43 protein-coding genes, 1 pseudogene and 1 riboswitch (2 of these 45 cut by a window edge) are annotated in these 57671 nt (G+C 71.9%); of the genes and pseudogenes, 12 read left to right on the top strand and 32 right to left on the bottom strand.

Annotation, left to right across the window (positions count from 1 at the left end):
- A protein-coding gene (locus ACF07S_RS29055) for a GNAT family N-acetyltransferase (RefSeq protein WP_391975552.1) crosses the window boundary here: on the bottom strand, positions 1-2790 show its 5' portion. It extends 195 nt beyond the left edge of the window; only the first 2790 of its 2985 coding nucleotides appear in the window; its start codon is at positions 2788-2790; the stop codon falls past the left edge of the window.
- Positions 2791-2962: 172 nt separating this feature from the next.
- Between ACF07S_RS29055 and ACF07S_RS29050 the strand changes: the two genes are divergently transcribed.
- Positions 2963-3244: an HPr family phosphocarrier protein gene (locus ACF07S_RS29050; RefSeq protein ID WP_391966210.1), complete on the top strand. Its 282-nt coding sequence runs from the start codon at positions 2963-2965 to the stop codon at positions 3242-3244.
- Positions 3245-3379: 135 nt separating this feature from the next.
- On the opposite strand, the gene ACF07S_RS29045 is transcribed toward ACF07S_RS29050, so the two are convergent.
- The 4 genes from ACF07S_RS29045 to ACF07S_RS29030 all read right to left on the bottom strand — a co-directional run bounded on the left by ACF07S_RS29045 (position 3380) and on the right by ACF07S_RS29030 (position 8199).
- Entirely contained in the window at positions 3380-4084 is a 705-nt protein-coding gene (locus ACF07S_RS29045) for a GntR family transcriptional regulator (protein WP_391966211.1), read from the bottom strand.
- Positions 4085-4295: 211 nt separating this feature from the next.
- The gene (locus ACF07S_RS29040) at positions 4296-5069 is read right to left on the bottom strand and encodes a M23 family metallopeptidase (RefSeq protein WP_391975551.1); all 774 of its coding nucleotides are present in this window, start codon (positions 5067-5069) and stop codon (positions 4296-4298) included.
- A 12-nt stretch (positions 5070-5081) separates the two neighbouring features.
- A riboswitch (cyclic di-AMP (ydaO/yuaA leader) is annotated at positions 5082-5245 on the bottom strand.
- Positions 5246-5440: 195 nt separating this feature from the next.
- Positions 5441-6829, bottom strand: a complete 1389-nt coding sequence (locus tag ACF07S_RS29035) for a M16 family metallopeptidase (protein ID WP_391966213.1) — start codon at positions 6827-6829, stop codon at positions 5441-5443.
- Positions 6826-8199 (bottom strand): M16 family metallopeptidase, encoded by a 1374-nt coding sequence (locus ACF07S_RS29030; RefSeq protein ID WP_391966214.1) that lies wholly within the window; start codon positions 8197-8199, stop codon positions 6826-6828. Before ACF07S_RS29030 ends, ACF07S_RS29035 begins: the two co-directional genes overlap by 4 nt.
- A gap of 493 nt (positions 8200-8692) precedes the next feature.
- Here ACF07S_RS29030 and ACF07S_RS29025 point away from each other — a divergent pair, with 493 nt between their 5' ends.
- A complete protein-coding gene (locus ACF07S_RS29025; protein WP_391966215.1) occupies positions 8693-11149 on the top strand; it encodes a DNA topoisomerase (ATP-hydrolyzing) subunit A in 2457 nt (818 codons plus the stop codon).
- On the opposite strand, the gene ACF07S_RS29020 is transcribed toward ACF07S_RS29025, so the two are convergent.
- Both ACF07S_RS29020 and ACF07S_RS29015 read right to left on the bottom strand, forming a co-directional pair.
- Positions 11146-12207, bottom strand: coding sequence for a CobW family GTP-binding protein (locus ACF07S_RS29020; RefSeq protein WP_391975550.1), 1062 nt, complete (start codon positions 12205-12207; stop codon positions 11146-11148). The genes ACF07S_RS29025 and ACF07S_RS29020 overlap by 4 nt on opposite strands.
- A gap of 340 nt (positions 12208-12547) precedes the next feature.
- The gene (locus tag ACF07S_RS29015; RefSeq protein ID WP_391975549.1) at positions 12548-13705 is read right to left on the bottom strand and encodes a citrate synthase; all 1158 of its coding nucleotides are present in this window, start codon (positions 13703-13705) and stop codon (positions 12548-12550) included.
- A 109-nt stretch (positions 13706-13814) separates the two neighbouring features.
- Here ACF07S_RS29015 and ACF07S_RS29010 point away from each other — a divergent pair, with 109 nt between their 5' ends.
- The 4 genes from ACF07S_RS29010 to ACF07S_RS28995 all read left to right on the top strand — a co-directional run bounded on the left by ACF07S_RS29010 (position 13815) and on the right by ACF07S_RS28995 (position 18678).
- On the top strand, positions 13815-15113 hold the full coding sequence (locus tag ACF07S_RS29010) for a citrate synthase family protein (protein ID WP_391966218.1): 1299 nt from the start codon (positions 13815-13817) through the stop codon (positions 15111-15113).
- 24 nt (positions 15114-15137) lie between these two features.
- On the top strand, positions 15138-16079 hold the full coding sequence (locus tag ACF07S_RS29005; protein ID WP_391966219.1) for a sucrase ferredoxin: 942 nt from the start codon (positions 15138-15140) through the stop codon (positions 16077-16079).
- A 227-nt stretch (positions 16080-16306) separates the two neighbouring features.
- Positions 16307-18001, top strand: a complete 1695-nt coding sequence (locus ACF07S_RS29000; RefSeq protein WP_391975548.1) for an ATP-binding protein — start codon at positions 16307-16309, stop codon at positions 17999-18001.
- Positions 17998-18678, top strand: coding sequence for a response regulator (locus ACF07S_RS28995; protein WP_391966221.1), 681 nt, complete (start codon positions 17998-18000; stop codon positions 18676-18678). The genes ACF07S_RS29000 and ACF07S_RS28995 overlap by 4 nt, the downstream gene beginning before the upstream one ends.
- An 81-nt stretch (positions 18679-18759) precedes the next feature.
- On the opposite strand, the gene ACF07S_RS28990 is transcribed toward ACF07S_RS28995, so the two are convergent.
- From ACF07S_RS28990 to ACF07S_RS28980, 3 genes are all read right to left on the bottom strand, one after another.
- Positions 18760-20352, bottom strand: a complete 1593-nt coding sequence (locus ACF07S_RS28990) for a cation acetate symporter (RefSeq protein ID WP_391975547.1) — start codon at positions 20350-20352, stop codon at positions 18760-18762.
- Positions 20342-20803, bottom strand: a complete 462-nt coding sequence (locus ACF07S_RS28985) for a DUF485 domain-containing protein (RefSeq protein ID WP_391975546.1) — start codon at positions 20801-20803, stop codon at positions 20342-20344. The genes ACF07S_RS28990 and ACF07S_RS28985 overlap by 11 nt, the downstream gene beginning before the upstream one ends.
- 101 nt (positions 20804-20904) lie before the next feature.
- Positions 20905-23028, bottom strand: a complete 2124-nt coding sequence (locus ACF07S_RS28980) for a type IIA DNA topoisomerase subunit B (RefSeq protein WP_391966224.1) — start codon at positions 23026-23028, stop codon at positions 20905-20907.
- Between the two features lie 439 nt (positions 23029-23467).
- Here ACF07S_RS28980 and ACF07S_RS28975 point away from each other — a divergent pair, with 439 nt between their 5' ends.
- Positions 23468-23698 carry a hypothetical protein gene (locus ACF07S_RS28975; protein WP_391966225.1) on the top strand — a complete coding sequence of 77 codons (231 nt, stop codon included), beginning with the start codon at positions 23468-23470 and terminating at the stop codon, positions 23696-23698.
- Between the two features lie 162 nt (positions 23699-23860).
- On the opposite strand, the gene ACF07S_RS28970 is transcribed toward ACF07S_RS28975, so the two are convergent.
- The 6 genes from ACF07S_RS28970 to ACF07S_RS28945 all read right to left on the bottom strand — a co-directional run bounded on the left by ACF07S_RS28970 (position 23861) and on the right by ACF07S_RS28945 (position 33005).
- On the bottom strand, positions 23861-24682 hold the full coding sequence (locus tag ACF07S_RS28970; RefSeq protein WP_391975545.1) for a S1 family peptidase: 822 nt from the start codon (positions 24680-24682) through the stop codon (positions 23861-23863).
- 155 nt (positions 24683-24837) lie between these two features.
- Entirely contained in the window at positions 24838-26373 is a 1536-nt protein-coding gene (locus ACF07S_RS28965) for an RNA polymerase sigma factor (RefSeq protein ID WP_391966227.1), read from the bottom strand.
- A 426-nt stretch (positions 26374-26799) separates the two neighbouring features.
- Complete coding sequence (locus ACF07S_RS28960; RefSeq protein WP_391975544.1) at positions 26800-27687, bottom strand: FadR/GntR family transcriptional regulator; 888 nt, start codon at positions 27685-27687, stop codon at positions 26800-26802.
- Between the two features lie 163 nt (positions 27688-27850).
- Positions 27851-29884, bottom strand: coding sequence for an ATP-binding cassette domain-containing protein (locus ACF07S_RS28955; protein WP_391975543.1), 2034 nt, complete (start codon positions 29882-29884; stop codon positions 27851-27853).
- 107 nt (positions 29885-29991) lie between these two features.
- Positions 29992-30750 (bottom strand): NUDIX domain-containing protein, encoded by a 759-nt coding sequence (locus tag ACF07S_RS28950; protein ID WP_391966230.1) that lies wholly within the window; start codon positions 30748-30750, stop codon positions 29992-29994.
- Between the two features lie 488 nt (positions 30751-31238).
- Positions 31239-33005: a DUF4192 domain-containing protein gene (locus ACF07S_RS28945; protein WP_391975542.1), complete on the bottom strand. Its 1767-nt coding sequence runs from the start codon at positions 33003-33005 to the stop codon at positions 31239-31241.
- 163 nt (positions 33006-33168) lie between these two features.
- Between ACF07S_RS28945 and ACF07S_RS28940 the strand changes: the two genes are divergently transcribed.
- Both ACF07S_RS28940 and ACF07S_RS28935 read left to right on the top strand, forming a co-directional pair.
- Complete coding sequence (locus ACF07S_RS28940) at positions 33169-35334, top strand: RecQ family ATP-dependent DNA helicase (protein WP_391975541.1); 2166 nt, start codon at positions 33169-33171, stop codon at positions 35332-35334.
- A 214-nt stretch (positions 35335-35548) separates the two neighbouring features.
- Positions 35549-36163, top strand: a complete 615-nt coding sequence (locus ACF07S_RS28935) for a hypothetical protein (RefSeq protein WP_391966233.1) — start codon at positions 35549-35551, stop codon at positions 36161-36163.
- A 235-nt stretch (positions 36164-36398) separates the two neighbouring features.
- Here the strand turns inward: ACF07S_RS28935 and ACF07S_RS28930 are convergent, their stop codons facing one another.
- From ACF07S_RS28930 to ACF07S_RS28920, 3 genes are all read right to left on the bottom strand, one after another.
- Positions 36399-37019, bottom strand: a complete 621-nt coding sequence (locus ACF07S_RS28930) for a hypothetical protein (RefSeq protein ID WP_391966234.1) — start codon at positions 37017-37019, stop codon at positions 36399-36401.
- Between the two features lie 67 nt (positions 37020-37086).
- The gene (locus ACF07S_RS28925) at positions 37087-37788 is read right to left on the bottom strand and encodes a ribonuclease HII (RefSeq protein WP_391975540.1); all 702 of its coding nucleotides are present in this window, start codon (positions 37786-37788) and stop codon (positions 37087-37089) included.
- An 82-nt stretch (positions 37789-37870) separates the two neighbouring features.
- Positions 37871-38494 (bottom strand): TetR/AcrR family transcriptional regulator, encoded by a 624-nt coding sequence (locus ACF07S_RS28920; protein WP_391966236.1) that lies wholly within the window; start codon positions 38492-38494, stop codon positions 37871-37873.
- Between the two features lie 271 nt (positions 38495-38765).
- Here ACF07S_RS28920 and ACF07S_RS28915 point away from each other — a divergent pair.
- A pseudogene (locus ACF07S_RS28915) lies at positions 38766-39017 on the top strand (MFS transporter); the annotation flags it as partial.
- Between the two features lie 283 nt (positions 39018-39300).
- On the opposite strand, the gene ACF07S_RS28910 reads toward ACF07S_RS28915, so the two are convergent.
- The 3 genes from ACF07S_RS28910 to ACF07S_RS28900 form a co-directional block, all read right to left on the bottom strand.
- Positions 39301-40209, bottom strand: a complete 909-nt coding sequence (locus tag ACF07S_RS28910) for an ADP-ribosylglycohydrolase family protein (protein ID WP_391975539.1) — start codon at positions 40207-40209, stop codon at positions 39301-39303.
- 12 nt (positions 40210-40221) lie between these two features.
- On the bottom strand, positions 40222-40899 hold the full coding sequence (locus ACF07S_RS28905) for a histidine phosphatase family protein (RefSeq protein WP_391966238.1): 678 nt from the start codon (positions 40897-40899) through the stop codon (positions 40222-40224).
- Between the two features lie 118 nt (positions 40900-41017).
- Positions 41018-41623: a YdbC family protein gene (locus tag ACF07S_RS28900; RefSeq protein WP_391966239.1), complete on the bottom strand. Its 606-nt coding sequence runs from the start codon at positions 41621-41623 to the stop codon at positions 41018-41020.
- 157 nt (positions 41624-41780) lie between these two features.
- On the opposite strand from ACF07S_RS28900, the gene ACF07S_RS28895 reads away from it, so the two are divergent.
- Positions 41781-42314, top strand: a complete 534-nt coding sequence (locus ACF07S_RS28895; RefSeq protein ID WP_391966240.1) for a TerD family protein — start codon at positions 41781-41783, stop codon at positions 42312-42314.
- Between the two features lie 182 nt (positions 42315-42496).
- On the opposite strand, the gene ACF07S_RS28890 is transcribed toward ACF07S_RS28895, so the two are convergent.
- The 7 genes from ACF07S_RS28890 to nrdR form a co-directional block, all read right to left on the bottom strand.
- The gene (locus tag ACF07S_RS28890) at positions 42497-43246 is read right to left on the bottom strand and encodes a hypothetical protein (protein WP_391975538.1); all 750 of its coding nucleotides are present in this window, start codon (positions 43244-43246) and stop codon (positions 42497-42499) included.
- A gap of 18 nt (positions 43247-43264) precedes the next feature.
- Positions 43265-45637, bottom strand: a complete 2373-nt coding sequence (locus ACF07S_RS28885) for an XRE family transcriptional regulator (protein ID WP_391975537.1) — start codon at positions 45635-45637, stop codon at positions 43265-43267.
- On the bottom strand, positions 45634-45960 hold the full coding sequence (locus ACF07S_RS28880; RefSeq protein ID WP_391975536.1) for a helix-turn-helix domain-containing protein: 327 nt from the start codon (positions 45958-45960) through the stop codon (positions 45634-45636). Before ACF07S_RS28880 ends, ACF07S_RS28885 begins: the two co-directional genes overlap by 4 nt.
- A complete protein-coding gene (locus tag ACF07S_RS28875; protein WP_391975535.1) occupies positions 45957-47072 on the bottom strand; it encodes a tyrosine-type recombinase/integrase in 1116 nt (371 codons plus the stop codon). The genes ACF07S_RS28880 and ACF07S_RS28875 overlap by 4 nt, the downstream gene beginning before the upstream one ends.
- Positions 47073-47182: 110 nt before the next feature.
- The gene (locus ACF07S_RS28870) at positions 47183-47326 is read right to left on the bottom strand and encodes a hypothetical protein (RefSeq protein ID WP_352024102.1); all 144 of its coding nucleotides are present in this window, start codon (positions 47324-47326) and stop codon (positions 47183-47185) included.
- A 320-nt stretch (positions 47327-47646) separates the two neighbouring features.
- Positions 47647-50541, bottom strand: coding sequence for a vitamin B12-dependent ribonucleotide reductase (locus ACF07S_RS28865; RefSeq protein WP_391966241.1), 2895 nt, complete (start codon positions 50539-50541; stop codon positions 47647-47649).
- Positions 50542-50705: 164 nt separating this feature from the next.
- Positions 50706-51263: a transcriptional regulator NrdR gene (gene nrdR / locus ACF07S_RS28860; protein WP_391975534.1), complete on the bottom strand. Its 558-nt coding sequence runs from the start codon at positions 51261-51263 to the stop codon at positions 50706-50708.
- A gap of 576 nt (positions 51264-51839) precedes the next feature.
- Here nrdR and lexA point away from each other — a divergent pair.
- Positions 51840-52619: a transcriptional repressor LexA gene (gene lexA, locus ACF07S_RS28855; protein WP_391966243.1), complete on the top strand. Its 780-nt coding sequence runs from the start codon at positions 51840-51842 to the stop codon at positions 52617-52619.
- Between the two features lie 166 nt (positions 52620-52785).
- On the opposite strand, the gene ACF07S_RS28850 is transcribed toward lexA, so the two are convergent.
- From ACF07S_RS28850 to ACF07S_RS28840, 3 genes are all read right to left on the bottom strand, one after another.
- Positions 52786-54810: an ATP-dependent DNA helicase gene (locus ACF07S_RS28850; RefSeq protein ID WP_391966244.1), complete on the bottom strand. Its 2025-nt coding sequence runs from the start codon at positions 54808-54810 to the stop codon at positions 52786-52788.
- A 290-nt stretch (positions 54811-55100) separates the two neighbouring features.
- Positions 55101-55850 (bottom strand): GNAT family N-acetyltransferase, encoded by a 750-nt coding sequence (locus tag ACF07S_RS28845; RefSeq protein WP_391975579.1) that lies wholly within the window; start codon positions 55848-55850, stop codon positions 55101-55103.
- Positions 55745-57671, bottom strand: the 3' portion of a protein-coding gene (locus ACF07S_RS28840) for an IucA/IucC family protein (RefSeq protein ID WP_391975533.1). It continues 35 nt past the right edge of the window; the window shows 1927 of its 1962 coding nt (coding positions 36-1962); its start codon lies off the right edge, out of view; its stop codon occupies positions 55745-55747. Before ACF07S_RS28840 ends, ACF07S_RS28845 begins: the two co-directional genes overlap by 106 nt.

Raw genomic sequence — 57671 nt, 5'->3', positions numbered from 1 at the left:
CGGTGCCGAGCCGCGCCAGCCGAACAGGAGCGGGGCCGTGCGGATCGATCGCACCAGCGAGGCCGCGTCCCGGTCGGTGACCGGGATCAGCCGGTGCGCCGTGTCACCGAGCAGTTGTGAGGCGGCCCCGGCGAGACCGAAGGACAGGACGGATCCGGCGGCGGGGTCGATCACCGCGCGCACGACGGTGTCGACGCCGCGCGGCGCCATGCGCTGCACCACGGGGCGCAACTCCTGCGGCGCGCCGAACAGTCCGGTCAGTTCGGCGTACGCCCGGCGCAGCTGTTCCTCGTCCGCGAGGTCCAGGCGTACGCCGCCCAGGTCGGCGCGGTGCCTGAGGTGCGGGGCGGTCGCCTTGAGCGCCACGGGGAAGCCGAGGGTGCGCGCGGCCCCGGCGGCGGCGTCGGGGGTGGGTGCGGGCATGGCCCGGTGCACCTGTACGCCGTACGTGCCGAGCAGGTCGCAGGTCTCCTCGCCGCCGAGGGTGAGGCCCTGCCCGCGCGCGAGCAGCCCGTCGATGAGGGCGGCGGCGCCCCTCTCGTCGATGTCCTCGTAGGCGGGCACCTTGCCGGGGTCGGCGGCGTCCCGCCGCCACTGCGCGTAGGCGACGGCCTGGGCGAGGGCGCGGACGGCGCGTTCGGCGGCGGGGTAGGCGGGGATCAGGTGGTCGCCCTCGGGGGGCGCGACGGGAGCGGACGGGCCGCCGCCGGCCGTGGTGGGTTCGGTGGGCCCGGTGGGCGTGCGACTGCCGGCGGGCGGTGTCGCGTGGGGCGCGCCCGGTCCGGCGGCGGGCCGTCCCGGCGCGGGTGCCGCGGTCGCGGCCCCCTCCGGTGCGGCGCCGCCTTCCGGCCGCGGCGAGGAGTCGCCTTCCGCGGCCGGTGTGGCGGTCGCCTCCGGTGGACCGGCCGGTGACGGCTGCGGTGCCGTGCTCGTCGCGGCCGACAGCGCCGCCGCGAGGCCGCCGAGTTCCACGTGGACCACGAGCACCGGCTTGGCCGGGGTCGCGGCGGCGGCCGAGCGCAGCGCCCTCGCCAGTGCCGCGTCGCCGACCGGCCCCTCGCCCACCGCCGGTATCGCGGTCACGACCACCGCGTCACAGGTGTCGTCGGTCAGCGCGCGGGAGAGGGCGGCGTGGAAGTCCGCCGCCGACGCCGCGGTGGTGAGGTCCAGCGGGGGGTGCGGACGCAGGCCCTCGGCCAGGCAGGCGTCGTAGGTGAGCAGGCCCAGGGACTCGGAGTTGCCGAGGATCGCCACCCGGGGTCCGGCCGGCAGGGGCTGACGGGCCAGCAGCAGGCCCGCGTCGACCAGTTCGGTGATGGTGTCCACCCGGATCACCCCGGCCTGCCGCAGCAGCGCGGACACCGTCGCGTGGGGCAGCCGGGTCGCGCGTACGGCGTGCCCGCGGGGGCCGGCCCCATGGCGTGCGCCCTGGACGACGACCAGCGGCTTCGCCGCCGCGGTCCGGCGGGCGAGGCGGGCGAACTTGCGGGGGTTGCCGATGGACTCCAGGTACATCAGCGCGACATCGGTGTCCGGGTCGTCGTACCAGTACTGCAGGACGTCGTTGCCGGAGACGTCGGCCCGGTTGCCGGACGAGACGAAGGTGGACACGCCCGTCACCCCGGTCACACCGCCGCCGCGCCGGTGCAGGCGCGACAGCAGGGCGACGCCGATGGCGCCGGACTGGGCGAACAGCCCGATCCGGCCGGGGCGGGGCATGCCGGGGGCGAGCGAGGCGTTGAGCCGTACGTCCGGGGACGTGTTGATGACGCCGAAGGCGTTCGGGCCGATGATCCGCATGCCGTACGCGCGTGCGTGGCGCACCAGGGCGCGCTGGCGTTCGCGGCCGTCGGGGCCGGATTCGGCGTAGCCGGCGGAGACGACGACGAGCCCCTGGACCCCGTGCTCGCCGCACTCGGTGACGACCTCGGGGACGCGCTCGGCGGGCACCGCGACGACCGCGAGGTCGACGGGCCCGTCGACGGCCCGGACGGAGCGGTGGGCGGGCACCCCGTCGAGGTCCTCCAGGTCTTCCGGGAACGCCTTGTTCACGGCATGGAGCCGCCCGGTGAACCCGGCGTCCCGGAGGTGGTCGAGGATGCTGCGGCCCACGCCGCCGGGTGTGCGGCCGGCGCCGACGACGGCGACCGAGCCGGGGGCGAGCAGCCGCTGCACGGAGCGTGCCTCGGCGCGCTGCTCGCGCGCGTGCTGCACGGCCAGGGAGCGGTCGGTGGGTTCGAGATCGAACTCCAGGCGGACGACGCCGTCCTCGAAGCTGCGCTTCTGGGTGTACCCGGCGTCGGTGAACACCTTGATCATCTTGGTGTTGGCGGGCAGCACCTCGGCGGCGAACCGGCGGACACCCCGCTCCCGCGCGACGGCACCGATGTGTTCGAGCAGGGCGGAGGCGACGCCCCTGCCCTGGTGGGCGTCCTGCACGAGGAACGCGACCTCCGCCTCGTCGGCCGGCGCCGACGCGGACGCGCCGTCGGAGCCGATCCGGTCGTAACGTACGGTGGCGATGAACTCGCCGCCCACGGTGGCCGCGAGCCCCACCCGGTCCACGAAGTCGTGGTGCGTGAAGCGGTGGACGTCCTTGGCGGACAGGCGAGGGTAGGGCGCGAAGAAGCGGTAGTACTTCGACTCGTCCGACACCTGCTCGTAGAAGCTGACCAGGCGCTCGGCGTCATCGACGGTGATGGGGCGGATGCGTGCGGTGCCGCCGTCGCGCAGCACCACGTCGGCCTCCCAGTGAGCGGGGTACTCGTGCCGGTCCGACGAGGTCTGCATGGGCCCCAGGGTACGGCTCGCGTACGGCAACGGCGCGGGGCAGTCTGTGGTGGACGGGAGCCGGACCGAGGCCGCGGTCCGGCGGTCACCGGGAGCGGACGCCGCTCCCGGGCACGCCGCACGATATGGGAAACTGGTCTAGACAACCCTGAACAGCGAAGGGCAGCAACACATGGCTGAGCGCCGCGTCAACGTCGGCTGGGCCGAGGGTCTCCACGCCCGCCCCGCCTCCATCTTCGTCCGAGCCGCCACGGCCGCAGGCGTCCCGGTGACGATCGCCAAGGCCGGGGGCAACCCCGTCAACGCGGCCTCCATGCTGGCCGTTCTGGGCCTGGGCGCCCAGGGCGGCGAGGAGATCGTCCTCGCCTCCGACGCGGAGGGCGCCGACGCCGCCCTGGACCGTCTGGCGAAGCTGGTCTCCGAAGGCCTCGGGGAACTCCCCGAGACCGTCTGAGCCCCGCGCTCCTTTTACGCCCGAACCGGCACCGAAAGGCCCGCCCGACCCATCGGGCGGGCCTTTCGGTTTTCCTTTTTCCGGGCAGTGTGAATAACCCCCGGGAATGCACCCTCTTTGTATACGGGATCCGTGTTAATGACGCAGGCTCGGCATGTTTACGGGATGTTGCGGGTTCCTCACACGGTCCGCGCGGCCGGTGCGATCGGCTCCGGGGGCGAAACGCAGGCGGTGCGCGGCGCTCGCGCGCTCGGTGTGCGAGGCCATGACGGCCCGCGCGCGCTCGCCGTCGCCGCGCGCCACGGCGTCCACGATCGCGCCGTGCTCGGCCCAGTACCCGACCGGATCGGCGGGCCCCTCGGTGGTGTACATCCAGGCGATCTTGTGCCGCAGCTGGGTCAGCAGCGACGTCAGCGCCGGGCTGCCACAGGACTGGGCGAGCGTCTCGTGGAACCAGCCGCCCAGGGAGCGCAGGTCGTCGCTGGTGCCCTGACGGGCGCGTTCCTGGCCCAGCCGGACGAGACCGCGCAGCACCTTCAAGTGGGCCTCGGTACGGCGCTGGGCCGCGCGGGAGGCGGCGAGCGGCTCGAGGAGCAGACGCATCTCCAGCAGGTCGGCGGCCTCCCGCGCGGTGGGTTCCGCGACGCACGCGCCCGCGTGCCGCCGGGTCACCACGAAGCCCTCGGCCTCCAGCGTGCGCAGCGCCTCCCGGACGGGGACGCGGGAGACACCGTGACGGCGGGCGAGGAGGTCCTCGGTGAGCCGGCTGCCGCGCTCGTGGACACCCGCGACGATGTCGTCCCGGATCGCCGTGCACACCGAGTGCGCGGGAATACGCATGACCGACCTCCGGCTTAATCCCCGTGAAACGTCGAAGACTGACGTGTGTTCCGTGACTCTATTGCAATCGGCGGGATTTTCCGACGGGGGTCCGGAATCCGTGCGTATTTTTTGACGAGCGGTCCCTTTGAAACGCCGAAAGCCCCGGCTCGGAAGCCGGGGCCACGGGAAGCGGGGCGCCCGCCGCGCCGGCGGCCGGCGCCCGCACGTCTCAGAGGTTCACACCGTGCGCGCGGAGGTAGGCGACGGGATCGATGTCGGAGCCGTACTCGGCGGTCATCCGGGCCTCGAAGTGCAGGTGCGCGCCCGTGACGTTGCCGGTCGCGCCGGAGAGGCCGATCGGCTGCCCCGCGGCGACCTGCTGCCCCACCGAGACGCCGATGGACGACAGGTGGCCGTACTGGGTGTACGTGCCGTCGTTCATCCGGATGACGACCTGGTTGCCGTACGCGCCGCCCCAGCCGGCCTCGACGACGGTGCCGGTGCCGACCGACCGGACCGTGGCGCCGCTCGCGGCGTGGAAGTCGACACCCGTGTGGCTGCCCGAGGACCAGACGGCGCCGCCGCTCCGGTAGGAGGTCGACACGTAGGAGCCGGGGATCGGGGAGACGAAGGTGTCGAGGCGCTCGCGCTCCGCCTCGCGCGCGGCGCGCTCCTTCTCCGCGCGGGCCTTCTCGGCCGCTTCGGCCGCCTTCTCGCGCGCGGCCTGCTCGGCGGCCTTCCGCGCGGCGGCCTCGGCTGCCTCTCGTGCGGCCTCGTGCTGGGCGGCCGCCTGGGCGTCGATCCGCTCGGCGACCGCGTCGCCCAGGGTGACGACGGGAGTGAGGCCGGTCCGTGCCGCGGCCGGTTCGGCGGCGAGCGCGGGGGCCGTGAGGGAGCCGACGGCGCCGGTGGTGGCGAGGGCCGCGACGCCCGCCGCGCGGGCGGTGCCGCGCTGCGTCCGGCTGGGACGACGGTGCTTCCCGGTGGCGCGGGTGAACGCCATGTACAGGCTGGTCCTTTCCTTCCCTCTCGCCTACCGGGTTAGCTGACGGGTTCGGAGCAGGAAGGTCTCCTACGGACCCCCTCGCGACACGCGCGGGCGTCCGATTCACCCCAGGGACTGCACGGGTCCCCGGCTCCCCTGGCTCGCGCCGTGCGGGGACTCGGCGATGACTGTCCGGTGCCGCGGATGCGGCGCACTGCCCGACGAACAGCCCGGAAGACGCTAAGCGGGAGATCTTTCGATCCCCAAGCGAATCACGGCTTTTGTAGCGCATCCCACAGGGCAGACAGGAATCCTCCGCCTCAATTCGGGCACGAGTGGGCCCTGGTGACATCCGTGTCACCAGGGCCCGGGTGCGCGGCCGCGGCCCGCTACTCGGCCGTCACGACGGTGACCTCGCCGAGCCCGAGGGCCTCGACGGACCCCTTGATCTGCGCCGCGTCTCCGACGAGGACGGTCACCAGGCGGTCCACCGGGAAGGCGTTCACGACGGCCGCGGTGGCCTCCACGGTGCCGGTCGCGGCCAACTGCCGGTACAGGTCGGCCTGGTAGTGGTCGGGCAGGTGCTGCTCGACCTGGTCGGCCAGGGTGCTCGCGACGGCCGCGGCGGTCTCGTACTTGAGCGGCGCCACGCCCACCAGGTTCTGCACGGCGACGTCGCGTTCGGCGTCGGTGAGCCCCTGCGCGGCGAGCGTGCGCAGCACCGTCCACAGGTCCTCGAGGGCGGGCCCGGTGTTCGGGGTGTCGACGGAGCCGCTGATGGCCAGCAGCGCCGCGCCCGTGCCGTCCGGCGCGGACCTGAGGACCTGCCCGAACGACCGTACGCCGTAGGTGTAGCCCTTCTCCTCGCGCAGGACGCGGTCCAGGCGGGAGGTGAGGGTGCCGCCGAGGCAGTACGTGCCGAGCGCCTGCGCGGGCCAGACCCGGTCGTGCCGGTCGGGGCCGATACGGCCGATCAGCAGCTGCGTCTGGACGGCGCCGGGGCGGTCCACGATCACGACCCGGCCCGTGTCGTCGGCGACCACCGGCGGGATCGGCCGCGGCCGGGCCGCGGAGCCGGTCCAGGAGCCCAGGGTGTCGCCGAGCAGCGCGTCCAGGTCGACGCCGGTGAGGTCGCCGACGACCACCGCGGTGGCGGTGGCGGGGCGCACGTGCTTGTCGTAGAAGGCGCGTACGGCCCCGGAGCCGATGCCCGCGACCGTCTCCTCGCTGCCCTGACGCGGGCGCGACATGCGCGAACTCGCCGGGAACAGCTCCCTGAAGAGTTCCTTCGCGGCGCGGCGGGAGGGGTTCGCCAGCTCGTGCGGGATCTCGTCGAGGCGGTTGCGGACGAGCCGTTCGACCTCGCTGTCGGCGAACGCGGGCGCCCTGAGGGCGTCGGCGACCAGCCCGAGTCCCTTGGCGAGCCGGGAGGCCGGGACCTCCAGGCTGAGGCGGACGCCGGGGTGGTCGGCGTGCGCGTCCAGGGTGGCGCCGCAGCGCTCCAGCTCGGCGGCGAACTCCTCGGCGGAGTGCTTGTCGGTGCCCTCGGAGAAGGCCCGCGCCATGATCGTGGCCACGCCGTCGAGTCCGGCCGGCTCGGCCTCCAGGGGCGCGTCGAGGATCACCTCGACGGCGACGACCCGCTGGCCGGGACGGTGGCAGCGCAGCACGGTCAGGCCGTTGCCGAGCGTGCCGCGTTCGGGGGCCGGGAAGGCCCAGGGCCTGGCCTCGCCCGCCTGCGGCTGCGGGTGGAAGTCCATCGTGGCGAGCTCGGTCACTTCGCCGTCTCCTCGTTCTCGTCGGTGCCGGCGACTGCGGCGGCTTCCTCGGTGTCCTCCGCCTCCGCGGCCACGGGCTCGTAGACGAGCACCGCGCGGTTGTCGGGGCGCAGGCGGGCCCGGGCGACCTCCCGCACCTCCTGCGCCGTCACGTCGAGGATGCGCCGGACGGCGGTCAGGGCGAGCTGCGGGTCGCCGAACAGGACGGCGTAGCGGCACAGTTCGTCGGCGCGGCCCGCGACCGTGCCGAGCCGGTCGAGCCACTCGCGCTCCAGCTGGGCCTGGGCGCCCTCCATCTCCTCGGCCGTGGGGCCCTCCTCGGCGAACCGGGCGAGCTCCTCGTCGATGGCGGCCTCGATGACCGGCACCTCCACGTCGCCGGACGTCTTCACGTCCAGCCAGCCCAGGGAGGGCGCCCCGGCCAGCCGGAGCAGGCCGAACCCGGCGGCCACGGCCGTGCGGTCGCGCCGTACCAGCCGGTTGTAGAGCCGGGAGGACTCGCCGCCGCCGAGGACGGTGAGCGCCAGGTCCGCCGCGTCGCACGCGCGTGTGCCGTCCTCCGGCAGCCGGTAGGCGGCCATCAGGGCCCGCGCGGGGACCTCCTCCTCCACGATCTCGCGCAGCTGCCCGCCGATGACGTCGGGCAGCGTGCCGTCGCGCGGTTCGGGCTTGCCGTCGTGGGGCGGGATGGAGCCGAAGTACTTCTCGATCCAGGCGAGCGTCCGCTCCGGGTCGATGTCGCCGACGACGGAGAGCACGGCGTTGTTCGGCGCGTAGTACGTGCGGAAGAACTGCCGCGCGTCCTCGAGGGTGGCCGCGTCCAGGTCCGCCATCGAGCCGATGGGCGTGTGGTGGTACGGGTGGCCCTCCGGGTAGGCGAGGGCGGTCAGCTTCTCGAAGGCCGTGCCGTAGGGGACGTTGTCGTACCGCTGGCGGCGCTCGTTCTTGACGACGTCCCGCTGGTTCTCCATGGACTCGTCGTCCAGGGCGGTCAGCAGGGAGCCCATGCGGTCGGCCTCCAGCCAGAGGGCGAGCTCCAGCTGGTGGGCGGGCATGGTCTCGAAGTAGTTGGTGCGCTCGAAGCTGGTGGTGCCGTTGAGGGAGCCGCCGGCGCCCTGGACCAGCTCGAAGTGACCGTTGCCCTTCACCTGGGCGGAGCCCTGGAACATGAGGTGCTCGAAAAGGTGAGCCAGACCGGTACGCCCCTTGACTTCGTGACGCGAACCCACGTCGTACCAGAGGCACACCGCGGCGACCGGGGTCAGGTGGTCCTCGGAGAGCACCACGCGCAGGCCGTTGGCCAGGCGGTGCTCGGTCGCTGTCAGGCCGCCGGAGCCTGCCTGGGCTGTGGCCGTGTGCCCCATGGGCATGTACGTCCCTTCGATCGCGGAGGCGGCCGTCGAGACCGCCGTTTCTGCCGGTCCTGCCACTGTATGCAAGCGTGCGGAGCCCCGGAGAAGTTCCCGGCCCGGCCGGGTACGCCGAGAGCGAGCACGGGTGGGGGGGGAAGTGGTGGGAGTGACCGCTGGGACAGCGGGGGCCTCCGGCCCGGGCCCGGGCCGGGTCCGGCCCGTGCCGGGCGTCGAGAACGCGCCACGGTCGCCCCCGCACGTGACAGCCCCGCGTCGTGCCGTCCCGCGCGCCGGCCCGGCCACCCCCGCGGGGTGGTGCCGCGGTGCCCGCCGGACGGGCCGGCGGCCCCGCGCGCCGGGGCCACCGCGCGGGCGCGTAGCCTGCTTCGCGCCGTCACCACCCGGCCGCGCCGGAGGGCCGGAGCCGGGTCCTGGTCCCGCTTGTCAGTGCGACGGTCCACAATGGTCCGCGTCAGATCCCGTCACACGCTTCAGCAAGGAGCCGGCAGCGATGGCCCGCCGCAGCACCAAGACCCCGCCGCCCGACGACTCGTACGAGGAGAAGATCCTCGACATCGACGTCGTCGACGAGATGCAGGGCTCCTTCCTCGAGTACGCGTACTCGGTCATCTACTCCCGCGCCCTGCCGGACGCGCGCGACGGACTCAAGCCGGTGCACCGCCGCATCGTCTACCAGATGAACGAGATGGGCCTGCGACCCGAGCGCGGCTACGTGAAGTGCGCCCGCGTCGTCGGCGAGGTCATGGGCAAGCTGCACCCGCACGGCGACGCGTCGATCTACGACGCCCTCGTGCGCATGGCCCAGCCGTTCTCGATGCGCGTTCCCCTGGTCGACGGCCACGGCAACTTCGGCTCGCTGGGCAACGACGACCCGCCGGCCGCCATGCGGTACACCGAGTGCCGGATGGCCGAGGCCACGGACCTGATGACCGAGTCCATCGACGAGGACACGGTCGACTTCGCGCCCAACTACGACGGCCAGGAGCAGGAACCGGTGGCGCTGCCCGCCGCGTTCCCGAACCTCCTGGTCAACGGCGCGTCGGGCATCGCCGTCGGCATGGCCACCAACATGCCGCCGCACAACCTGCGCGAGGTCGTCGCGGCGGCGCGTCACCTCATCAGGTATCCGAACGCCGATCTGGACGCCCTGATGAAGCACGTCCCGGGCCCCGACCTGCCCACCGGCGGCCGGATCGTCGGCCTGTCCGGCGTCCGGGACGCGTACGAGACGGGCCGCGGCACGTTCAAGATCCGCGCGACGGTCACCGTGGAGGACGTGTCGGCGCGCCGCAAGGGCCTGGTCGTCACCGAGCTGCCCTTCACGGTGGGCCCGGAGAAGGTGATCGCCAAGATCAAGGACCTGGTCGGGTCGAAGAAACTGCAGGGCATCGCCGACGTCAAGGACCTCACCGACCGCGCGCACGGCCTGCGTCTGGTCATCGAGATCAAGAACGGCTTCGTGCCGGAAGCGGTGCTGGAACAGCTGTACAAGCTGACGCCGATGGAGGAGTCCTTCGGCATCAACAACGTGGCCCTGGTGGACGGCCAGCCGCTCACCCTCGGCCTCAAGGAACTGCTGGAGGTCTACCTCGACCACCGCTTCGACGTCGTGCGCAGGCGGTCGGAGTTCCGCCGCGGCAAGCGGCGCGACCGCCTCCACCTGGTCGAGGGCCTGCTGACCGCCCTGGTGGACATCGACGAGGTCATCCGCCTCATCCGCTCCAGTGAGAACTCCGCCCAGGCCAAGCAGCGCCTGATCGAGCGCTTCTCCCTCAGCGACGTCCAGACCCAGTACATCCTGGACACGCCTCTGCGCCGCCTCACCAAGTACGACCGGATCGAGCTGGAGGCGGAGAAGGACCGGCTGAACGCGGAGATCGAGGAGCTGACCCGGATCCTCGACTCGGACACGGAACTGCGCAAGCTGGTCTCCTCCGAACTGGCCGCGGTGAGCAAGAAGTTCGGCGACGACCGCCGCACGCTCCTGCTGGAGTCGGCCGGGACCCCGGCCGCGGCCGTGCCGCTCCAGGTGGCGGACGACCCGTGCCGCGTCCTGCTGTCCTCCACCGGCCTGCTCGCGCGTACGGCGACCGACGCGCCGTTCCCCGACACCACAGGCGCCAAGCGGGTCAAGCACGACGTGATCGTCTCGGCGGTGCCGGCGACGGCCCGCGGCGAGATCGGCGTCGTCACCTCGGCCGGCCGTCTGCTCCGGCTGAACGTCGTCGACCTGCCGCAGCTCCCGGAGACGATGCCGACGCCGAACCTCTCGGGCGGGGCCCCGCTGGCCGAGTTCGTGTCCCTGGAGGACGACGAGGAGGTGGTGTGCCTGACCACGCTCGACGAGTCGTCGCCCGGCCTGGCGCTCGGCACGCAGCAGGGCGTCGTCAAGCGCGTGGTGCCCGACTACCCCTCCAGCAAGGAGGAACTGGAGGTCATCACGCTCAAGGAGGGCGACCGGATCGTCGGCGCGGTCGAGCTGCGTACGGGCGAGGAGGACCTGGTCTTCATCAGCGACGACGCGCAGCTGCTGCGCTATCCGGCGGCGCAGGTCCGTCCGCAGGGCCGCCCCGCGGGCGGCATGACGGGCATCAAGCTCACCGAGGGCGCGAAGGTCCTCTCCTTCACGGCGGTCGATCCGGCGGTGGACGCGGTGGTGTTCACGGTCGCGGGCTCGCGCGGCACGCTGGACGACTCGGTGCAGACCACGGGCAAGCTGACCCCGTTCGACCAGTTCCCGCGCAAGGGCAGGGCCACCGGCGGCGTGCGCTGCCAGCGCTTCCTGAAGGGCGAGGACTGCCTGTCCGTGGCCTGGGCGGGCCCGGTCCCGGCCCTCGCGGCGCAGAAGAACGGCACCGCGGTGGAACTGCCGGAACCCGACCCGCGCCGTGACGGTTCCGGTGTGTCCCTGCCCAAGACGGTATGGGTGGTGGCGGGCCCCGTCTAAGCCGCCGGGTCCTCGGCCTCGGCCTCCCGCACATAGCGCAGTACGCCCCACATGCCGTGCTCGTCGGCGTGCGGGGCGTCGTCGCCCACGCACGCCTCCAGTTCCCCGCGGAGGCCGTCGGCGTCGATGCCCGCCCCGATGAGAACGAGCTGGGTGAGCCGCTCCGCGCCGGCCGCCCAGGGCTCGGGGTAGAACCGCAGGAACCGCCCCACGGCGTGCACCGCGTACCGGTTGCGCGCGTCGTGCGGCCCGAAGTCGACGTAGCCCTTGATCCGGTACAGCCCCGCCGGGCGGCTGTCCAGGAACCGCATCAGCCGCCGCGGGTCCAGCGGGCGCCCGGAGACGAAGGAGAGGCTGTCGTACGCGGTGTGCAGATGCGCGGTGTGGTCGTCCTCGGCGTGGTCGGGGCGGTGGAGGTCGTCGAACGACAACTGCCCGACGCGCTCCTCGCCGGGCCTGCGGTCGAAGAGGAACTCCGGATCGATGCGGCCGTACGAGGCGGGCACGACGGCGGCGCCGTCGACGAGCGACCGGACCAGGCCCAGTACGCGCGAGGCGTCCGTGACCCGGTCCAGCTTGTTGACGACCACGAGGTCGGCGAGGCCGAGGTGCCGGTCGATCTCCGGGTGCACGGCCCGGGTGGCGTCGAACTCGGCGGCGTCCACGACCTCGACGAGCCCGCCGTACACGATGCCGGGATGCTCGCTGGCGAGCACCATCCGCACGAGTTCCCGCGGTTCGGCCAGGCCACTGGCCTCGATGACGATGACGTCGATCCCGGCGGAGGGCCGGGCCAGCCGCTCCAGGTAGACGTCCAGTTCGCTGCTGTCGACGGCGCAGCACAGACAGCCGTTGCCGAGCGACACGGTCGAGTCCCCGAGGGCCCCGGCCACCGCCATGGCGTCGATCTCGATGGCGCCGAAGTCGTTGACGACGGCACCGATGCGGCTGCCGCCGCTGCGGTGCAGGAGATGGTTGAGCAGGGTGGTCTTCCCCGAGCCGAGGAATCCGGCCAGCACCACCACCGGAATCTGCCGACCACTGTTCCGCTCCGACACGCGACCCCTCCCACACCCGTGCGCACACCGGCCCGCTCACGGCGTACGCGGCGAAGACCGACCGACGCACCAGGATACGAGCGGCGGGCACGACGGCGAAGTGAACGATCGTCAGCGGCATGCGCGGGGCACACGTCGGACAGGGCGCCGGTCCGTGCGGCCCTCGCTGCCCTCCGCGTGCCCTCCTCCCCGCCGTCCCGCCGGACGGAGCCGCTCGGCACCCTGGAAGGCGGCGAGCGCCGCCACCGCTCGCCGGTTCCCCACAGCCGGCCCGCACCCCGACACCCAGGCGCACGCGCCGAGGCCGCCCCGGCAGCCGTCCGGGGCGGCCTTCGTCGTGTCACGGCACCGCCACCGGTGCCTCCTTCCCCACATACCGGGCCGCCGGCCTGATGATCTTCGAGTCCTCCGCCTGCTCCAGGATGTTGGCGCTCCACCCCACCGCGCGCGCCGCCGCGAACGTCGGCGTGAACATCTCGCGCGGCACCTCGCACAGTTCCATGACGACACCGGCGTAGTACTCCACGTTGGTGTGCAGTTCCCGGCCCGGCTTCAGTTCCGCCAGGATCGCCTCCACCCGGCGCTCGACCTCCACGGCGAAGTCGACCCGGGGCCCGCCGAACCGCCGGGCCACCTCGCGGAGCATGCGCGAGCGGGGGTCCTCCGTGCGGTAGACCGCGTGGCCGAACCCCATGATCCGCTCGCCCGCGAGAACGTGCTCACGGACCCAGGAGTCGATGCGCTCCGGCGTCCCGATCGCGTCCAGCGTGTCCAGTGCCCGGCTCGGCGCACCGCCGTGCAGCGGACCCGACAGCGCCGCCACCGCCCCTGCCAGGCACGCCGCCACGTCCGCACCCGTGGACGCGATGACCCGCGCCGTGAAGGTCGACGCGTTGAAGCCGTGATCGACGGTGGAGATCAGGTACTGCTCGACGGCCCGCACCCGCTCCGCGTCCGGCTCCGTACCCGTCAGCATGTACAGGTAGTTCGCCGCGTACGGCAGGTCCGCACGCGGCTCCACCGGCCGCAGCCCCTTGCCCAGCCGGTACAGCGCCGTGAGCAGGGTCGGTACCGCCGCGGTCGCCTCCAGGGTGTCCCGTCTGCGCCGGTCGGCGTCGATGTCGTACACCGGCCGGAACCCCTTCGCCGCGCCGAGCAGGGACAGCGCCGTCCGCATCCCGGCGAGCGGACCGGAGCGTCCGCCGGCCGCCGCGACGGCGGGCAGCGCCTGCCGTACCTCCTCGGGCAGCCCGCGCAGCGCGGCGGTCTCGGCGGTGAACACCGCGGCGCGCCGCGCGTCCGGCAGTTCGCCGTGCACCAGCAGGTGCCATACGTCCTCGAAGCCACGCGAGCGCGCGAGGTCGACTGCCGAGTACTGCCGGTAGTGGTAGAAGCCCTCGTCACCCCGGACGTCACCGACACGGGTGTCGGTCACGACGACACCCGCCAGCCCTCGCGGTACCTCGACACGTGCGGTTGCGGCCTCATTGACAGACATGGCGTCCTCCTCGAACTTGATTCGACTGTCTATCCTTGACTGCATAACTGTCAATATTGATTGAATCAATGCTTCACTTCATCAGAGGCAGGACGGATACCGTGATCCCATGCGTGATCAAGACCCCTCCTCCGCCGGCTCGGACGGTCGCCTGAGCACCAGGGAGGCCGCCGAGCTGCTCGGTGTGAAGCCGGAGACCGTGTACGCGTACGTGAGCCGAGGTCAGCTCAGCAGCCGCCGGTCGCCCGGCGGCCGGGGCAGCACCTTCGACACCGAGGAGGTCGAGGCGCTCGCGAGGCGCAACAGACGTGAGGGCGCGGGCCGTCCGGGTGGGCCGGGCGGCTCGGGCGGCGAGTTGTCCGTGCGGACCCGCCTCACCTTGATCGACGGCGACCGGTACTACTTCCGGGGCGTCGACGCCGTCGAACTGGCCGGCCGGCACACCTACGAGGAGGTCGCCGAGTGGCTGTGGACGGGCCGGCTCCGTCCCGGCGCCGCATTCGTCGCGCCCGAGGCGTCCGTCGCCGTGGCGCGCCGCGCCGTCGCCGCCCTGCCCGGACACGCCACACCCGCCGACCGCCTGCGTGTCGCGGCCATCGCCGCCGCGACCGCGGACCCCCTGCGCTTCGACCTGTCCGAGGACGCCGTGCTCGGCACGGCCCGCACCCTCATCCCCACCCTCGTCGCCGCGCTCCCGCCGGCCGGCGGCGGTCAGGACGACACCGGCCCGGTGGCCCGCCGCCTCTGGGCGCGGCTCACCGGCCGGGAGGCCGACGCGGCACGGCTGCGTGTCCTCGACACGGCCCTCGCGCTCCTCGTCGACCACGACCTCGCCGCCTCCACGCTCGCCGTCCGCGTCGCCGCGTCCGCCCGCGCCCACCCCTACGCGGCCGTCTCGGCGGGGCTGGGCGTGCTCGAGGGCCCGCTGCACGGCGCGGCCAGCGGATTCGCGCACGAGTTGCTGCTCGCGGTGCTCGACCGGGGCGGCGCGACCCCCGTGATCGCCGACGAGTTGCGGGCCGGCCGCCGCATCCCGGGCCTCGGCCACCGCATCTACCCCGGTGAGGACCCGCGCGCGGGTGCTCTCTTCGCCCTTCTGGAGGAGATCCCGCACGCCGCCCCCGCCCTGGCCGCCGCCCGCGACATCGTGGCCACCGCCGCCCGCCACACGCCCCTGCACGCCAACGTCGACCTGGCCCTGGCCGTCCTCACCGCCTCCTCCGGCATGCCGGCCTCTGCGGGCGAGACCGTCTTCGCCGTCGCCCGGACGGCCGGGTGGATCGCCCACGCCCTGGAGGAATACGGCGAGCGCCCCCTGCGTATGCGTCCCCGTGGCCTGTACGCCGGGCCGAGACCGCCGCAGCCCCTGCCCGGGCCGGACGCGGGTGGGTCGCCGGGCCACTCGTGAGCAAGTCAGGTTAGGCTCACCTGTGTGAGTACGTGCTCAACCGTCTCCCGCGAGCTCGACGAGCCGATCGCGGGAACCGCGGCCACCGCGAGGACCTGGCTTTTGCTGGAGCAGCCCGGCCCCTGGGGGGCCAAGGCCCTCACGTCGAGCCACCTCGACCCCGCGCTGGGCGGCGCCCTGGAGGCGGCCGCGCGGGGGACCGGGGTGCGCGTCGCGCTGATACGCCGCGCCGGACGTCACGCGGACCGCAGGGTTCCCGCCACGCGGCAGGTGTACGCGGCCCACACCGTGCCGGGAAACGTGTGGCTGCACGGCGCCAGGACCGCGGACCCCGAACGGCTGCTCGACCTCGACTTCGCCGCGCTGGGCAGGGGCGAGCCCGGAACCTTCGACGCGGCGCTCGGTGGGCGGCCCCACGAGGGCGATCCCCTCGCCCTCGTGTGCACCAACGGCAAACGCGACCGGTGCTGCGCGCTCCTCGGGCGGCCCCTGGCGGCCGAACTGGCCGCCTCCGGGGCCGAGGGTGTCTGGGAGGTCACCCACCTGGGCGGTCACCGCTTCTCCCCCACGGTGCTCGTCCTGCCCTGGGGCTACGCGTACGGCAGGGCCGAGGCCCCCGCCCTCGAGGAAGTGCTGCACGGCGCGCGGGAGGGCCGCATCGTGGTCGAGGGGTGCCGTGGCGGTTCCGCCTGGGAGCGGCCCGGCCAGAGCGCCGAGCTGGCCGTCCGGCGTGCGGTGGGCGAGTACGCCGCGGAGGCCCTGAGCGTCGTGCGGACGGACGGGGCGGCGCCCTGCTGGGAGGTGACCGTCGCCCACAACGCGGACGGGCGCCGGTGGGTGGTGGAGGTCACGCAGGGCGCGTCCCTTCCGCCGCGTCCGGAGAGCTGTGGGTCGGTGCTCGGCTCACCCGCGCGGCTGGACGTGGCCGGCATCCGCGAGCTGTCCGTGGCGGCACTGGCGAGCTGAGGCGCTCCGGGGACACACGACGGGATCCCGCTCCGGGAAGGCCCCGCCACCGAGCGCCGCGGCAGGGCAGGGGCGCGTGACCGCGCCCGTGCGCGCCGGTGCCCGGTGTACCCGCAGGTGCGTGCGTTCGATCTCCGACACCGCGTGCCCCGGGCGCCCGTCCGCCTCCAGGAGATCCCCGCCACACCCCCGCGGCACCCCGCGCCCGTCCACGTACCGTCATGGGTATGAGCCCCACTCCCCCCGCACGCCGCCTGCGCCTCGGCCTGCCGCGGCGGGTGTTCTCGCAGGTCCTGCTGATGCAGCTGGCGATCGCCGCGGGAGTCGCGGTACTCGCCACCGGGCTGTTCCTCGCGCCGCTCGGCGACCAGCTGGACGACCAGGCGATGCGCCGCGCCCTCGCGATCGCGCAGACCACCGCCCAGCAGCCGCAGATCGCGCACGGCCTGAACACCACGGCGCCCGCCCCGGACGGACCGGTGCAGCGCGACGCGGAACGGATCCGGGAGGCCACCGGCGCCGAGTACGTCGTGGTGCTGGACCGCCGGGGCGTGCGCTGGTCCCACACCGATCCCCGCCGGATCGGCGGCCTGGTGTCGACCGACCCCGGTGAGGCGCTGGCCGGACGCGACGTCATGGAGATCGACGAGGGCACCCTCGGACGCTCCGCGCGGGGCAAGGTGCCGCTGCGGGACGACGGCGGCGAGATCATCGGTGCGGTATCGGTCGGCATCGCCTACGACAGCGTCCGGGCCCGGCTGATCCACGCCATCCCGGGACTGTTCGCGTACGCGGGCGGTGCCCTGGCCGTCGGTGCGCTCGCGGCCTGGCTCATCTCCCGGCGGGTGCATCGGCAGACCCGGGACCTGGCCTTCTCGGACATCGCGGCGCTGCTGGCGGAGCGTGAGGCCATGCTGCACGGCATCCGCGAGGGCGTGGTCGCGCTCGACCGCGCCGGCCGCGTCCGCCTCCTGAACGACGAGGCGCAGCGCCTGCTGGGCATCGGTGAGGAGGCCGTCGGCCGCTCCCCCGACGAGGCACTCGGCGCGGGGCGCACCTCCGATGTACTGGCCGGGCGGGTGACCGGCACCGATCTGCTCACCGTCCGCGGCCCGCGCGTCCTGGTCGCCAACCGCATGCCGACCGACGACGGCGGAGCCGTGGCGACCCTGCGCGACCGCACGGAGCTGGACCAGCTCGGCCGCGAACTGGACTCCACCCGCGGCCTGATCGACGCGCTCCGCGCCCAGGACCACGAGCACGCGAACCGCATGCACACCCTGCTGGGGCTGCTGGAGCTCGAGATGTACGACGACGCCGTGGAGTTCGTCGGCGAGGTCGTCGGCGATCACCGGGTCACGTCGGAGCAGGTGACCGAGAGGATCCGGGACCCGCTGCTCGCGGCGCTCCTGGTGGGCAAGGCGACGGTCGCGGCCGAGCGCGGAGTGGCGCTGTGGGTCTCGGACCGGACCCGGCTGCCGGACCGGCTGATCGACCCGAGAGGACTCGTGACCATCGTCGGCAACCTGGTGGACAACGCCCTGGACGCCGTCGCCGGGACGCCGCACGCGCGTGTGGAGGTCGAGCTGCGGGCCGACGGGCGTGCGGCGGTGCTCGTGGTGCGCGACACCGGGCCCGGAATCCCGCCCGGGCAGCGCGAGTTGATCTTCACCGAGGGCTGGTCCACCAAGGAGCCGCCGGCCCACCGCGCGCGGGGGATCGGGCTGCCCCTGGTCCGCAGGCTCGCCGAACGGCAGGGGGGCGGCGCGCGCGTGGGCGAGGCGCACGGCGGCGGGGCGGAGTTCACCGTCGTCCTGCCCGAGGCCCTGGCCGAGCCGGGCACGCGGCCCGCTCCCACCGGGGCACCCGTCCCGGCGGCCGCCGGCGAGGGGTCGCGGAGTGTGCGGGAGGAGTCGCGGTGATCGAGGTCCTGGTCGTGGACGACGACGTCCGGGTCGCGCAGGTCAACGCCGCCTACGTCGAGAAGGTGCCCGGCTTCCATGTCGCCGGGGAGGCCCACAGCGCGGCCGAGGCGCTCGGCCGCCTGGAGACACTGCCCCGGCTGGATCTGGTGCTCCTGGACCACTACCTGCCCGACGCGACGGGACTGCAGGTCGTCCAGGAGATGCGCCGGCGCGGCCACCAGACCGACGTGATCATGGTGACCGCGGCGCGTGATGTGTCCACCGTGCAGGCGGCGATGCGCCACGGCGCCCTGCAGTACCTGGTCAAGCCGTTCGCCTTCGCCGGTCTGCGCGTCAAGCTGGAGGCGTACGCGGAACTGCGGCGCACCCTCGACGGCGGCGGCGAGGCCGAACAGCCCGAGGTGGACCGCATCTTCGGCGCACTGTCGGCGTCGGCCGAGCCCCAGCTGCCCAAGGGGCACTCCCCCACCACCGCCGAACTCGTGCGGCAGTCCCTGATCAACGCCGACGGCCCGCTGTCGGCCCAGGAGATCGCCGAACGCACCGGGGTGAGCCGCCAGACGGCCCAGCGCTATCTGAAACTCCTGGAGCGCACGGGACGGGCCACGCTGACCCTCAGGTACGGCGACGCGGGCCGCCCCGAACACCGTTATGTGTGGGCGACCCGCGCCTGAGGACACGGCCCGCGGGGGCGGGGGACGGAACCGTGTCCCCCTTGCTCACGGGTGACGGGGCCGGCCGTCTCCGCCGGGCCGCTACACGGCCCCGGCACCGGTCAGTGAGCGCACCTCGGTCTCCGCGTGCTTGGCCTCGTCGGCCGCCTCGGTCGAGGTGACGGTGCCGAGCCAGCCCGCGAGAAAGCCCAGCGGAATGGAGACCAGCCCCGGGTTCTGCAGCGGGAAGAGCCCGAAGTCGGCGCCCGGGAAGAGTGATCCGGGGCTGCCCGACACCACGGGGGACAGCAGCACCAGCGCCACGGCCGGGATCAGCCCTCCGTAGACGGCCCACACGGCGCCGCGGGTGGTGAAGCCGCGCCAGAACAGGGAGTAGAGCAGCACGGGCAGGTTGGCGGAGGCGGCCACGGCGAAGGCGAGGCCCACGAGGAACGCGACGTTGAGGTCGCGGGCCAGCAGACCGAGGGCGATCGCGAGGAGGCCGATGCCGCCCGCCGCGACGCGGGCCACGGCCACCTCGCCGTGTGGTGCGCCGCCTCGGCGTCGCAGGGAGGCGTACAGATCGTGCGCGACGGACGCCGAGGAGGCGAGCGTGACTCCGGCGACCACGGCGAGGATCGTCGCGAAGGCGACCGCGGCGACGATCGCGAACAAGATCGTTCCGCCCGTGGACCCCGCGCCCCCGCCCAGGTCGAGTGCCAGAAGGGGCACCGCCGTGTTCCCGGACGCGTCCGAGGCGCGTACGGCGTCGGGTCCGACGAGGGCGGCGGCGCCGAAGCCGAGCACGATCGTCATCAGGTAGAAACCGCCGATGAGTCCGATCGACCAGACGACCGAACGCCGTGCCGCCCGGGCGGTGGGGACGGTGTAGAAGCGGGCCAGGATGTGCGGCAGCCCGGCCGTGCCGAGCACCAGAGCCAGTCCCAGGCTGATGAAGTCGAAGCGGGCCGTCCAGTCCCCGCCGTAGGCGAGTCCGGGCGCCAGGAACGCCTGGCCGTGACCGCTGCGCTCGGCCGCGGTGTGCAACAGCCGGTTGATGTCGCCGTGGAACCGCAGCAGGACGAGGAGGGTCAGCGCGATGGTGCCACCGAGCAGCAGGACCGTCTTGACGATCTGGATCCAGGTGGTGGCGCGCATCCCTCCCAGCGACACGTAGACCACCATGAGGGCGCCCACACCGATGACGGTCCACGCCCGCGCGGCCTCGCCGGTACCGCCGAGCAGCAGCGCGACCAGGCTGCCCGCGCCCACCATCTGCGCCACCAGGTACAGGACGGACACCGTGACCGACGAGGTTCCCGCCGCGATGCGTACCGGCCGCTCCCGCATGCGCGCCGCGATCACGTCGGCGAGCGTGAACCGTCCGCAGTTGCGCACCAGTTCCGCGACCAGGAACAGGACCACCAGCCAGGCCACCAGGAAGCCCACCGAGTAGAGCATCCCGTCGTAGCCCACGAGCGCGATGAGGCCGGAGATGCCGAGGAAGGAGGCGGCCGACATGTAGTCGCCCGCGATGGCAAAACCATTCTCCATCGGGGAGAAGAGCCGGCCGCCCGCGTAGAACTCCTCGGCCGAACCACGCCGGTGGCGGCTCACCCAGGTCGTGATGCCCAACGTGACCGCGACGAACACGCTGAACAGCAGCAGGGCCGACGCCTGGTGGTCACCCGTCATGACGCACCGCCCCGCCCCGGGCCAGCTCCTGGGTGTCCCAGCGCAGTTCCAGCGCGGCGCGGTCCCTGCGCAGCCCTGCGTGCCGCACGTAGGCCCAGGTGAACAGGAAGGTGGTGGCGAACTGGCCGAGTCCCGCCAGCATCCCCAGGTTCACGGCGCCCGCGACGGGCCGCGCCATCAGCTCGGGCGCGGTCGTGGCGGTCACGACATACGCCACGTACCAGGCGAAGAAGACCGCGACCGCCGGGACCACGAACCGCCGGTACCTGCTGCGCACTTCCCGGAACGCCTCGCTGCGCTGTACTTCGAGGTAGACGTCGGCGGCCGCCGCGGGGCCGTGCTCGCGTCGCGCCGGTGGGATCCCCACGTCGGCCGGCTCGCCCCAGCCCGAGGCCAGGGCGTCGTACCAGGGATCGTCGTACCTCACGTCCCCCGAATTGCTTGGCTGCATGCCCAAGGATGGGCAGAACGGGAAGATCCGTGACTCTTCTTCCCGTTCCCCTTCACCCCATCAGGTGACGCGATCCGCCGTGAGCGCGCCCGGAGCGGCCGCTACGCGTCGATGCGCGACCGGTCCAGCGTCGCCGCCGAGCTGGAGATGAACTCCTTGCGCGGGGCTACGTCGTTGCCCATGAGCAGGTCGAAGACCCGTTCGGCGGCCTCCAGATCGGTGAGGTTGATCCGGCGCAGGGTGCGGTGACGGGGGTCCATCGTGGTCTCGGCCAGCTGGTCGGCGTCCATCTCACCGAGACCCTTGTAGCGCTGGATCGAGTCCTTGTAGCGGACGCCCTTGCTCTTGAATTCCATGAGCTTGTCGCGCAGCTCCCGGTCCGAGTACGTGTAGACGTACTTGTCCTGCCCCTTCCTGGGCTGGACGATCTCGATCCGGTGCAGCGGCGGAACCGCCGCGAACACCCGGCCGGCCTCGACCATGGGCCGCATGTAGCGGTGGAACAGCGTCAGGAGCAGTGTGCGGATGTGGGAGCCGTCGACGTCGGCGTCGGTCATCATGATGATCTTGCCGTAGCGCGCCGTGTCGATGTCGAAGGTACGCCCCGACCCGGCCCCTATGACCTGGATGATCGCGCCGCACTCGGCGTTCTTCAGCATGTCCGTCACGGATGACTTCTGGACGTTGAGGATCTTTCCGCGGATCGGCAGAAGCGCCTGGAACTCCGAGTTCCGGGCGAGCTTCGCCGTGCCGAGCGCGGAATCGCCCTCGACGATGAACAGCTCGCTGCGGTCGACGTCGTCACTGCGGCAGTCGGCGAGCTTGGCGGGGAGCGAGGAGGACTCCAGGGCCGTCTTGCGGCGCTGCGCGTCCTTGTGCTGACGGGCCGCGATGCGGGTGCGGGCCGCGGCGACGGCCTTCTCCATGACCACGCGTGCCTGCTGGGCGTCATCGCGCTTGGTGGAGGTCAGGAACGCCTTGAGCTCCTTGGAGATCACGTTGTTCACGATGCGGCGGGCGGCCGAGGTGCCGAGGACCTCCTTGGTCTGTCCCTCGAACTGGGGTTCGGCCAGGCGGACCGTGACCACCGCCGTCAGGCCCTCGAGGGCGTCGTCCTTGACGATGTCGTCCTCGGCCACGCGCAGCATCTTCTTGGCGCGCAGCACCTCGTTCATCGTCTTGGCGACGGCCTGCTCGAAGCCGGCGACATGGGTGCCGCCCTTGGGCGTGGCGATGATGTTGACGAACGACCTGAGCGTGGTGTCGTAACCGGTCCCCCAGCGCATCGCGACGTCGACGCCGAGCTCGCGGGTGACCTCGGCGGGCGTCATCTGTCCGTGCTCGTCGAGGACGGGCACCGTCTCCTTGAAGGTGCCCTGGCCGGTGAGGCGGAGGGTGTCGCAGACGGGCCTGTCGGAGGCCAGGTACTCGCAGAACTCGCTGATGCCGCCGTCGAAGCGGAAGGACTCCTCACCCTTGCTGCCCCCCTCACCGAGCCCGTACTCGTCACGGACGACGATGGTCAGCCCGGGCACCAGGAACGCGGTCTGGCGGGCGCGCTGGTGCAGCGTCTCCAGGGAGAGCTTGGCGTCCTTGAGGAAGATCTGGCGGTCGGCCCAGTAGCGCACGCGCGTGCCGCTGCGGCTCTTCGGCAGCTTCCTGGTCTTGCGCAGCCCGTTCCCGGCCTCGAACTTCGCGTCGGGGCCGAGGGCGGCGAAGGCGCCGGGGACGCCGCGCCGGAAGCTGATCGCGTGGGTGTGGCCGCCGCGGTCCACCTCGACGTCGAGCCGTGCGGACAGGGCGTTGACGACGGAGGCGCCGACGCCGTGCAGACCGCCGGAGGCGGCGTACGAGCCGCCGCCGAACTTCCCGCCGGCATGCAGCTTGGTCATGACGACCTCGACCCCGGAAAGGCCGGTCTTGGGCTCGACGTCGACCGGAATGCCGCGGCCGTTGTCCCGGACCTCCACCGAGCCGTCGTCGTGGAGGACCACGTCGATGTGGTCGCAGTAGCCTCCCAGGGCCTCGTCGACCGAGTTGTCGATGATCTCCCAGAGGCAGTGCATCAGACCGCGACTGTCAGTCGATCCGATGTACATACCGGGGCGCTTCCGCACGGCCTCGAGCCCCTCGAGGACGAGCAGGTGCCGCGCGGTGTAGTTGGAACCGTCCCGGTCTGCTCCTGCCAGCAGCGCTGTGGACGGCACGGACGTCTCGGCGGTCACGCGGTTCGCTCCTCGCTGAATTTCACATGGGGCCCTCATGGGTAAGGGCGTGGCTCCAGTCACCGGTCAGAGGGTACCGAGGCCTGGTAGAGCCGTTGTAACGCCACCCTCGTCCGCGCTCAGCCTAGTCGACAGTCGCATACCTGTTCGATCCCTCGATGGAGTGAAGCACACATCACGTTCCCTTCGGGGCATGAACCATTTAGGCTCCGGGCACGTCCTCATGAACAACCGGCAACCCAGCCGGGAGGGCCGACCACCGATACGACGCGAATCCGTACGGCACAAAGACACGCACTACGGCACATTCGCCGCCAGCCGGCAACAGCCACCCACCTCGGAAAGATTTTTTCGAGGAGAAGCCACGAGCGGGAACGTTTTGGGGCTGGTTGGATGTTGACCCTGGTACGACAGCTCGTCGAGCTAGAGAAGAGGCGACGTGACTACTGTTCTTACCCCCGCAAGCCCGTTGACGGCCGCCGATCGCTGCGACCGCTGCGGCGCCCAGGCATACCTGCGCGTCGTCCTGCTGAGCGGTGGAGAACTGCTCTTCTGCGCCCACCATGGTCGCAAGTTCGAGCCGGAACTCAAGAAGATCGCCGCTGAGATACAGGACGAGACGGAGCGGCTCACCGCCCCTCCGGCGAACGCCTCCGACGAAGAGCACTGACACCTCACGTCCGACGACGAGCAGCCCGGCACAGGCCGGCGAACGGGCGGCTGCCTCCGCAGCGGAGGCAGCCGCCCGCCTCTTCGTCATCGGACGCGCCCGTGGCCGCCGCCCGGGCCCCCACAGCCGCCCGGAGTCACGGAGCGGCCCCTTCGTGCTCCCTCAGGCCCGCGTCCGCCCGAGGGTCCGCAGGATGTCGGAGACGCGCGTGTACACCCCCGGGCTGCCCGCCCAGCCGCACCCCGCACCCCAGGACACGAGCCCTATCAGCCGCCCCTGGGCCACGAGCGGCCCCCCGCTGTCCCCCTGACAGGCGTCCCGGCCCCCGGCCGTCTCTCCCGCGCACAGCATCGTCCCGGCGCGGTAGGTGCCCACGGAACCGCCCGGGTACGCGTTCTCGCACAGCGCGTCGGGCTGCACGCGCACATGCGCCGCGTGCAGGCTTCCCGCGTACGCGCCGGACCCCGTGGTGTCCCCCCATCCGTAGACCGTGGCGGTCGTGCCCGCCCGGTAGGCGGGGTCCCCCGTCCCCGCCATGGCTATGGCCGAGCCGGCGGGGAGAGGCTCGGCCAGGGTGAGCACCGCGAAGTCGCCGGAGTTGGTGACACCGTCGTAGCCCGGGTTCACCCAGGTGTCGCGTACGGCGATCTCCCGGCCGCGTTCCGAGAGCAGCTCCGTGCGCCCGGTGATCACCCTGAGGTCGTGCACACGGTCCGGGGGCGCCCCCAGCACCTCCTCGTCCATGCAGTGGGCCGCGGTGAGCACAGTGGTCCGGCCGACCGCCACACCCCCGCAGAACTGTCCCGCTCGCGTACCGCCGAACCGGTCACGGCTGGCCAGGGCCACCGTCCACGGACTGTCCACGACATCGGCCGGGAAGCCGCCGACGACGATGCTGTCGGCGGCCGTGGGAACGGCCGAGGCCAGGGGTATGACAGTCCCGGCGGCCGCCAGGGCCAGGGCCCGGGCAAGACGACGTCGCATGCGCGCTCCTCACACTGGGGTGATCCTGGAACACCCAGGGTGATCGAGCCCGCCGGACCCCGCACCCGCGCGGCAACGCAAAGGTCCGGCTCCCGAGAACGGGAACCGGACCTCGGTGAACACGGCACCCGACCGCCGTCGCGTGCGGCCCCGGTCTAGTCGAGGTAGTCGCGCAGTACCTGGGAGCGCGACGGGTGGCGCAGCTTCGACATGGTCTTGGACTCGATCTGGCGGATGCGCTCACGCGTGACGCCGTACACCTTGCCGATCTCGTCGAGGGTCTTCGGCTGACCGTCGGTGAGACCGAAGCGCATCGAGACGACGCCCGCCTCGCGCTCGGACAGGGTGTCCAGGACCGAGTGCAGCTGCTCCTGCAGCAGTGTGAAGCTGACCGCGTCGGCCGGGACGACCGCCTCGGAGTCCTCGATGAGGTCACCGAACTCGCTGTCGCCGTCCTCGCCCAGCGGGGTGTGCAGGGAGATGGGCTCGCGGCCGTACTTCTGGACCTCGATGACCTTCTCCGGAGTCATGTCGAGCTCCTTGGCCAGCTCCTCCGGGGTGGGCTCGCGGCCCAGGTCCTGGAGCATCTGGCGCTGGACGCGCGCGAGCTTGTTGATGACCTCGACCATGTGCACCGGGATGCGGATGGTGCGGGCCTGGTCGGCCATCGCGCGGGTGATCGCCTGGCGGATCCACCAGGTGGCATAGGTGGAGAACTTGTAACCCTTGGTGTAGTCGAACTTCTCCACCGCGCGGATCAGACCGAGGTTGCCCTCCTGGATGAGGTCCAGGAAGAGCATGCCGCGGCCGGTGTAGCGCTTGGCCAGGGAGACCACCAGACGGAGGTTGGCCTCCAGGAGGTGGTTCTTGGCGCGGCGGCCGTCCTCCGCGATGATCTCCAGCTCGCGCTTGAGCTTCGGCGCGAGCTTGTCGGAGTTGGCCAGCTTGTCCTCGGCGAACAGACCCGCCTCGATGCGCTTGGCGAGCTCGACCTCCTGCTCGGCGTTGAGCAGGGGGACCTTGCCGATCTGCTTGAGGTAGTCCTTGACCGGGTCGGCGGTGGCGCCGGCGGCGGCGACCTGCTGGGCGGGCGCGTCGTCCTCGTCCTCGTCGGAGAGCACGAAACCGGCGTTCTCGGCACCCTCGGGCTCGTCCGCGACCTTGGCGTCCTCGAGGACTTCCTCGTCGACCAGCTCGGCGTCGTCCTTCTTGGACGTGGTCTTCTTGGCGGCCGTCTTCTTCGTGGCCGTGGTCTTCTTCGCCGTCGCCTTCTTGGCGGTGGTCTTCTTGGCAGCCGCCTTCCTGGCGGACGCCTCCTCCTCGGCGGCGGGGTCGGCGGTGGACGCCGCCCCGGGCGCGGTGGCGGCGGTGGCCTTCCGGGCGGTCGCCGTCTTGGCCGCGACCGTCTTGGTGGCGGTGCGCTTGGCGGGACTCTTCGCTGCGACGCTCTTTCGGGTGCGCTTGGGCTCTGCGGCACTGACCATCAGCGTCACACCCTCTTCCTCGAGGATCTGGTTGAGGCTGCGCAGTACGTTCTTCCACTGAGTGGCCGGAATCTGGTCAGCTTCGAAGGCCCGACGCACGTCATCGCCGGCGATCTGCCCCTCAGCCTTTCCCCGCTCAATGAGCGCCATGACAGAGACGGACTCGACGATCTCCGGCGGGAGCGTACGGGATGTGCTGGCCGACACGAACAACCTCTCGGAACGTTGGAAAACGGCTTCCGGCCCCGTCCGTCGTGGACAGGAGCCGACCGCCGGCTTGGGGATGGGCCGACGGCGCGGGCGGGTGCCGGGAAGATGCACAGCGCCATGAACGGCGTCCGTATTCCCTCCGCGGCTGTCACCTCTTAGGTCATCGCGTTCTTCCCGGGAGTGTTACGCCCAATCCACGTGGCCCGAGTCACACCCGTAAGTACCCGCAAGCCGTCAGACAGGAACAAATGTGTTCATTCCGTGAACAAGGAGGTCGCCTCTGCGCGTCTCCCCGCTCCTCTCGCCGCCGGACCCCGCGGGATCGTCGACGATCTCGCGGGGTCCGGCGGGGGACGGCTCATCGGTGGGGCGCTGCCACAGGAGGGGGATGGCATGCCGGACCGCGCCGTCCGCGGAACGCGGTCAGTGCTCGCGCGGGGCGGGCACCACGCGTTCCACCTCGGGGTGGAACGTGAGGAGTTGACGCATGGCCGCCTCGGCAGCCGCGCCGTCGCCGCCGGCGAGCGCGTCGACGATCCGCGCGTGGTGCCCCATCGACGTCTCGTTCGGCCGCTCACAGCCCGCGACCGGGCCGCCGGAGACCTGGAGCGCGGCGGACACGATCCCGGAGAGGTGCTCCAGCATCCGGTTGCCGGCGACCTGGATGAGCAGGGAGTGGAACTCGACGTCGGCGCGGGCGAACGTGAGCGCGTCGCCCTGCCCCAGGGCGTGGCCCATGATCTCCACCATGTCGGACAGGCGCTGCTGCACGTCCTCCCGCCCGTGACCGGCCGCCAGGCGGGCGGCGAGCGGCTCGATCGTCCAGCGGAGCTCGCTGAGCTCACGGCGCTGGTTGTCCCGCTGCGGCCCGAAGGCCCGCCACTCGATGATGTCCGGGTCGAGGAGATTCCAGTCACTGACGGGGCGCACGCGCGTGCCGACGTTCGGGCGGGCGCTGACCAGGCCCTTGGCCTCCAGGACGCGGAGCGACTCACGGACGACGGTGCGGGAGACCTCGAAGCGCTGGCCGATCTCCTCCGGCACCAGCGGGCGGTCCGCCCCCAGGTCGCCCGAAACGATCATTTGACCCAGTTGCTGAACGAGTTGGCCGTGCAGCCCGCGGCCGCGGCTGCCCGCGGCCCGTCGGCCCATACGGCCCAGTTCCGGATCCGCGCCCTCCCAGGCAGGAAGCCCGGCGCGGTCGGCGGCGGGCGCCTCGGCATAGGGGTAGCGGTCGAGTGCGCCCGGGCTCGTGAGGCCGGAGTCTGCGGAGCGGGCGGCGGTCATCATGGTGTGCGCAAGGGTACTCACGCATCCTTTGTCGGCGTCGCCGCCAACTCCCTTGAGGTCTTTGCTGAAAAGCACACGAAAGGGTGATCGCTCACCCCGTCGCAATTGACGCCTTATCGGAAGGAAGCGGGCATTTTGTGGGGAGTTGCAGGCAGGCTCGGTCCGATGCGCTCGCGTACGGTCGTCATCGGACTCGGTTCCGCAGATCGGTGAGCAGGTAGGCACCGAGCAGGACCGCCAGTGACAACGCCATTGCGCCGCCCACGGGTTGGGCGGCCAACCGCAACACCGCGTCCAGGCGGTGCTCGCCCCCGAAGGCCCATCGGAAGGGCGTCTCCTCGCTCAACCGCTCCGACACCGGCACCGGAGTGCGCGCCGAGGGCCACTCCGTCATCTTGTCCACGAGGGGCCCGACGAGGAGGGGGACGGCCACGACCACCGCGAGCCCCGCCGTCGTGGACCGGAAAACGCCCGCGGCCAGCACGCCGGCACAGGCGCAGCCCATCACCAGCCCGAGCCATCCGGCACCCAGCGGGAGCCAGTCGGCGCGGACCTGGACGGCCTCGCGTCCGTAGACGAGGTAGAGGAGTTCGGCGTCGCACCCGACGGTCAGGACGGCCAGCAGCAGCGCGGCGGCCGAGGCCACGAGGAGTTTGGCGGCCAGCAGTCCCAGCCTCCGGGGCACGGTGCCGCGGTCCGCCGCCAGCGCGGGGTGGCGGAACTCGTCACCGAAGGCCAGCGCGCCGAGCAGTCCCGCGCCCAGCGCCGCGGGCGGCAGCGGCAACTCCCTCGGCCAGGCGGCCAGCAGGCGCGGCTGGGGGGTGTGCCCGGCCCGTGCCAGCAGCACGGCGGTGACCGCGGACACGACGAGTACGCCCGCCGCGACGAGGTACCCCGTACGGACACCCGTGGCACGGCGGATCTCATAGCGCAGGGGGCGCAGCGGCCTGGGTGCGGGACGGACGGTGATGGGAGGCGGGAGCACGCGCCCGGTGCCCGGCTCGGCCCCGGCCCGGCGCCGGGAGCGGGCTCCGGCAGCCGGCCGGGTCCGCTCCCCGACGGTGTCCTGCGGCGCTTCCCGCCCGCTGGGCACGGACACGGACCCGCCCCCGTCGGCCGAGGCACCGGGGTGGTGCCGCGCCGCGGTGGCGTGAACCCGCTGCGGGCCGCCTGTCGCGTGTTCCGGCGGGGCGGGGGCCGGCGACGGTGCGCGAGTGGCGGACGGGGAGGGTCCACCGGCTCCCGGCGCGGCACGGCCGGCGGGGGCAGCCCGCTCGTCCGCCCCCGGGTGCGCTTCCTGGTGCGCCCCGTCGTTCGCCTCTCGGTCGGTCAACCCGGCGCCGGGACCCATGTCCCCGGTCTCGTCCGCCAGTTGGTGTACGACGATGCCGTTGCGGAACGCGGTCTCGCCGACGTACGCACAGGTAGTGCCGTAGACGCAGAGGCGGTTGCCGCTCTCCCGTACGACCTCCACGGACCGCTGTGCGGCGCGGGCCTCCTGCGTGAGCAGCGCGGAAAGGCGGGCGGCGTGCGGACTGCGGACGGCGACGCGGGGACGCAGCCGGGTGCGGGAGAAGTCCGCGACGTCCTGGTCGGCGACGACCCTCCCCCGCTCCAGCGTGACCACGCGGTCGGCGATGCGCGCGGCCTCCTTGGGATCGGCCGTCGTGCACAGGACCGTGCCGCCCTGGGCCGCGTGTGCCCGGAGCATGCCGTACCACCAGCGGTTCTCCCCGACGGAGAGCGCTCGCGCGGGGTCGTCGAGCACGAGGGTGTGCGGGTCCGGCAGCAGCGCGCAGGCCAGCCCGAGGCGGCGGTCCATGCCGCGCGACAGGATGCCGAGCCGTTCGTCGCGCAGGTTCACGAGCCCCACCGCCTCGAGGACTTCGTCGGCGCGGCGGCCCGGGACGCCCGCCGCCGCGCACAACATGCGCAGGTGCCCGCGGACGGTGCGGGCGGGGTGCCCCGGTACGTCGCCCAGCAGCACGCCGACTTCGCGTGAAGGGTGGGGGATGCGGTGCAACGGGCGGCCTCTGAAGTAGGTGACGCCACGACCGCGTTGGAGTTCGAGCATGAGCCCGAGCGCCGTCGTCTTGCCGGCGCCCGGTGCTCCGAGCAGCGCGGTGACGCGGCCCGCGTGCGCCTCGAAGGAGACGTCGTCGACGGCGGGCGGAAGCTCTTTGCGGGGATTGCTGGTCAGTCCGATGGCCTGGATCACGCGATGCAACATAGCGCGCCATATCGGGTTTTTCGGGCATGCGAGGCCTGCTGCCGGCAGGGGTGTGCGCCCCGCCGGCCCCGTCAGGCGGTCCGGTCGCCCCCGTGTCAGACCTCGGGGCGCAGCATCGGGGGGTTGAGCAGGGTGGCCCCGCCGGCCCTGAAGAGCTGGGCGGGGCGGCCGCCCTGCCGGGTGGTCGTGCCGCCGGTGGGAACCAGGAAGCCCGGCGTGCCCGTCACCTTGCGGTGGAAGTTGCGCGGGTCCAGCGCCACGCCCCAGACCGCCTCGTAGACACGGCGCAGCTCGCCGACGGTGAACTCCGGCGGGCAGAAGGCCGTCGCCAGCGAGGAGTACTCGATCTTGGACCGGGCGCGTTCCACCCCGTCCGACAGGATCCGGGCGTGATCGAAGGCGAGCGGCGCCGCCGGCTCGTCCTCACGGCCGTAACCGTCCTGCTGGAGCAGTTCCTCGACGGGCACCCAACGCGCGTTGCTGGCGTCGCCGCCCGCGCGGGGGGCGGGCAGATCGGGTGCGAGGGCAAGGTGCGCGACGCTGACGACACGCATCCGGGGATCACGCTCGGGATCGCCGTACGTGGCGAGCTGCTCCAGGTGAGCACCGTTGTCCTGGGCGGGGACAGCGGGGTCGTGCACCCGTAGCCCGGTTTCCTCGGCCAGTTCACGGGCCGCGGCCTGCGCCAGGTCCTCATCGGCCCGTACGAAGCCACCGGGGAGCGCCCAGCGCCCCTGGAACGGCGGCTCGCCCCTGCGTACCGCCAGCGCGCACAGAGCATGGCGGCGCACGGTCAGCACGACCAGATCCACGGTGACGGCGAAGGGCGGAAAGGCTGACGGGTCGTAGGGCATGCGGCGATCATAGTCGTCTGCCTGACGATAAGCACTCTCTTCCCGGTCGTGACGACGACTCATCCGCTTCCGTCCCGCGCGGTTTCCGACGCGGCCTTGGCGGCGGTCACGCGACGGCATGCCACCGGGCGCGGAAGCGGGGCGCCGCCCCGTCCGCCGCCCCGCGGCACCTCTGCGGCAACCGATGACCGGACGCCTCGGCCTCTCCCGGGCCCGGAGGCACGGCACCGTCTTCTTCCGGCCGCCGGCGGCCGGAAGTCCCCACGGTCACGAGCGCCATCGCATGGCCCCGCGCAACACCTCCGCGGCCATGGGGGTGCGTCCCCGCTTCGGGTCCGTCCGGGGGCGCGCCCCCGGACGGACCGGCCGGCTTCGAGTGGCGTCACCCGTGGGCACGGGCCATTGCCCCAGAGCCGGCATCTTCGGTTCCCGCGCTGCCGGACCGGGTCCCGCCCTTTCCGCCACGACCGTCCTGCCACCGTGATCACTCAGCCCCGCTCCTCCCCGTCACGGTCCCGCCGACCGGCCTGCGCGCCCTCCGGCGCGGCACCGCCCCGGTGCCCGACGCCCGGACCCGCCGGGCCGGCGCCCGCCGTGCCGGGGCGCCTCCCGCGCTCGTCCGTGCCGCCCGGCCGCGTGCCACCCGCCGTGCCGCCTCCGGGGTGCGTGCTCCCCGCCGACGCCCGCGGATGCGGGAGCCGCCCGCTGGGCCGGCCGGCCTCCGTCCGCCCTCGGCGGGAGGAGCCACGGCCGGCGCCGGACGCGCGCGCGTGGCGCCGGCAGGGCGAGGGGGCCGTCCCGGGGCCGGGAACCACCGCCCGCGGACCGGGGACCGGACCCGGGACCGCCGGGCCGGCGTCCGGCGTCTCACGGCCGTCCTCCTTGCGCAGGTCCGTCCCCTCGGCCGATTCCTCGGAGATCGTCCGCCCACGGTCCACGTGTTCCGCCCGCAGGCAGCGGCGGATCGACTCGGGGTCGAGGCCCTCGTTGCACGCCTGGTGCAGAAGGCGGGCGAAGAGGTAGTCGGGATCCGCCCCCAGCGCCATGGCGAGTGCCTCCCGGGCTTCCAGTTCGTCACCGGTCGACCAGGCGACCCATCCGGCGAGCGTGAGGGGCGCCGCGGCGTGTTCGCCGTACGAGCCGACGCAGCGGCGTGCCAGGGCGCGCCACAGGCGAAGGGCCGCGTCGGCCCGGTCGCCCTCCATCCACTCGGCCGCACGGTCCCGGGTGGTGCGGTCCTGCAGGCCGAGGATCAGCGCCGCGGCCTCGTCGTGCGCGAGCAGTTCGTCGTCCCGCAGATCCGCCGGGAGCATGCCGGGGACGGGCGGCGCGTCGGCGAGGCGGCCGATGAGCCGCTCGGCCAGCCCCAGCGTCTCCTCGGCCACCTCGAGCCGGCCCGCCGTGTCGAGGATCTTGGGGACCAGCGCCATGCTGGCGGCGTCCAGGGCGGCCTCCTGGTCCAGGGCCGCGGAGTGCTCCCACGGAAGGAGCCTGGCGCGCAGCTCGCGCAGGGTGCCGCGGACCTGGAGTCCGGCGTACGTGGCGGCGGCGGCCAGCACCGAGGTGCCGGGCAGGCCCATCGGTGTCCCCTCGGCCGGACAGCAGCCCTCGTCGTCGCAGCAGTAGGACCAGAAGCGTCCGTCCGAGACGCACAGCGCCTCCACCACGGGGATGTCCAGGGCGCCGCACTCCAGGCGCAGTGTGTGAGCGAGGGGCCCCAGCCGTTCCCTCACCTGCCGGCCGGTCTCGCCCCGGCCCGGCTCGTGGCAGAGGAAGACGACCATCTGCTCGGGCCGGGCGCCCCGGCGCTCGCTGCCCTTCACCAGGCCGTGGACCAGTTGCCGGGCGGCGGACGGCCAGTCGTCCGGCTGGGCGGGGATACCGAGGCGGGCGCGGCCGCCGAACCGTCCCCGCCCGTCCTTGTCGTGCAGAGCGACCAGCACGATGCTGTCCTCCGGACGGTAACCGAGCAGGTAGGGCAGGGCGTCGGCCAGCTCGGCGGGGGTGCGCAGGGTGACCTGCTGTTCGTCGCCGCGGCTGTCGTACGCGGTGCAGGTGAGGTCCTGCGGGCGCGGTGCGCGGTCCGTCACGCCGCCGTTCGTCCGGGGGTCGGCGGGCTGGACGGACTCGGTGGACCCGGTGCGGGCGGCGGCTGCCTCCGGTCGCCGCCCCGTGCCTGCGTCGTCCTGTCCGTCACGCCCGTGGAGGTCACTGTTCTCGGAGGACCCGGCCGTCTCGCCGTGGTGGTTCGTCATGCGAAGACGATCTCGCGGATTGCGACATTCCGCTTCAACCTGTGGATAACTCGCATCAGGGGCATGTCACACACCTCGGGGGAGGGCCCCGGTGAGGGGGGACACCCCGGCTCCCTCCCCCGCGGGCACCCGCGTGTCGGTCCCGTCCTGTTGTATGGAACCCATGGAGCACACGATCAACGCGGAACTCCGGGCGGCCGCCGACGCGGTTCTCGCCCGCCTCGTCGGCGACCCCTCGGGCGAGGCCCGGCTGCGCGAGGACCAGTGGCGGGCGATCGAGGCGCTGGTCGCCGACAAGCGCCGTGCCCTGGTCGTCCAGCGCACGGGCTGGGGCAAGTCCGCGGTCTACTTCGTGGCCACGTCCCTGCTGCGGGCACAGGGCAGCGGACCCACCGTGATCGTCTCCCCGCTCCTGGCGCTGATGCGCAACCAGGTGGAGGCCGCGGCCAGAGCCGGCATCCACGCCCGCACCATCAACTCGTCCAACAGCGAGGAATGGGACTCCATCCAGGGCGAGATCACCGCGGGCGACGTGGATGTGCTGCTGGTGAGTCCGGAGCGGTTGAACAACCCCGACTTCCGGGACCAGGTACTGCCCGAACTCTCCGCCGCGACCGGGCTCCTCGTGGTCGACGAGGCGCACTGCATCTCCGACTGGGGGCACGACTTCCGCCCCGACTACCGCCGGCTGCGCACCATGCTCACCGAGCTGCCGGACGGCGTACCGGTACTGGCCACCACCGCCACCGCCAACGCGCGCGTGACCGCCGACGTGGCGGAACAGCTCGGCACCGGCGGCTCGTCGGACGCGCTGGTGCTGCGGGGTCCCCTGAACCGGGAGAGTCTGAGCCTCAACGCGCTGCGCCTGCCCGACGCCGCGCACCGGATGGCCTGGCTCGCCGACCACCTGGACGAGCTCCCGGGCTCGGGGATCGTCTACACACTCACGGTCGCCGCCGCCGAGGAGGTCACCGCCTTCCTCCGGCAGCGCGGGCACACCGTCGCGTCGTACACCGGCAAGACGGAGAACGCCGACCGGCAGCAGGCCGAGGAGGACCTGCTCGCCAACAAGGTGAAGGCCCTGGTCGCGACGTCCGCCCTCGGCATGGGTTTCGACAAGCCCGACCTCGGCTTCGTGGTGCACCTCGGTTCGCCGTCCTCCCCCATCTCCTACTACCAGCAGGTCGGCCGCGCCGGGCGCGGTGTCCGGCACGCCGAGGTACTGCTCCTGCCCGGAAGGGAGGACGAGGCGATCTGGGAGTACTTCGCGTCGCTCGCCTTTCCGCCGGAGGACCTGGTGCGCCGCACCCTCGACGTCCTCGCCCGCGCGGAGCGGCCCATGTCGCTGCCGGCGCTCGAACCGCTGGTGGAACTGCGCCGCTCCCGTCTGGAGACCATGCTCAAGGTGCTCGACGTGGACGGGGCGGTGAAGCGGGTCAAGGGCGGCTGGACCGCGACCGGTCAACCGTGGACGTACGACACCGAACGGTACGAGTGGGTGGCACGCCAGCGCAGGGCCGAACAGCAGGCGATGCGTGATTACGCGGCGACCACGGGCTGCCGGATGGAGTTCCTGCAACGGCAGCTGGACGACGAGGGCGCCAAGCCCTGCGGCCGCTGCGACAACTGCGCGGGCGCGCGCTACACCGCCGACGCCTCCACCGCCGCGCTCGAGGCGGCCCGTGTCGATCTCGGCCGTGCGGGCGTCGAGGTGGAGCCCCGGCGGATGTGGCCCACCGGGCTCCCGGCCATCGGGATGGACCTCAAAGGGCGTATTCCGGCCGGGGAGCAGGCCGCGCGGGGGAGGGCCTTGGGGCGCCTGTCGGACATCGGCTGGGGCAACCGGCTGCGCCCGATGTTCGCACCCCGGGCGCCGGACGGTTCCGTACCGGACGATGTCGCCAAGGCCGTGGTGGGAGTGCTGGCCGACTGGGCCAAGGGGCCGGGCGGCTGGGCCCCCGGTGCGGCGGACCCCCGGGTCCGGCCGGTCGGGGTGGTCACCCTCGCCTCTCGCAGCCGGCCCCGACTGATCCACTCACTGGGGGCGCACATCGCGGAGATCGGACGCCTGCCGCTGCTCGGGTCGCTGGCCTACACGGGCGAGGCCTCCTCCGCCTCCCGGAGCAACAGCGCCCAGCGGCTCAAGGCCCTCGACGGCGCGCTCACCGTGCCCGCGCCCCTCGCCGCCGCCCTCGCGGAGGCACGGGGACCGGTGCTGCTCGTGGACGACTACACGGAGACGGGCTGGACCCTCGCGGTCGCGGCGCGCCTGCTCCGGCGGGCCGGTGCGCAGGACGTGCTGCCGCTGGTGCTGGCCGTCCAGGGCTGACCCCTCACCCGTCCAGCAGGTGGGGATATTCGCCGCAGAACGCCCGATAACGCCCCCCTGCCCCGATTGCTCGTTGCCGCATCCAAGTTCGACAGGAAGAATCGAAGTCCGCACCCGCACGGCTCGCCCGCCGATCAGGTTGGGCTCTCCGTCGCGGGCGCGCTCCCCCGAATCCGTCCCCGCCCGCAGCCTGGGCGTAGCCGAAGGGAGGACCGTGACCTTCGGATTCGCTCCGTCCTCAGCGGCATCGCTGTCGACGTCCGCCGCCTCCGCCAACCGTGTACTCGAACCCGCGGAGTGGGCCGCCGCGGGAATCCCGCTGCTGCGCAGTCCGCGCGAGGTCGTCAGCGGACTGCACGCCCGGCATCATCCGGGGCCGGGCACCGCGGTCGTCGCCGTGCTCGATCCGGACGAACGACTGCGGGCCAGCGCTTCGTTCACCCGGCGCAGCGCTCCCGCTGACGGCTGGATGTTCCGCAACGCGCTGCTGGCCCAGTTGCGTCGCGTCATCCCGCACGACCTGCGGCGCCGCACCCCGGTGCGCACCGCCGTGCTGCTCCACTGCCGGGACGGTGACGCGCGCTGGACGGAGGAGGACGGTGCGTGGATGTGGGGGCTGCGTGACGCCTGCACGCTGCACGGCCTGCGCTGCGGGGCGTACATCACACTGACCCGTGACGGCTGGCAGGTCCTCGGCGAGGGGCGCGGCGGCCGTCATCCCAGCGCCGGCTCGCCCCCGGAGCCGTTCGCCATGTCCGAGGCCCCGCCCCGCATACCGCGCACCGGCGGCGCCGCGTCGGACATACTGCGCCGCGCGGCGGCACGCTGACGCCGCGCACGGTCGCCCGGGTCCCGCGGCCCGCACACCGGTGCGGCTCGGGACGCGAGACGGCCCGGCGCGGTCCCTACGACGACCCCGGACTCGGTCCCGCACGGGGCGGCGGGGACACACGTGTGCCGCCGCCTCCTCCGGTTCCGGACACGCCGCTTCCGCGACGGCGCGGACGCCGCGGGCGCGGCGTTCGCGTCACCCCCGGCGCCCGTCCGGACGCCGGTACACCGGCTCAGACGCCCGCGCCGAGCACCGAGTTGATCCGCTGCGGGTCGCCGCAGACGATCAGCAGGGTACGGGCCCGGGCGCGGGCCACCGACAGGGCGTCGGCGGCCACGGACTCCGGGCCGCCGTTGACGGCGACCACGACGACGGGCCGCGCGCCGGCGCGCTCCGCGACCTGGGCGTCCGTGTAGAAGACATCGTCACCGGCGTCGTGCTGGGCCCAGTAGGAGGGTTCGCCGAAGGACAGTTCGTGGGTGGCCCACGGGTGCGGCTCGCCGGTGGTGATCACCAGCACGTCACCGGGGCCGCGGCCGGAGTCCAGCAGGAGGTCCACGGCCTCTTCGGCGGCGTCGAGCGCCCCCTGGGCCGAGGCCGGGATCACCTGGATCCGCGGGGTGCCCGCAGCGGGCGCGGACGGGTCGGAGGGGCCGGGCTCGGCCGTGTCGCGCGGCGCACGCTGCGTCGGCGGCGCGGGCCGGGGCGGGCCGGGACGACCGGGACGCGACGGAGCCGCAGGGCGGGGACCGGGTACGGGGCGGGGGGTCGGCGCGGTACGGCCGCTGGCCGGCGTGGCGCGGGGACCCTGGGCACTCTCGTGAATCTGAGGCTCCTCGGGAATGAGAGGCATGGGCTGATTTTTATCAAACACTGGTACGACTCGCACCGGGGGGTGGCACATGAGTGCGAGCGGTTCGTCAGAAGTCGAAGCCGAGTTGACCCTCGATTTCCGGAACACTCCCGCCCGCCGAGCTGCGGACCTTCTTGAGATGCCGCCACTGGGGCAGCGCATCAAGATACGCCCACGACAAGCGGTGGCACGGGGTGGGCCCCCGGACCTCCAGTGCGGCCTTGTGCACGGGCGACGGATACCCGGCGTTGTCCGCGAAACCGAAGTCTGCATGGTCGGTGCCCAGTTCGGCCATCATTTTGTCGCGCTGGACCTTGGCGATCACCGAGGCCGCCGCGACGGCCACGCATGACTGATCGCCCTTGATCACCGTGCGGACCCGCCAAGGGGCGCCCAGATAGTCGTGCTTGCCGTCGAGTATCACCGCGTCCGGCCGCATCGGCAACGCCTCCAGCGCCCGAACCGCCGCCAGCCGCAGGGCGGCCGTCATCCCCAGTTCGTCGATCTCCTCGGGAGAGGCGTGCCCCAGTGCGTACGACGTCACCCAGGTCCGCAGGACCTGGGCAAGTTCGGTGCGCCGTCTGACGGTGAGGAGCTTGGAGTCGGTGAGACCCTCCGGGGGCCGGCGCAGTCCGGTGATCGCCGCGCAGACGGTGACGGGGCCGGCCCACGCGCCGCGCCCCACCTCGTCGACACCTGCGATGATCTTCGCCCCTGTCGTGGCGCGAAGAGAGCGCTCGACGGCGTGAGTAGGTGGTTCGTACGGCATGGCGTCCTTAGCGTACGCCGCCGGGAACGGCCCGCGACACCCCGGTTCCCCGAGCGGCATCGCCGCCTCGGCCGCACCCGGTTCAGTCCCCGCTCCGCCGCAGCAGCGGAACCATCAACTGGTCGACCATCGCCTCCAGATCGACGTCCGGCCATTCGCTGGCGCACACCTTCGAGCGGTACATCATCATCGCCGGGATGACGTCGAAGACAAACCCGTTCGCCGCGTCGGCGCGTACCTCCCCCCGCTCGATTCCGCGCTCGATGACCTCGCGCAGCATCTCGAGGGTCGGTTCGATCACTCCTTCGAAGATGACGGTATGAAAGTGCTCGGCCTGCGCGGTGTCACATTCGTGAATGACCGAGCGCACAGCGAATCCCGAGGGGGAGAACATCGCGTCGCGCGCCCGCCGGCACAGGTCCAGCAGATCCTCGCGCACACCCCCCAGATCGGGCACCGCGCCGAAACGCGGCAGTCCGGCCCGCAGGGCATCCGCGACCAGATCCTCCTTGGAGGGCCAGCGGCGATAGACGGCGGCCTTCCCGGTCTGGGCGCCTGCGGCGACGCCCTCCATCGTCAGGCCGTTCCAGCCGACCGTGCTGAGCTGCTCCAGGGCGGCATCGAGGATCGCACGTTCCAGCACGGCGCCGCGGCGGCGGGAAGCGGCCGCCTGGGTGTGAGCGGCCACCCAGCTCGAAGAAACCATCTGACTCTCTCCAACGAGCAGAGGAAGCGGGCAATTCGGGGATGAAGCGCATGCCGCGCGGCGACTGACGGGGACGCACCGGGCGACGACGCATTAAGTGAACGCAAGCGTTCACTGACGCACTCGTGGGGGACCCATGGTGACAACCTCTCCTTTGATCCAGGACCAGAAGCCAGGTGCGGCGCGCCGGGACGGACATCCCGGCATCGCGCTCACCGTCATCGCGGCCTGCCAACTCATGGTGGTACCCGACGCGACGATTGTGACCGGCAGGGACGAGGGCGAGAAGCAGGTGGCGGACTTCCCCGCCGAAGGGACTGCGGAGCGGAAGGCGGAGTTCGCGCAGACGCAGCAACCGCCCGCTCCCTGGGCGCACGAAGTGCTCGCACAGGGCATCTCGACGGCCTTCGTCCCGGCTGCCGTGATGGCCGTACCGGCCCTGGCCACCGCGCGGTCGGTCATCCGGGTCCGCAAGAGCGATCTGGAGGCGCTGTCCGGCTCGGCCGGACCCGGCATCGACTGAACAGCGGCCGCCACGGGTCCGGCCCGGCGGCTCTCCGGCTGGCGTCACGGGCGTCGGCCGGAGGGTCCCGGGCCGGGTCGCGAGCCGCGACGGGGCGGCCCTCGGGGCGAGCACAACGCAGAGCAGCGCCTTCATGAACACTCCACGGCCCTCCCCTGCCCGTCCCGTCTCGAACGACCCGTCTACACGTGTCAGTTCTCCTGCCTCACACAGTGACTGCTCCGACAACGAGCGATCGGTCACGGAGAGTTCCCGATCCGCACGGAGAGTTCGAACGCCGCGCTCAGACCGGGACCCGCATCCAGCCGGGAAGGGGCTCGACCCGGTCGGTCCACTCGGCGGGCGGCGCCCCCGCCTTCCCTGCCGCGACCACCCCGCCCACGATCGCGCACGTCGTGTCCACGTCCCCACCCACCTGCGCGGTCGTCCAGAAGGCCCGTTCGTAGTCGCCGAGGGCCCGAGCCGCCGACCAGAGCGCGAAGGGCACGGTGTCGTGCGCCGTCGTACGCCGCCCGCAGCCGAGCACGGCCGCGACGGTCGCCGCATCGGCGTAGTCGAGCATGTCCCGGGCCCGGCGCAGCCCGGCACCGACCGCGCTTCTCGCGGGCACCAGCCCGATGACACCGTCCAGGAGGGCCTCCGGACCGGGCGGCCCGCCCGGGGCGGCGACGAGCGCGGCCGCCGCGGCGACGGCCATGGCACCGACCACGGCCTCACGATGCTGATGCGTGGGATAGGCGGAGATCTCGGCCTGGTGGGTGGCCTGCTCGGGGTCGTCCGCGTACCAGGCGCCCAGCGGCGCGATCCGCATCGCGGCGCCGTTTCCCCACGACCCCTGTCCGTTGAAGAGCGCGGCGGCGAGCTCACGCCAGTCGCCGCCCTCACGGACCAGCCGCAGCAGCCGGCCGACCGCGGGCCCGTAACCCCGGTCGAAGTCCTGGTGCTCGGCGAAGGACTGCGCGAGGGCGTCCTGGTCGATCCGGTGGTGCGTGGCCAGGACGGCGACGACGGAGCACGCCATCTCCGTGTCATCGGTCCACTGCCAGGGCCCCGGGGGCAGTTCCCGGTGCTTGAGCAGCGGGTGGTTCACCGGCACGAAGAACTGCGAGCCGAGCGCGTCCCCCACCGACAGTCCGCGCAGGCCGGCCAGGGCGCGGTCCAGGCGCCCGGCGGGAGAGAGGTCAACGGTCATCGCCCTGCCACTCTATCCGGTGCTTCCCGGCTGTCCGGTGATCCCGTACGGCCTCGGATCCCGCCAGCGCGCGAAGGGCCGGTCCAGGGTGTACTTGCCGTCCTCCCCCAGAACGAGCATCCGCATCTCGGCGTTTCCCGGGTTCGCGAGCGACTCGAACTCCGCCACGGTCCAGTGGAACCACCGCATGCAGAACAGCCGCATGGCCAGACCGTGGGTGACGATCAGGACGTTCGGCGGATGGTCGGGGGCCTCGAAGCTGCGGAACAGGCTCTCCAGGAAGCCGCCGACCCGGTCGTAGACGTCGGCTCCGGACTCCCCCTGGACGAAACGGTAGAAGAAGTGCCCGTAAGCGTCCCGGTAGGCCTTCTGCAGACGCACGTCCTCGCGGTCCTGCCAGTTTCCCCAGTCCTGCTCACGCAGCCTGGGTTCCTCACGCACGCGTATCAGCCCCGGATCGAGGCGGAACGAGCTCAGCGTCTGATGCGTCCGGCGGTAGGGCGAGACGTAGACGCTGACGCGCTCGCGGCCGAAGAGGTCCCGCAGCCGCTCGCCCGTCTCCTCCGCCTGCCGTACGCCCCGCTCGGTCAGGGCGAGGGCGTGATCGGGTTCGCGCTCATAGACGGAGTCATCAACATTGCCCGTCGATTCGCCGTGCCGGACAAGGACGATGCGCCGTGGTCGTGCCATGCCGAAACCCTAGATCGAGTGACGGTGCGACGGGCACTCGTGCGCGCCCCATACGGTGTAGGTCACACACCTCCCGCACCGTCAGTCACACGAGGGCCACCTTTTCGGCGTCCGGACATCAGACCGTCCAGGCCGCTTCCATGTCCACGACGTCCCCCGCCAGGGCCGCGATGTCGGCCTCCGTCTGCGCCCGCAGAGCGAGGCGCTCCACCCGCTCGGTACGGTACTTGCCGTGTTCGGCGGCCGATCGCCACATCGACAGCACCAGGAACTCGTTGCCCGGCGCCTCGCCGAACAGGCCCCGGATCATGCCGGGCGAGCCCGCCATCGCCGGATTCCAGACCTTCTCCTGCATCAGCACGAAGTGCTCGGCCCGCTCCTCGTGGGCGCGACACAGCGCCACCCTGAGCAGGTCGGCGTCGGTGAACCGTGGTTCGAAGCCGGTCTTCACGTCGAAACGGTGGTCGAAGAGCCTGACCTGCGCGTCCTTGAAGGTGCCCGACTGGGCCGAGGCGAGCCGGTCGTGGGAGCGCGCCATGAAGGAGTCGTAGAAGGCGCGGCTCTCCCAGAACGAGAAGATGTGCGCCACGTCCTGCCGCCCCCGGCTCCAGCCTCCGCCCTGCCCGCGAAACCCCGGCTCCCCCAGAAGCCCCGCCCACTTTCGCTGCCCCCGCTCGAACCCACGGCGGTCCACCACGGTGCAGCGAATCCACTTGACCAGCACCGCGCCATCGTAAGGCCAGGGAGCGCGGCGGCGGTCGTCCTCGGCGGGACTGCTTCCCGGCGCACGCCCCCGCCCGCGTGGCAGGATGGACAACCTGCCGGGACGACCCGGCAGTTGGGCTGTGACGGCCGGACGGTCACGGGGAAGGGGAAGACTGGTGAACGGCCTCAACAAGGGCATCCGCAAGGTCGAGATCGCGCTGAGGTGGGACCCGAGTCCGTCGGGGCGGCCCACCACCGACCTGGATCTCGTCGCCGCGCCCTATCCGTCAGGCGACCCGCAGGGCGATCCGGCCTATGTGGTGCACTTCGACAGTCGCTCCCCCGACGGCACCATCACGCTCAACCGGGACAGTCAGGACGGCAAGGGCTTCGGCTACGACGAGGTCATGACGCTGGAGTTGGACCGGCTCGACCGGCGGTACGCGCGCGTGGTGGTCGGTGTCGTCATCCAGCAGCACCAGGCGCGGCGGACGTTCGCCGACGTGGGCAACCCCGGCCTGCGTATCCGCGAGGGGTACACCGTCCTGGCCGAGGACGACTTCGGCGGCGTCCCGGGAGCCACCGCCGCGACGGTCGCGGAGTTCGTACGGGACGGTTCCGGGGCCTGGGAGTTCCGCCCCGGGGTCCAGGGGTTCGAGGGCGACCCGGCGTCGTTCACACGCGCGATGGGGGCGGCACGCCGTCCCTGACACGGAACCGGCGTCGTACGGCCCCGCCCGACGTCGCGGGCCGGGGAGACGCCAGGGGCGGTGATGCCGGTCACCGGCATCACCGCCCCTGCTCACGCGGCGCTCACCCGGGCAGCGCCCGGAGGCGTACTGGCGGAGACCACTTATTGCTGGCGTGTCGTATTCCTCGCCTCAGCCGCTCTTCATGCTCGACGTCGGGGACCTGGCCAGGGGTAGCCGAGCTGATCGGCAAACTCCTTTGACCCGCCGCAAACCTCGGCGACCTCGCGGGGGTCTTCGGCCGTGATACGAGCCTCAAGGCGCTCTGCTTGGTCGCCCGGGTCGTCTCCGGAGACCGGAAGGGTCATCTTGAACTGAAGCCAGGGACGGTCTTCTCTGATCGCGGAGCGGCCGGGATGGAACAGGAAGACGCTGATCTGGTCAGGTTCCCAGTGCCAAGCTGAGACGGCTCCCAGTTCGCATTCCCAGGTCGTCAGCCAGCCGACACGCTCCCGGAGCCGTTCTTCCAGAAGCCTGGCGACTGTTCGGGCCGGCCACTCCCAGCTGCGGTCGGTCGAGGCCCGGCGGACCTCCGCGTCGTACTGCTTGACGTCGAATCGAAGCTCTGGGAGGTCGACATCGTCTTCATCCGGGTTGCGCCAGCCGTTCCAGACCACGTGCTGCCCTTCGCGCCTGATGGTCACGTAGACAGCGCCGCAGCATCCTTCCGTGCACTCGGCCTCGGCAAGCCGAACCTCGCGGGGCGTGTCTGTCGCGTGAAGCGGCGCATGCTGCCCCAACAGATACCGAGGGTCAGCTGCCGGCCCCTCGTCGAACACGTCGGCCAGGATGTCTCGTCCATTGATGATCGGTCGGCATTCCACGGCGCCGTGTCGGCTTCCCAGCGGTGGAACGACGATGCGGAGGGACAGCAGGTGCGGTTCTGTGGTCATTGGCTGATGGTCTCGGAGTCAGTGGCAGTTGTCCTGCGTGTTTCTGCTTGAAGGGAGACGGGGGACTCCGTCCTGGACATCCTTGCCTGGATGCCTCTGCATGTCGTGGGCGCGGGCGGCGAGGTAGTCGGCCCAGGAGGTCTTGGCGAACCCTGCCCAGCGAACTGCGGTGTTGGGGTGGAGGCCGAGGATGCTCGCGAGGACCGGTGCGGGCAGGTCACCGGCGAGCGCGACCAGGGCCGCGTTCCGGGCCGGTCTGGTGTCGATGCCGTGGGGCAGAAGTTTTGAGCTGAGGCCGGTCTGAGAGGTGGGGCGGCCAGGGACCAGACCGGGGAATAGCCATGGCTCGCCGCGGTTGGTGCGGGTGAGGGCGGCCCGGGTGTGGGGTGCTTCGGCCAGCTGGTGAAGGAGTCTGGCGAGCCGGGGCGGCAGCAGGATCGGGTGCCGGTCGACGGTGAGGTAGCTGTTGCCATCGCGGTGAACGAGTTGGGTCGCGGTCAGGTGCCGGACGTGGGACGCATGCAGGCCGAAGAGCAGGATCAGTGCGCCGGCGGCCCGGGTGTCCAGAGCCATCGTGGAGTCGGTCAGGCACCGTTTCAGCAGCTGCCAGCGGCCGTCTTCGTCCATCAGCTGGCTGGGCTGCTGACGCGGAATGGAGGGGACTGTGAGCTTGCCAGTCAGGCCGCGGCCGGTGGTCCAGGACAGGAAGTAGCGAATTGCGTAGGTGCGGGTGTTGCCCGCGTCCAGCCAGCGGTCGAGGCCGTCTTGCCGAAGTCCGCCCAGGTCGAGGCCGTGCTCGTCGAGCCAGGCGAGGAACTCCAGGGCCACCAGGACGCGGGTGCGGAGGAACGAGCCCGGTTCCGCTGGGCGGCGGCGCTGGGCGGCGCGTCGTCGGGCTCGTCGCAGCAAGTGCCAGTGCGCGTAGGGACGGACCAGCTGGACGTGGCCGGTGGGGCGGTCGGCGAGGACCGTGTCCAGCCAGGCGGGGATGCGTTCTAGTTCCTCATTACGCTCTGCGAGGGCGCCGAGGTGCACGAGGGTGTGTCGGACGTAGTGCAGGTGCCGGCTGGGCGGGCGTTGATCGAGCCGCTGGTGGGTGATCGGTTCTCCGGAGGCGGCCAGGCTGGTGAAGAGGGCAGCGTTCGGGCTGTGCTTGAGCCAGTGCAGGATGCTGCGGGGACGCTTGGCCAGGGCGAGAGCGTCCCGCAGCGGCTGTAGCGGTGTCGGAATGCGCCCGTCGGGGCCTGACAGCAGCTGCTGGAGGCGGGCGGTGAGGACGCAGCGGGCGCACTGCGCGTCGGCGTAAGTCCGGCCGCCGAGCCCGCAGGTGCGGCAGGTGTAATCGAAGGCGGTGCCCGCGCAGGTTCCGCAGATCCTGGTGCCGTCCTCGGTGATGCCGATCAGCGGCTGGTGGCGGCCGCAGCCTGCGCAGGTCGCGGGCGCGTCCAGCACGATGGTGTAGCAGGTCGAGCAGACCGGGCCGATCGGCCAGCGGGTGTGGATGCGGCGGGTCCGCCCGCAGCGGCAGCACTCCTGGGTCAGCCCCGGGCGGCAGGTCCGGCAGATCCATGCGCCGTCCGTCCCGCGGTGGCAGGGGCAGACTTTCCCGCAGGTAGAGCAGGTGTTGGTGGGCCCGTTGTAGCAGTCCTCGCAGATGTCCGGCCGCGAGCCGGTGGCCCGACGAGCGATGCGTCGTGCTTGTCCGCAGCGGCCGCATTCCCTGACCGGCTTCTGTTGCTGGTGGTGGCAGGACGCGCAAAGCGGCCCGTCGGGGCCGTTCGACTTGGCTGGGCCGAGGGTGCCGCAGCTCACGCAGGTGTGCTGGGGGCCGGTCCAGCAGGATGCGCAGAGCGGCGCGTTGTCCGGGCGACGGGTGACCGGCATGCGGAGCTGGCCGCAGGCGACGCATTCTTCGACGACATCCGGATCGACGCGGTAGCAGGAATAGCAGATGGGGCCCTCAGCTCGGCGGGCGGCGAGCCGGGTGTCGGTGCGGCCGCATCGATCACAGGTGCCCTTGCTGCTGCGGGCGGAGCAGTTGATGCAGAGGCGCCCATTAGGGCCGAGCCGTGGGAGGTCCAGGTTGAATCTTCCACAGTCGGTGCAGGCCGGCCGGACCACGGCTGTGTGTCCCGCAGTGTGAAGGATCTTGGCGAGACGGATGGCGACAGGTGGGCAGTGGGCTTCGCCGGAGATCAGGGCCTGGGGGTGGTCGGCGAGGTGCTGGTCGAGGTCGCGGAGCGGGATGCCCCGGGCGGCCTGTGCCTCGGAGACGGCCTGAACGGCCTCCGCCCGGCCGAGGCCGGGCAGTGAGGCAGTGAGGGCGGTGATCACGCGGTCCAGAGCGGCCTGTCGTTGTTCGGCTCGCTGGCGGTCGCGGGCCTTGGTCATAGTCCCTCGGGCCGGCGGATCGTGGTCCGGCGGGCAGTCGGCAGCGGCCGGACCGGTGCTTCGTCTGCGGTCTTGCGGATCTCCTCGTTGACGACCCGGACCTCGATGAGGTCGCCGGGCTGACAGCCGAGGATGTCGCAGAGCGCCGCGAGGGTGTCCATCGACAGTCGCTGTGGGGGCTGGGTGACCAGGCGGAATACCTGTTCCCGGGAGAGGGTGATGCCTCGCTCGGCGAGTGGGCCGACCAGGTCAGTGGTCTGGAACATCTGCCGGGTGGCCATGATCTGCCGCAGACGCCAGTGGTAGCCCATCTTCTTGATCACGTCTCGTCGTCCTCCCAGAGCTCGGCGTGCCGTTCCTTCAACATCCGCTGGAGCAGCCGGTTGCGGTACTCGTCCGAGACGCCGGTGTAGATCGCGGTGGTGCTGGCGTAGGCGTGGCCGACCTGGTCCTGGACGAACCGCTCGGGGTAGCCGAACTCGACGAGGTGTGTGACGTAGCTGTGCCGGAGTCCGTGCAAGTCGAGTTCTTCGGGCAGGTCCGCCGTCTTGCGGGCGGTCTCGAAGGCTTCGTCCAGGCGGCGGGCGGACATCCGGCCGCGGCGTTCGGTGATCCAGAGCGCGGGGTGTTTTCCCGGGGTGAAGGCCGGGCGGACCTCGTCCAAGTACTGGTCGAGGAGGTCGGCGATCCAGTCCAGTTCGGGGACGGTCAAAACGGTGCGTCGTTTGGGCGGGCCGCCCTTGGACGCCTTCCCGTAACGGACGAACAGGCCGCCGAACCGGCCGTACTGCGGCATCTTCGGGTTCCGCCGCAGGTCTGCCAGGTCGAGGCCGCAAGCCTCCTGGCGGCGCAGTCCGTAGGCGTAGACGGTCTTGAGGAGGATGGCGTCCCGAAGGGCGGCGAGGGATCCCTTGCGGCGCCGGACCCGGATCTCGTCCACCCGTGCGTCGGCCGCATCGAACAGGGCCTGGACCTCGTCGTAGGTCAGTGGGCGTCGGCTGGCATCGCCCTCGTACTCACTGCTGTGGGTAACCGTGTTCCACTCGTGCAGGATCTGCGCGGGTGCCTGACCGAACCGGTCCAGGCAGCGCAGCGGCCATCCGTAGCGTGCATCAGTGACGTACTCGCAGAACATCCGCAGGGCGTTCTGGTAGTTCCGGCCGGTGGAGACGGCGAACTTCGTCCGCCGCGACCTCAGGTGGTCGATGAACGCCTCGACCTCGGCGGGCTCCCACTGCCAGGGGTACTGGTTGGTGAACTCGGCGAACCTCCGCACCACCGACAGCCGCGGCTTGATCGTCCCGTCTTCGTCCAGAAAACGGGTCCTCTGCTGCCGGGCCCAGCCGTCCAGCATCGCCTCGAAGACGGCCGGCTCCGGTTCCAGATGCACAACCCCGTCGGCCAGCACCAAGTGCGCGGCCCCTGGCAGATCCACCCCTCGACTCACGATGCATCTAACGCAACATCGTTGAATCGGTTACGGCGGAGCCTCCGACCAGGGGAAATGGGCTGGCCGCCCCAGGTGTAGGCCCGGGGCGGCCAGAATCACTTCTTCTTCTTGGTCGACGGCGTCTGGGCCAGCGCGCTGGCCGCCGCCGACTTCTCGGCCTTGGTCGACTTCGGGTTAGCCAGCACCTTGCTGGCGTTGGAAGCCGCCTTCTTGCCTGTCTGCTTCGAGTTCTTAGCCACGATGATCACTCCTTCCTGGTTGCATTTGAAATCGCATCCAGGACGTGATGTCATGCAGGTTCTCACACCGCGCAGGACACAACGTTCCTGTCTGCAACGATCGCCCGGCCTCCTACAAGGCTGGGCTTTCGTCATTCCGGAGGCTTTCACCACCAGAACGTTCTCTTGGTGCCTCTCGGGCACCATGCGGGGCTGGTCGTGGTGCACCAACCGTCGGAGGGAGGGGCGTCAGCCAAGGGCTGACGCCCCTCCCTTTCACAGATCACGGCTTCTAGGTGCGGTTACGTCGGGTGTTGCATCCGACGCAATTCCGCCCGGTATTAGCTGCAGCCGCTCGTCGAGCCGCAGCCCTCGCAGATGTAGCAGGAGCCGGCCCGCTGCATCTTGGTGCCGCAGGAGAAGCACAGGGGGGCGTCCGCCTGGATCCCCAGCTGCATCTCGACCAGTTCCGCGCTGGTGTGGGCCTGCTTCGGGGCGGGCTTGACCACCTCGGCCTCGGCCTTCGGCGTGGCCACGGCCTTCAGCTCCTGGGACCGCGGCGCCGACTGGGCCAGGCCCTCGACGTCGACCTCGTCGTCGGACGGCTCGTAGGAACCGGTCTCCAGGTGACGCTGACGCTCCTCGGCGGAGTGGATGCCGAGCGCGGAGCGCGTCTCGAAGGGCAGGAAGTCCAACGCCAGGCGGCGGAAGATGTAGTCGACGATCGACTGCGCCATCCGTACGTCCGGGTCGTCCGTCATACCGGCCGGCTCGAAGCGCATGTTGGTGAACTTCGAGACGTACGTCTCCAGCGGCACTCCGTACTGGAGGCCGACCGAGACGGCGATGGAGAAGGCGTCCATCATGCCCGCGAGGGTGGAGCCCTGCTTGGACATCTTGAGGAAGACCTCGCCGAGCCCGTCGTCCGGGTAGGAGTTGGCGGTCATGTAGCCCTCGGCGCCACCGACCGTGAAGGAGGTGGTGATGCCGGGGCGGCCCTTCGGAAGGCGCTTGCGGACCGGGCGGTACTCGACCACCTTCTCGACCGCGGTGCGGATCGTCTCCTCGGCCTTCTCGGTGATCTCGGCCTTCTCCTTCTCCTTGGTCTTGGCGGAGAGGGGCTGGCCGACCTTGCAGTTGTCGCGGTAGATGGCGAGCGCCTTGACGCCGAGCTTCCAGGCCTCGAAGTAGATCTCCTCGACCTCCTCGACGGTCGCCGTCTCCGGCATGTTGACCGTCTTGGAGATGGCGCCGGAGATCCAGGGCTGGATCGCGGCCATCATGCGGACGTGGCCCATCGGGGAGATGGAGCGCTCGCCCATGGCGCAGTCGAACACCTCGTAGTGCTCCGGCTTCAGGCCGGGGGCGTCGATCACATTGCCGTGGTCGGCGATGTGGGCGACGATCGCCTCGATCTGCTCCTCCTGGTAGCCCAGGCGGCGCAGGGCCTGCGGGACGGTGCCGTTGACGATCTGCATCGAGCCGCCGCCGACCAGCTTCTTGAACTTCACCAGCGCCAGGTCGGGCTCGACACCGGTGGTGTCGCAGGACATCGCCAGACCGATGGTGCCGGTCGGGGCGAGCACGGACGCCTGGGAGTTACGGAATCCGTTCTTCTCGCCGAGGTCGATCACGTCCTGCCAGGCCTCGGTGGCGGCGGACCACACCGGGGTGTCCAGGTCGTCCATGCGCACGGCCGTGCCGTTGGCGTCGGCGTGCTGCTTCATGACGCGCTTGTGGGCGTCGGCGTTGCGGGCATAGCCGTCGTACGGGCCGACGACCGCCGCGAGTTCGGCGGAGCGCCGGTACGCCGTGCCCGTCATCAGCGAGGTGATCGCGCCGGCGAGGGAACGGCCGCCGTCGGAGTCGTAGGCGTGCCCGGTCGCCATCAGCAGGGCGCCGAGGTTGGCGTAGCCGATGCCGAGCTGGCGGAACGCGCGCGTGTTCTCACCGATCTTCCGGGTCGGGAAGTCCGCGAAGCAGATCGAGATGTCCATCGCGGTGATGACCAGCTCGACGACCTTCTGGAAGCGCTCGGTCTCGAAGGACTGGTGGCCCTGTCCGTCGTCCTTGAGGAACTTCATCAGGTTCAGCGAGGCCAGGTTGCAGGACGTGTTGTCCAGGTGCATGTACTCGCTGCACGGGTTGGAGGCGGTGATCCGGCCGGACTCGGGGCAGGTGTGCCAGTTGTTGATGACACCGTCGTACTGGATGCCCGGGTCGGCGCAGGCCCACGCGGCCTCGGCGATCTTGCGGAAGAGCGCCTTGGCGTCGACCTCCTCGATGACCTCACCGGTCATCCGCGCCCGCAGGCCGAACTTGCCGCCCTGCTCGACCGCCTGCATGAACTCGTCGTTGACACGGATCGAGTTGTTGGCGTTCTGGTACTGGACGGACGTGATGTCGTCGCCGCCCAGGTCCATGTCGAAGCCCGCGTCGCGCAGGACGCGGATCTTCTCCTCTTCCTTGACCTTGGTCTCGATGAAGTCCTCGACGTCCGGGTGGTCCACGTCGAGGACGACCATCTTGGCGGCGCGGCGGGTGGCACCACCGGACTTGATCGTTCCGGCGGAGGCGTCGGCTCCGCGCATGAAGGAGACAGGGCCGGAGGCGTTGCCGCCGGAGGACAGCAGTTCCTTGGAGGAGCGGATCCGGGACAGGTTCAGGCCGGCGCCGGAGCCGCCCTTGAAGATCATGCCTTCTTCCTTGTACCAGTCGAGGATCGACTCCATGGAGTCGTCGACGGACAGGATGAAGCAGGCGGACACCTGCTGGGGCTGGGGCGTGCCCACGTTGAACCACACGGGGCTGTTGAAGCTGAAGACCTGGTGCAGGAGGGCGTACGCCAGCTCGTGCTCGAAGATCTCGGCGTCGGCGGGCGAGGCGAAGTACCTGTGGTCCTCACCGGCCTTCCGGTACGTCCTCACGATGCGGTCGATCAGCTGCTTGAGGCCGGTCTCCCGCTGCGGGGTGCCCACGGCGCCCCGGAAGTACTTGCTGGTGACGATGTTGACCGCGTTCACCGACCAGAAGTCGGGGAACTCGACGCCACGCTGCTCGAAGTTGACCGAGCCGTCGCGCCAGTTGGTCATCACGACGTCACGGCGCTCCCAGGTCACCTCGTCGTACGGGTGGACTCCGGGAGTGGTGTGGATGCGCTCGACCCGCAGTCCCTTGCCGGCCTTGGTGCTCTTGGCTCGGGAACTCCGTGCCGGACCGCTCGCCGTCTCTGTCATGCCGCCTCCCTGTACGGGCGAAAACGCCCTGAAGTGCCTCGATGTTCCCGAGACACGGTGTTCTGTCTGGTGCTGCGGGCGCCCACTCACCTGCCCGCAACAGGTCTTCTCACCGCCGCCGCCCGGCCGGTCCCCGCACCTGGCGCCCGGGGCCGGCCCGCCGGTCAGCCGACGGCGGGAGCGGGATCGGGGACCTGGGCAGTCCCTCCGGACCCGCTGTCGTCTCCCCGGCTCCCCGGGACGGCTTCCTCGCCGTCACCGCCGGTCTCGGGGGGCCGCTCCGCCCGCCGGAGTTCCGCGATCGCGGCCTCGAAGTCCTCGAGCGAGTCGAACGCCCGGTACACGGACGCGAACCGCAGGTAGGCGACGAGGTCGAGCTCCTGCAACGGGCCGAGTATGGCCAGCCCCACGTCATGGGTGGTCAGCTCGGCGCTCCCGGTGGCCCGCACCGCCTCCTCGACACGCTGGCCGAGCTGGGCAAGGGCGTCCTCGGTGACGGGGCGCCCCTGGCACGCCTTGCGCACGCCGTTGATGACCTTGGTGCGGCTGAACGGCTCGGTGACTCCGGACCGCTTGACCACCATGAGCGAACACGTCTCCACGGTCGTGAAACGACGGGAGCAGTCCGGACACTGGCGGCGCCTGCGGATCGACGTGCCGTCGTCGGTCGTACGGCTGTCGACGACACGGCTGTCGGGGTGCCTGCAGAAGGGGCAGTGCATGAATTCCCAACCCTCCTCACAGCAGACTCAATGGCCCCGCCAGACCTCTCGGGCCTCACGAAGCAGCTCCAGCATAGGCGATCACGGAGGGCACCAAGACCGGGGGGACCACAACTTCTGGGCTGCGGCTGCAATGCAACCACTAGATGTGGGGATTGGCTCATACATCCACGCTCGGGCAGGCGTGTCGCCCGCTTCGGAGAACGGGCGCGGCACCGGACCCGCCTCCGCGGTACCCGCGAACGCCCCGCGCATGCCTGCGGGACTCCGCCGAGACGAGGAGACGCCACGTTCGGGCGGGGAGGGGGCGCGCGACTCACGGAGGGAGCCGGGGGCTGCCGCACACACCACGGGACACCCGATGGCAGACTGGGCCCGCGACCCGGGAGGTCATCGCCTCGGCGGTGAACAGTACAACAACAGGCCCGTTCGACCGACAGTAAACGCGGCCACCAATACACCTCGACGAGAAATTCCGAAAGGCAATCCGCGGTTTTTCACTCGAACGTGTGTTTGGCGCAACCTTTCGAAAGCAACTACCGTTGTGCTGCAGGGAGACCATCGAGAGGGGCCGACGTGACCACCACCGCAGACAGTGCCGCCATTACCGCCCAGGACCGCTCCCAGGGCCGGGTCCAGCCGGTGCATGCGATGAACGAAGCCGCGAATCCCGAGGGGCACAAGCGATCCCTGCCTGGCCGCCCCCCCGGCATCCGGGCGGACAGTTCCGGACTCACCGACCGCCAGCGCCGGGTGATCGAGGTCATCAGGGACTCCGTGCAGCGACGGGGTTACCCGCCGTCGATGCGCGAGATCGGTCAGGCGGTCGGTCTTTCCAGCACCTCCTCCGTGGCGCATCAGCTGATGGCACTGGAGCGCAAGGGCTTCCTGCGCCGCGACCCGCACCGCCCGCGGGCGTACGAGGTACGCGGCTCCGACCAGGCCGCCTCCGTGCAGCCGGCGGACACCGCAGGCAAGCCCGCCGCGTCCTACGTACCGCTGGTCGGCCGCATCGCGGCCGGTGGCCCCATCCTCGCCGAGGAGTCCGTAGAGGACGTCTTCCCCCTGCCCCGGCAGCTCGTCGGTGACGGCGAGCTGTTCGTACTGAAGGTCGTGGGTGACTCCATGATCGAGGCGGCGATCTGTGACGGCGACTGGGTCACGGTCCGCCGCCAGCCGGTCGCCGAGAACGGTGACATCGTGGCGGCCATGCTCGACGGCGAGGCGACCGTCAAGCGTTTCAAGCGCGAGGACGGCCACGTCTGGCTGCTCCCGCACAACGCGGCCTACGAGCCGATCCCCGGCGACGACGCGACCATCCTGGGCAAGGTCGTGGCCGTGCTGCGCCGCGTCTGAACACGGCGCGGGGCCGGCCACTGCCGCCGCCCCGCCCCTTGACCGGGCCCCGGAACCCCTGCGCCGGTTCCGGGGTCCCGTGCTGTCCGGCCCCGCCCCGCCGACGGCGGCCTCCACCGCTTCGGGCCGGTGACGTGCCGACGCATCACGACACGCCACCGTCCGGTCACTGCTCTTCCGTCTGCTCCTCCGTCTGCTCCTGTGCCCGGGCCTCCGCCTCGGCTTCCGCCCGCCGCGCCGCCGCGTCGATGGCTGCCAGCGACTTCCTGACCTGGTTGCGGTCCGTGGTGTACCAGAAGTCGGGCAGCGAAGCCTTCAGATAGCTCCCGTAGCGGGCAGTCGCCAGCCGCTGGTCCAGTACGGCCACCACACCCCGGTCACCCGAAGCGCGTACGAGGCGGCCGGCTCCCTGAGCCATGAGCAGCGCCGCGTGCGTGGCGGCGACCGCCATGAACCCGTTGCCACCCGCTTCCTCCACCGCCTTCTGGCGGGCGCTCATCAGGGGATCGTCCGGGCGCGGGAAGGGGATCTTGTCCATGACCACCAGCTGGCAGCTCGGACCCGGAACATCGACGCCCTGCCAGAGCGAGAGCGTGCCGAAGAGACAGGTCCGGGGATCGGCCGCGAAGTTCTTGATCAGTTCGCCGAGCGTCTCCTCGCCCTGGAGGAGGATCGGGAACTCCGGGATGCGGGAGCGCAGCTCCTCGGCGGCGAGCTGCGCGGCCCGCATCGAGGAGAACAGCCCCAGGGTCCGGCCGCCCGCCGCCTGGATCAGCTCCGTGAGCTCGTCCAGCATGTCCGCGCGATCACCGTCACGGGCCGGGCGGGCCAGGTGCTTCGCGACGTACAGGATGCCTTGCCTGGGGTAATCGAACGGCGAGCCGACGTCCACTCCCTTCCACTGAGGGAGATCGTCGCCCTCCGCTCCTTCCGGACCGAGTCCGAGGGACGCCCCCACGCCGTTGAAGTCGCCGCCCAGCTTCAGCGTCGCGGACGTCAGGACGACGGAGCGATCGGTGAAGAGCTTCTCCCTCAGCAGGCCCGAGACGGACATCGGGGCCACGCGCAGGGAGGCACCGAAGCGGTCGTGTCGCTCGTACCAGACGACGTCCCACTCCGAGCCGTTCGTGATCCGCTCCGCCACGTCGTGCACGCTTTCCACCGAGGCCAGCGCCTGTTTGCGCACCGCGTCCTCGTCCTGGACGGACCTGTCGCGGGTGTTCCCGAGCGCGGAAACGACGGTCCGGCAGGCGTCGCGCAGCGCCATGAGGGCGTACCCCAGGTCCTCCGGGATCTCTTCCAGCCGGCCCGGGAGGGCCAGCTCCATCAGCCGCTCGAACCCCTCGGCGGCGGTCTGGAGTTGGTCGGCGGCCTTCTCGTCGACCAGCTTCGCGGCGCGCCGCACGGCACGGTTGACCTGTCCGGGGGTGAGCTCGCCGGTGGCGACTCCGGTGACCCGGGAGACCAGCTCATGGGCCTCGTCGACGATCAGCACCTCGTGCTGCGGGAGCACCGGCGCGCCCTCGATGGCATCGATCGCGAGCAGCGCGTGATTGGTGACGACCACCTCGGCCAGCTTGGCGCGCTCGCGGGCCGTCTCGGCGAAGCACTCGGCGCCATAGGCACACTTCGTGGCGCCCAGGCACTCCCGCGAGGACACCGACACCTGGGACCACGCCCGGTCGGACACGCCCGGTGTGAGGTCGTCCCGGTCGCCGTTCTCCGTCTCGTCCGACCACTCGCGCAGGCGCAGCAGGTCCTGGCCGAGTCTGCTGGTGGGCGCGGCCGCCTCGAACTGGTCGAAGAGCCCCTCCTCCTCGTCCTGCGGCACGCCCTCGTGGAGACGGTGGAGACAGAGGTAGTTGGACCGGCCCTTGAGCATCGCGAACTCCGGGCGGCGGCGCAGCAGCGGGTGCAGCGCCTCCACGGTGCGTGGAAGGTCGCGTTCCACGAGCTGGCGCTGCAGGGCCAGGGTGGCCGTGGCCACGACGACCCGCTCCCCGTACGCCAGTGCGGGCACCAGATAGCCCAGCGACTTTCCGGTGCCGGTGCCGGCCTGGACCAGCAGATGGGCGCCGTCGTCGATCGCCTCGGCGACGGCTTCGGCCATGGTCACCTGGCCGGGACGCTCCGCGCCGCCGACGGCGGCGACGGCGGCGTGCAGGAGTTCGGGGAGTGAGGGCTTCGTCATAGCGCGACCACCCTACGGCCCTGCACCGACATTCGTGCGCTCACCGCGAGGACCGGGGGTGCGTTCACGACGGGCTCCTGTTCGGGACGGGGGCGGGGCGGGAGGTACCACCCGGGCGCGGTCCGGGAGGCGTGCCGAGGCGTGCGGGGCCGCCCGTCGGCCGCCGAGCCGGCGCGACGCACGGCCGGGAGATCACGGGGGCGCGAGCGGGGACCGCGGCGGCGCGAGCGGTGTGCCCCAGGTGGGAGCGGTGCACCCGTACGGGCATACGGGAGCGCAGTGACACGACGCTACATCCGGTGACGCAGCGAACGGTCACGGACCATGAGGGCGGCCCGCTTGGCGGGCAGATCGACCTCGGCCGTGAAGCGGAAGCCGGCGTTGAGGAAGGCGGCGACGGACGCGATGTTGCGCAGGTCCGGTTCCGCGATGACGCGCGGTGCGGCGGGCCTGCCGTCGAGGGCGAGGTCGGCGACGGCTCTGAGCAGGACGCTGCCGACGCCGTGCCCCCGGTCCCCGGCGGCGCCGATGAGGAGGTGGACTCCGATGTCGTGGGGCCGGGCCGGGTAGTGGCGGGCCAGGGGGTCGAGGTCCGCCCGGTAGATCTCCCAGTAGCTCATCGGCGTGCCGTCCAGCACGCCGATGCACGGAACGCTGCCTCCGTCGCCGTCGAGCTGGGCCCGCAGGTGGTCCGCCGTCACGGCCGGAGGTCCGGCCAGCTCCCAGTAGGCGGCCACGGCGGGGTCGTTCATCCACTGCGACAGCAGCGCCAGGTCCCGCTCGATCCGGACGGGCACCAGCCGGAACGAGCCCGCGGGGGTGCGGGCCGGACCCCGTTCACCGATGCGGCCGAGCGGACCGTCGAAGGCGCCGGGGCCGTCGGCCCCGTCGGCCCCGCCGCCCCCGGCGGTCGTGTCGGAGGAGCCCTTGCGCGTCACGCGTGCAGGGGGTTGGCGAGGGAGACATAGACGGACTGGGTGTCGACCGGGCCGACGAGTTCGTCGAGGCCGTGCAGCCGGGTCAGGAGGTTGGCCTTGCAGCGCAGGACGGGTGAGTCGAGCAGACGGGAGGGCAGTGTGCTGCGCGTCCGGGCCGGTCCGCGGGAGACCTCGGAGAGGAACCGGCGGAAGGCGGCGAGCAGCAGCCGCTCGTCGGCGAGCCGCTGGGAGCCGAAGGCGCCGACGAGACCGAAGACGTTGTTGATGCCCAGGTAGTAGGCGAAGCGTTCGTCGGCCACGCCGTCGGGGACGAAGGTGTCGCTGTGCCCGCCGATGCCGGGCAGCCGGGCGTCGAGTTCCGCGCGTCGCGACTCGCGGAAGTAGTAGCCCTGGTTGTCCCGGTAGCGGCCGCCCGCGGGCCAGCCGTCGGCGTCGAGCACGAGCAGGGTGTTCTGCTGGTGTGCCTCCAGGGCGATGCCCGCCTCTCCGTCCAGCCACAGCACGGGCCGCACCACGTGCTCCAGGTATCGCAGGAACCACTCGGCGGCGACGGCCGCCGCGGAGCGCCCCGTTCGAGCGGCGAGGCGGGTGACGAGCACGGCCAGCCGGGATCCCATCGCCGGGCCCTGTGATGGCGTGCGGTCCGGGGCGAAGCCGGCTACGGCACCGGAGCCAGGGGCGTCGCCGCCGGTGGCGGTTCGTGGATGGGGCCGGGGCGACACGAGTCCGGCGAGGCAGGCGACGTCGTCATGCGGCCGGAACGGGTTGTGCCGGATCACGAGGTCGAGCCCGGGCACCGGATCACCGGCCGGCCCGTCCACGGCGAGCCACGCCGGGTCGCGGACGATGTCGAAGCCGGGGTGCGCGGCCCGCCACCGCTGCGACAGTCCCGTGCGCAGCAGGCGGTGGACCTCGACGCCCCGGTGGAGTTCCTTGCGGAGGTTCTCCCTGCGGGAGTTGGTGATGCGCAGGCCCAGCGAGAGTTTGAGCATGGCGGGTGCGCCGGTCCGGTGGACGGTGCGTACCGAGGAGGTGGGGTGCCAGGGGGCGCCGTGGCTGCCGAGGTCGCGGAGCAGTCCGGCATCCAGCAGGGCGGCGATCTCGGGGCGGTGCCGGACTCGGCGCAGTTGCCAGGGGTGGACGGGAAGGGCCGCGCATCCGTCGGGCAGGGGCAGTCCGGTTCCGGCGAGCCGAGCGGTGAGGCGGGACGCGGTGACGGGGCGTCCGCGCTCGGTCCAGGCGGAGTCGGTGGCGAGCAGGGAGGGGTCGACGGCCATCCAGTGCAGGGGGAAGGAGCCGCGCAGTTCGGGTGAGTACCGCTGTGCCTCGGTGTCGGAGAGCCCTTCGCGGCTCTTCGGGTCCGGGTGCAGCGGATGTCCGAGGACGAGTGCCTGTTCCGCGGCGAGGAAGAGGTCGGGGTGGTCGGCGGGGCGCGCGCGCCGTTCGGTGACGAAGGAGACCACACGCCGGACGGAATCGGCGACGCGCGGGACGAGGTCGGTGCCGTCGCCGGCCGTCGGGGCGGGAGGAGACGGGTCGGTGGTGTGCGGGGGACCGGGGAGAGCCGGCTGCGGGGTGCCGGCGCCCTCCCTGCTCAGGAGGGCGGCGAGCAGGACGGCATCGACCGGTGGGGCGGCTGCCGGGGCGCCGGCCAGGCACGGCGGGCCGAAGCGGTGCCAGCCCGTCGGGGACCAGTACCGGACGGGGACGAGCAGGGCCGTGCCACTGGACGGCAGGGGAACGCGCAGGACGTCACCGTCCGGAGCGGGGAGGCCGGTTTCGCGTACCCAGCAGCGCAGCAGGTTCTCCGTGGCCGCCGTCTGGGCCACCCTGCGTGGGTCGGGGTGCTCCAAGGGGCAGACGCCGGTCTCCTGGAGCCGTTCGGTACGGGGACGCTCCCGCTCCTGGTGCGGGACCCCGGGG

It is taken from the genome of Streptomyces sp. NPDC016640, assembly GCF_043076215.1.
Taxonomy (GTDB): domain Bacteria; phylum Actinomycetota; class Actinomycetes; order Streptomycetales; family Streptomycetaceae; genus Streptomyces.
The sequence above is the reverse complement of the archived record's forward strand: the minus strand, read 5'-3'. Positions and strand labels throughout refer to the sequence as shown.

Excerpts from the sequence above, each read along its gene's own strand:
- ACF07S_RS28865 (WP_391966241.1), bottom strand. The coding sequence starts at position 50,541 with ATGACAGAGACGGCGAGCGGTCCGGCACGGAGTTCCCGAGCCAAGAGC.
- ACF07S_RS28985 (WP_391975546.1), bottom strand. The coding sequence starts at position 20,803 with ATGCAGCCAAGCAATTCGGGGGACGTGAGGTACGACGATCCCTGGTAC.
- ACF07S_RS28990 (WP_391975547.1), bottom strand. The coding sequence starts at position 20,352 with ATGACGGGTGACCACCAGGCGTCGGCCCTGCTGCTGTTCAGCGTGTTC.
- ACF07S_RS28905 (WP_391966238.1), bottom strand. The coding sequence starts at position 40,899 with ATGGCACGACCACGGCGCATCGTCCTTGTCCGGCACGGCGAATCGACG.
- ACF07S_RS28950 (WP_391966230.1), bottom strand. The coding sequence starts at position 30,750 with ATGCCCTACGACCCGTCAGCCTTTCCGCCCTTCGCCGTCACCGTGGAT.
- ACF07S_RS29040 (WP_391975551.1), bottom strand. The coding sequence starts at position 5,069 with ATGGCGTTCACCCGCGCCACCGGGAAGCACCGTCGTCCCAGCCGGACG.
- ACF07S_RS28930 (WP_391966234.1), bottom strand. The coding sequence starts at position 37,019 with ATGCCTCTCATTCCCGAGGAGCCTCAGATTCACGAGAGTGCCCAGGGT.
- ACF07S_RS28925 (WP_391975540.1), bottom strand. The coding sequence starts at position 37,788 with ATGCCGTACGAACCACCTACTCACGCCGTCGAGCGCTCTCTTCGCGCC.
- ACF07S_RS28885 (WP_391975537.1), bottom strand. The coding sequence starts at position 45,637 with ATGACCAAGGCCCGCGACCGCCAGCGAGCCGAACAACGACAGGCCGCT.
- nrdR (WP_391975534.1), bottom strand. The coding sequence starts at position 51,263 with ATGCACTGCCCCTTCTGCAGGCACCCCGACAGCCGTGTCGTCGACAGC.
- ACF07S_RS29010 (WP_391966218.1), top strand. The coding sequence starts at position 13,815 with ATGCGTGATCAAGACCCCTCCTCCGCCGGCTCGGACGGTCGCCTGAGC.
- ACF07S_RS28910 (WP_391975539.1), bottom strand. The coding sequence starts at position 40,209 with ATGACCGTTGACCTCTCTCCCGCCGGGCGCCTGGACCGCGCCCTGGCC.
- ACF07S_RS28940 (WP_391975541.1), top strand. The coding sequence starts at position 33,169 with ATGGAGCACACGATCAACGCGGAACTCCGGGCGGCCGCCGACGCGGTT.
- ACF07S_RS28890 (WP_391975538.1), bottom strand. The coding sequence starts at position 43,246 with ATGACCACAGAACCGCACCTGCTGTCCCTCCGCATCGTCGTTCCACCG.
- ACF07S_RS28920 (WP_391966236.1), bottom strand. The coding sequence starts at position 38,494 with ATGGTTTCTTCGAGCTGGGTGGCCGCTCACACCCAGGCGGCCGCTTCC.
- ACF07S_RS29015 (WP_391975549.1), bottom strand. The coding sequence starts at position 13,705 with ATGTCTGTCAATGAGGCCGCAACCGCACGTGTCGAGGTACCGCGAGGG.
- ACF07S_RS28970 (WP_391975545.1), bottom strand. The coding sequence starts at position 24,682 with ATGCGACGTCGTCTTGCCCGGGCCCTGGCCCTGGCGGCCGCCGGGACT.
- ACF07S_RS28850 (WP_391966244.1), bottom strand. The coding sequence starts at position 54,810 with ATGACGAAGCCCTCACTCCCCGAACTCCTGCACGCCGCCGTCGCCGCC.
- ACF07S_RS29030 (WP_391966214.1), bottom strand. The coding sequence starts at position 8,199 with ATGCCCATGGGGCACACGGCCACAGCCCAGGCAGGCTCCGGCGGCCTG.
- ACF07S_RS29050 (WP_391966210.1), top strand. The coding sequence starts at position 2,963 with ATGGCTGAGCGCCGCGTCAACGTCGGCTGGGCCGAGGGTCTCCACGCC.
- ACF07S_RS29045 (WP_391966211.1), bottom strand. The coding sequence starts at position 4,084 with ATGCGTATTCCCGCGCACTCGGTGTGCACGGCGATCCGGGACGACATC.
- ACF07S_RS29000 (WP_391975548.1), top strand. The coding sequence starts at position 16,307 with ATGAGCCCCACTCCCCCCGCACGCCGCCTGCGCCTCGGCCTGCCGCGG.
- ACF07S_RS29025 (WP_391966215.1), top strand. The coding sequence starts at position 8,693 with ATGGCCCGCCGCAGCACCAAGACCCCGCCGCCCGACGACTCGTACGAG.
- ACF07S_RS28945 (WP_391975542.1), bottom strand. The coding sequence starts at position 33,005 with ATGACGAACCACCACGGCGAGACGGCCGGGTCCTCCGAGAACAGTGAC.